This is a genomic window from Oerskovia sp. Root918 (assembly GCF_001428945.1).
Classification (GTDB): domain Bacteria; phylum Actinomycetota; class Actinomycetes; order Actinomycetales; family Cellulomonadaceae; genus Oerskovia; species Oerskovia enterophila.
The window spans coordinates 285,901-342,663 of sequence record NZ_LMJG01000011.1 but is presented as its reverse complement, the minus strand read 5'-3'; the positions used below and the strand labels follow the sequence as shown (position 1 = coordinate 342,663).

Annotated in this window: 50 protein-coding genes (2 of these 50 cut by a window edge); 20 read left to right on the top strand and 30 right to left on the bottom strand. The window is 72.7% G+C overall.

Annotation, left to right across the window (positions count from 1 at the left end; all coding sequences use genetic code 11):
* The 4 genes from mraY to ASE27_RS09125 form a co-directional block, all read right to left on the bottom strand.
* Positions 1-937, bottom strand: partial view of a phospho-N-acetylmuramoyl-pentapeptide-transferase gene (gene mraY / locus ASE27_RS09140; protein WP_056648845.1) — the 5' portion only. Its footprint begins 164 nt before the window's first position; the window shows 937 of its 1,101 coding nt (coding positions 1-937); the start codon lies at positions 935-937; its stop codon lies off the left edge, out of view.
* Positions 934-2,337, bottom strand: a complete 1,404-nt coding sequence (murF, locus tag ASE27_RS09135; RefSeq protein WP_056648843.1) for a UDP-N-acetylmuramoyl-tripeptide--D-alanyl-D-alanine ligase — start codon at positions 2,335-2,337, stop codon at positions 934-936. The genes mraY and murF overlap by 4 nt, the downstream gene beginning before the upstream one ends.
* Positions 2,334-3,977 (bottom strand): UDP-N-acetylmuramoyl-L-alanyl-D-glutamate--2,6-diaminopimelate ligase, encoded by a 1,644-nt coding sequence (locus ASE27_RS09130; RefSeq protein ID WP_056648841.1) that lies wholly within the window; start codon positions 3,975-3,977, stop codon positions 2,334-2,336. Before ASE27_RS09130 ends, murF begins: the two co-directional genes overlap by 4 nt.
* Before the next feature lie 225 nt (positions 3,978-4,202).
* Complete coding sequence (locus ASE27_RS09125) at positions 4,203-6,002, bottom strand: penicillin-binding protein 2 (protein WP_235535394.1); 1,800 nt, start codon at positions 6,000-6,002, stop codon at positions 4,203-4,205.
* Between the two features lie 109 nt (positions 6,003-6,111).
* Here ASE27_RS09125 and ASE27_RS20880 point away from each other — a divergent pair, with 109 nt between their 5' ends.
* Positions 6,112-6,264, top strand: a complete 153-nt coding sequence (locus ASE27_RS20880) for a hypothetical protein (RefSeq protein WP_235535393.1) — start codon at positions 6,112-6,114, stop codon at positions 6,262-6,264.
* Between the two features lie 193 nt (positions 6,265-6,457).
* On the opposite strand, the gene ASE27_RS09120 is transcribed toward ASE27_RS20880, so the two are convergent.
* The 3 genes from ASE27_RS09120 to mraZ all read right to left on the bottom strand — a co-directional run bounded on the left by ASE27_RS09120 (position 6,458) and on the right by mraZ (position 8,612).
* Complete coding sequence (locus ASE27_RS09120; protein ID WP_056648837.1) at positions 6,458-6,901, bottom strand: hypothetical protein; 444 nt, start codon at positions 6,899-6,901, stop codon at positions 6,458-6,460.
* Entirely contained in the window at positions 6,898-7,920 is a 1,023-nt protein-coding gene (gene rsmH, locus ASE27_RS09115; RefSeq protein ID WP_056648834.1) for a 16S rRNA (cytosine(1402)-N(4))-methyltransferase RsmH, read from the bottom strand. Before rsmH ends, ASE27_RS09120 begins: the two co-directional genes overlap by 4 nt.
* Before the next feature lie 257 nt (positions 7,921-8,177).
* A complete protein-coding gene (gene mraZ, locus ASE27_RS09110; RefSeq protein ID WP_056649048.1) occupies positions 8,178-8,612 on the bottom strand; it encodes a division/cell wall cluster transcriptional repressor MraZ in 435 nt (144 codons plus the stop codon).
* A gap of 337 nt (positions 8,613-8,949) precedes the next feature.
* On the opposite strand from mraZ, the gene ASE27_RS09105 reads away from it, so the two are divergent.
* Genes ASE27_RS09105 through ASE27_RS09095 form a run of 3 tightly spaced genes read left to right on the top strand, consistent with a single transcriptional unit; the run spans position 8,950 to position 13,602 of the window.
* Positions 8,950-9,954: a MoxR family ATPase gene (locus ASE27_RS09105; RefSeq protein ID WP_056648832.1), complete on the top strand. Its 1,005-nt coding sequence runs from the start codon at positions 8,950-8,952 to the stop codon at positions 9,952-9,954.
* 1 nt (position 9,955) lies between these two features.
* A complete protein-coding gene (locus tag ASE27_RS09100; RefSeq protein WP_056648830.1) occupies positions 9,956-11,275 on the top strand; it encodes a DUF58 domain-containing protein in 1,320 nt (439 codons plus the stop codon).
* Entirely contained in the window at positions 11,272-13,602 is a 2,331-nt protein-coding gene (locus tag ASE27_RS09095) for a DUF3488 and transglutaminase-like domain-containing protein (protein ID WP_056648828.1), read from the top strand. The genes ASE27_RS09100 and ASE27_RS09095 overlap by 4 nt, the downstream gene beginning before the upstream one ends.
* Here the strand turns inward: ASE27_RS09095 and ASE27_RS19765 are convergent.
* The 3 genes from ASE27_RS19765 to ASE27_RS09085 are packed head-to-tail and all read right to left on the bottom strand — an operon-like array spanning position 13,550 to position 15,727.
* Entirely contained in the window at positions 13,550-13,954 is a 405-nt protein-coding gene (locus ASE27_RS19765) for a DUF3040 domain-containing protein (protein WP_082608726.1), read from the bottom strand. The genes ASE27_RS09095 and ASE27_RS19765 overlap by 53 nt on opposite strands.
* A gap of 38 nt (positions 13,955-13,992) precedes the next feature.
* Positions 13,993-15,252, bottom strand: a complete 1,260-nt coding sequence (locus ASE27_RS09090) for a DNA polymerase IV (protein ID WP_056648826.1) — start codon at positions 15,250-15,252, stop codon at positions 13,993-13,995.
* 34 nt (positions 15,253-15,286) lie between these two features.
* On the bottom strand, positions 15,287-15,727 hold the full coding sequence (locus ASE27_RS09085; RefSeq protein ID WP_056648825.1) for an SAV_6107 family HEPN domain-containing protein: 441 nt from the start codon (positions 15,725-15,727) through the stop codon (positions 15,287-15,289).
* A gap of 117 nt (positions 15,728-15,844) precedes the next feature.
* On the opposite strand from ASE27_RS09085, the gene ASE27_RS09080 reads away from it, so the two are divergent.
* The gene (locus tag ASE27_RS09080; RefSeq protein ID WP_082608725.1) at positions 15,845-16,954 is read left to right on the top strand and encodes a spermidine synthase; all 1,110 of its coding nucleotides are present in this window, start codon (positions 15,845-15,847) and stop codon (positions 16,952-16,954) included.
* A 73-nt stretch (positions 16,955-17,027) separates the two neighbouring features.
* Here the strand turns inward: ASE27_RS09080 and ASE27_RS09075 are convergent, their stop codons facing one another.
* From ASE27_RS09075 to ASE27_RS09055, 5 genes are all read right to left on the bottom strand, one after another.
* Positions 17,028-17,231 (bottom strand): cold-shock protein, encoded by a 204-nt coding sequence (locus tag ASE27_RS09075; protein ID WP_056648823.1) that lies wholly within the window; start codon positions 17,229-17,231, stop codon positions 17,028-17,030.
* Positions 17,232-17,544: 313 nt separating this feature from the next.
* A complete protein-coding gene (locus ASE27_RS09070) occupies positions 17,545-18,492 on the bottom strand; it encodes a proteasome assembly chaperone family protein (RefSeq protein ID WP_056648821.1) in 948 nt (315 codons plus the stop codon).
* A 228-nt stretch (positions 18,493-18,720) separates the two neighbouring features.
* On the bottom strand, positions 18,721-19,161 hold the full coding sequence (locus ASE27_RS09065) for a response regulator (RefSeq protein WP_056649045.1): 441 nt from the start codon (positions 19,159-19,161) through the stop codon (positions 18,721-18,723).
* A gap of 124 nt (positions 19,162-19,285) precedes the next feature.
* Positions 19,286-20,941, bottom strand: coding sequence for an ATP-binding protein (locus ASE27_RS09060; protein ID WP_235534200.1), 1,656 nt, complete (start codon positions 20,939-20,941; stop codon positions 19,286-19,288).
* Positions 20,938-22,248 carry a PP2C family protein-serine/threonine phosphatase gene (locus ASE27_RS09055; RefSeq protein ID WP_082608749.1) on the bottom strand — a complete coding sequence of 437 codons (1,311 nt, stop codon included), beginning with the start codon at positions 22,246-22,248 and terminating at the stop codon, positions 20,938-20,940. The genes ASE27_RS09060 and ASE27_RS09055 overlap by 4 nt, the downstream gene beginning before the upstream one ends.
* Positions 22,249-22,470: 222 nt before the next feature.
* Here ASE27_RS09055 and ASE27_RS09050 point away from each other — a divergent pair, with 222 nt between their 5' ends.
* The gene (locus ASE27_RS09050; protein WP_082608724.1) at positions 22,471-24,867 is read left to right on the top strand and encodes an AAA family ATPase; all 2,397 of its coding nucleotides are present in this window, start codon (positions 22,471-22,473) and stop codon (positions 24,865-24,867) included.
* 151 nt (positions 24,868-25,018) lie between these two features.
* Positions 25,019-26,218 (top strand): phosphoglycerate dehydrogenase, encoded by a 1,200-nt coding sequence (gene serA / locus ASE27_RS09045; protein ID WP_056648818.1) that lies wholly within the window; start codon positions 25,019-25,021, stop codon positions 26,216-26,218.
* A 93-nt stretch (positions 26,219-26,311) separates the two neighbouring features.
* Here serA and ASE27_RS09040 read toward each other — a convergent pair whose 3' ends face one another.
* Positions 26,312-26,503, bottom strand: coding sequence for a DUF5302 domain-containing protein (locus ASE27_RS09040; RefSeq protein ID WP_056648816.1), 192 nt, complete (start codon positions 26,501-26,503; stop codon positions 26,312-26,314).
* Between the two features lie 114 nt (positions 26,504-26,617).
* On the opposite strand from ASE27_RS09040, the gene ASE27_RS09035 reads away from it, so the two are divergent.
* Positions 26,618-27,694: an aldo/keto reductase gene (locus tag ASE27_RS09035; RefSeq protein WP_200955924.1), complete on the top strand. Its 1,077-nt coding sequence runs from the start codon at positions 26,618-26,620 to the stop codon at positions 27,692-27,694.
* A gap of 105 nt (positions 27,695-27,799) precedes the next feature.
* Here ASE27_RS09035 and nrdR read toward each other — a convergent pair whose 3' ends face one another.
* Positions 27,800-28,342, bottom strand: a complete 543-nt coding sequence (gene nrdR / locus ASE27_RS09030) for a transcriptional regulator NrdR (protein ID WP_056648812.1) — start codon at positions 28,340-28,342, stop codon at positions 27,800-27,802.
* 396 nt (positions 28,343-28,738) lie between these two features.
* Positions 28,739-29,110 (bottom strand): LysM peptidoglycan-binding domain-containing protein, encoded by a 372-nt coding sequence (locus ASE27_RS09025; protein ID WP_056648810.1) that lies wholly within the window; start codon positions 29,108-29,110, stop codon positions 28,739-28,741.
* A gap of 298 nt (positions 29,111-29,408) precedes the next feature.
* Here ASE27_RS09025 and lexA point away from each other — a divergent pair, with 298 nt between their 5' ends.
* On the top strand, positions 29,409-30,158 hold the full coding sequence (gene lexA / locus ASE27_RS09020; protein WP_056648808.1) for a transcriptional repressor LexA: 750 nt from the start codon (positions 29,409-29,411) through the stop codon (positions 30,156-30,158).
* A 131-nt stretch (positions 30,159-30,289) separates the two neighbouring features.
* Here lexA and ASE27_RS09015 read toward each other — a convergent pair whose 3' ends face one another.
* From ASE27_RS09015 to hflX, 3 genes are all read right to left on the bottom strand, one after another.
* Positions 30,290-31,243 (bottom strand): L-lactate dehydrogenase, encoded by a 954-nt coding sequence (locus ASE27_RS09015; RefSeq protein ID WP_056648806.1) that lies wholly within the window; start codon positions 31,241-31,243, stop codon positions 30,290-30,292.
* A 79-nt stretch (positions 31,244-31,322) separates the two neighbouring features.
* Positions 31,323-33,380 (bottom strand): ATP-dependent DNA helicase, encoded by a 2,058-nt coding sequence (locus ASE27_RS09010; protein ID WP_056648804.1) that lies wholly within the window; start codon positions 33,378-33,380, stop codon positions 31,323-31,325.
* Between the two features lie 155 nt (positions 33,381-33,535).
* Positions 33,536-35,068, bottom strand: a complete 1,533-nt coding sequence (gene hflX / locus ASE27_RS09005) for a GTPase HflX (protein WP_056648802.1) — start codon at positions 35,066-35,068, stop codon at positions 33,536-33,538.
* Positions 35,069-35,293: 225 nt separating this feature from the next.
* Between hflX and ASE27_RS09000 the strand changes: the two genes are divergently transcribed.
* A complete protein-coding gene (locus ASE27_RS09000) occupies positions 35,294-35,956 on the top strand; it encodes a class I SAM-dependent methyltransferase (protein ID WP_056648800.1) in 663 nt (220 codons plus the stop codon).
* A 100-nt stretch (positions 35,957-36,056) separates the two neighbouring features.
* Here ASE27_RS09000 and ASE27_RS08995 read toward each other — a convergent pair whose 3' ends face one another.
* Positions 36,057-37,049: a diaminopimelate epimerase gene (locus ASE27_RS08995; protein WP_056648798.1), complete on the bottom strand. Its 993-nt coding sequence runs from the start codon at positions 37,047-37,049 to the stop codon at positions 36,057-36,059.
* Complete coding sequence (gene miaA / locus ASE27_RS08990) at positions 37,046-37,999, bottom strand: tRNA (adenosine(37)-N6)-dimethylallyltransferase MiaA (protein ID WP_056648796.1); 954 nt, start codon at positions 37,997-37,999, stop codon at positions 37,046-37,048. The genes ASE27_RS08995 and miaA overlap by 4 nt, the downstream gene beginning before the upstream one ends.
* A gap of 205 nt (positions 38,000-38,204) precedes the next feature.
* Here miaA and ASE27_RS08985 point away from each other — a divergent pair, with 205 nt between their 5' ends.
* The 3 genes from ASE27_RS08985 to ASE27_RS08975 are packed head-to-tail and all read left to right on the top strand — an operon-like array spanning position 38,205 to position 42,645.
* Positions 38,205-38,705 carry a YbjN domain-containing protein gene (locus tag ASE27_RS08985; protein ID WP_056648794.1) on the top strand — a complete coding sequence of 167 codons (501 nt, stop codon included), beginning with the start codon at positions 38,205-38,207 and terminating at the stop codon, positions 38,703-38,705.
* The gene (locus ASE27_RS08980; protein WP_056648792.1) at positions 38,702-40,615 is read left to right on the top strand and encodes an HSP90 family protein; all 1,914 of its coding nucleotides are present in this window, start codon (positions 38,702-38,704) and stop codon (positions 40,613-40,615) included. Before ASE27_RS08985 ends, ASE27_RS08980 begins: the two co-directional genes overlap by 4 nt.
* A complete protein-coding gene (locus ASE27_RS08975) occupies positions 40,612-42,645 on the top strand; it encodes a hypothetical protein (protein WP_056648789.1) in 2,034 nt (677 codons plus the stop codon). The genes ASE27_RS08980 and ASE27_RS08975 overlap by 4 nt, the downstream gene beginning before the upstream one ends.
* A 25-nt stretch (positions 42,646-42,670) precedes the next feature.
* Here the strand turns inward: ASE27_RS08975 and ASE27_RS08970 are convergent, their stop codons facing one another.
* Entirely contained in the window at positions 42,671-43,297 is a 627-nt protein-coding gene (locus ASE27_RS08970; RefSeq protein ID WP_157257478.1) for a hypothetical protein, read from the bottom strand.
* 59 nt (positions 43,298-43,356) lie between these two features.
* Between ASE27_RS08970 and ASE27_RS08965 the strand changes: the two genes are divergently transcribed.
* Positions 43,357-44,037 (top strand): YbjN domain-containing protein, encoded by a 681-nt coding sequence (locus ASE27_RS08965; protein WP_082608723.1) that lies wholly within the window; start codon positions 43,357-43,359, stop codon positions 44,035-44,037.
* Entirely contained in the window at positions 44,034-44,537 is a 504-nt protein-coding gene (locus tag ASE27_RS08960) for a YbjN domain-containing protein (protein WP_082608722.1), read from the top strand. Before ASE27_RS08965 ends, ASE27_RS08960 begins: the two co-directional genes overlap by 4 nt.
* Before the next feature lie 81 nt (positions 44,538-44,618).
* Here the strand turns inward: ASE27_RS08960 and miaB are convergent, their stop codons facing one another.
* A complete protein-coding gene (gene miaB, locus ASE27_RS08955) occupies positions 44,619-46,292 on the bottom strand; it encodes a tRNA (N6-isopentenyl adenosine(37)-C2)-methylthiotransferase MiaB (RefSeq protein ID WP_082608721.1) in 1,674 nt (557 codons plus the stop codon).
* A 137-nt stretch (positions 46,293-46,429) separates the two neighbouring features.
* On the opposite strand from miaB, the gene ASE27_RS08950 reads away from it, so the two are divergent.
* The 4 genes from ASE27_RS08950 to ASE27_RS08935 all read left to right on the top strand — a co-directional run bounded on the left by ASE27_RS08950 (position 46,430) and on the right by ASE27_RS08935 (position 50,053).
* On the top strand, positions 46,430-47,263 hold the full coding sequence (locus tag ASE27_RS08950; protein WP_082608720.1) for an amino acid ABC transporter ATP-binding protein: 834 nt from the start codon (positions 46,430-46,432) through the stop codon (positions 47,261-47,263).
* Between the two features lie 211 nt (positions 47,264-47,474).
* Entirely contained in the window at positions 47,475-48,338 is an 864-nt protein-coding gene (locus tag ASE27_RS08945) for a glutamate ABC transporter substrate-binding protein (protein WP_056648785.1), read from the top strand.
* A 120-nt stretch (positions 48,339-48,458) separates the two neighbouring features.
* Complete coding sequence (locus tag ASE27_RS08940) at positions 48,459-49,148, top strand: amino acid ABC transporter permease (protein WP_030150550.1); 690 nt, start codon at positions 48,459-48,461, stop codon at positions 49,146-49,148.
* Complete coding sequence (locus tag ASE27_RS08935; protein ID WP_056648784.1) at positions 49,145-50,053, top strand: amino acid ABC transporter permease; 909 nt, start codon at positions 49,145-49,147, stop codon at positions 50,051-50,053. The genes ASE27_RS08940 and ASE27_RS08935 overlap by 4 nt, the downstream gene beginning before the upstream one ends.
* A 129-nt stretch (positions 50,054-50,182) precedes the next feature.
* On the opposite strand, the gene ASE27_RS21170 is transcribed toward ASE27_RS08935, so the two are convergent.
* The 5 genes from ASE27_RS21170 to ASE27_RS08910 all read right to left on the bottom strand — a co-directional run bounded on the left by ASE27_RS21170 (position 50,183) and on the right by ASE27_RS08910 (position 55,888).
* On the bottom strand, positions 50,183-51,058 hold the full coding sequence (locus ASE27_RS21170; RefSeq protein ID WP_082608719.1) for a regulatory protein RecX: 876 nt from the start codon (positions 51,056-51,058) through the stop codon (positions 50,183-50,185).
* Between the two features lie 23 nt (positions 51,059-51,081).
* Entirely contained in the window at positions 51,082-52,170 is a 1,089-nt protein-coding gene (gene recA / locus ASE27_RS08925) for a recombinase RecA (protein ID WP_056648782.1), read from the bottom strand.
* Between the two features lie 319 nt (positions 52,171-52,489).
* A complete protein-coding gene (locus ASE27_RS08920; protein WP_056648780.1) occupies positions 52,490-53,356 on the bottom strand; it encodes an MBL fold metallo-hydrolase in 867 nt (288 codons plus the stop codon).
* Complete coding sequence (locus ASE27_RS08915; protein WP_056648778.1) at positions 53,353-55,566, bottom strand: phage holin family protein; 2,214 nt, start codon at positions 55,564-55,566, stop codon at positions 53,353-53,355. Before ASE27_RS08915 ends, ASE27_RS08920 begins: the two co-directional genes overlap by 4 nt.
* Positions 55,567-55,654: 88 nt before the next feature.
* Positions 55,655-55,888 (bottom strand): DUF3046 domain-containing protein, encoded by a 234-nt coding sequence (locus ASE27_RS08910; protein ID WP_056649031.1) that lies wholly within the window; start codon positions 55,886-55,888, stop codon positions 55,655-55,657.
* Between the two features lie 89 nt (positions 55,889-55,977).
* On the opposite strand from ASE27_RS08910, the gene ASE27_RS08905 reads away from it, so the two are divergent.
* Positions 55,978-56,763, top strand: the beginning of a protein-coding gene (locus ASE27_RS08905; RefSeq protein ID WP_056648776.1) for a DEAD/DEAH box helicase. Its footprint extends 4,284 nt past the window's final position; 786 of the gene's 5,070 nt are visible here — the first part of the coding sequence; it begins with the start codon at positions 55,978-55,980; its stop codon lies off the right edge, out of view.

The following is a 56,763-nucleotide window of genomic DNA, read 5'->3' as shown; positions in this document are numbered from 1 at the left end:
AGTAGCCGATCTGGATCACGTCGGAGAGCACGATGAGGACGAACAGCCCGCCGATGATGACCGCGAGGATCTCGGTGCGAGACAGGATCGTCAGACCGGCCAGGGCGCCACCGAGGGCGAGGGACCCCGTGTCGCCCATGAAGATCCTCGCGGGGCTCGCGTTCCACCACAGGAACCCGACGCACGCGCCCATGATCGCGGCCGCGACGATCGCGAGGTCCTGCGGGTCGCGGACCTCGTAGCAGCGCGGACCGGCCGCCTCGATGACCTGGCAGCTCTGGTTGAGCTGCCAGATGCTCACGAGGATGTACGAGCCGAACACGATGATCGAGACACCCGTGGCCAGGCCGTCGAGCCCGTCCGTCAGGTTGACCGCGTTCGACCACGCCGTGATGAGGAAGTTGGCCCAGAGCACGAAGAGGATCAGGCCGATCGTCGCTCCCGCGAAGGCCAGGTCCAAGTTGGTGTCCCGCAGGAACGAGATGTGCGTCGAGGCCGGCGTGCGGAAGTTCTCGTTGGGGAACTGCAGCGCCAGCACCGCGAACGTGATGCCCACGATGCCCTGGCCGATGATCTTGGCGCGCGGCGAGAGCCCCAGGCTCCGCTGCTTGCGGATCTTGGTGAAGTCGTCGAAGAACCCGACGAGCCCCAGACCGGTCATGAGGAAGAGCACCAGGATCGCCGAGATGCTCGGGGTCCGTGGCGTCTCCGACACGATCGAGGACACGACGTAGGACATCGCCCAGCCGATCAGGGTCGCCCCGATGATGACGACCCCGCCCATGGTGGGCGTCCCGCGCTTGGTGAAGTGCGCAGTCGGGCCGTCCTGGCGGACGAACTGGCCGTAGTTGCGACGGATCAGGAACTTGATGAACAGCGGGGTGCCCAGGAGCGCCACGAGCAGCGAGACGCACGCGGAGACGAGGATCGCGATCATGCGCGCACCTCGCCCGCGAGCTCGTCGCCCAGGCGCCACAGGCCCGAGCCGTTCGAGGACTTCACCAGGACCACGTCGCCGGGCAGGAGCTCGTCGCGCAGCAGCGCGGAGGCCGCCTCGACGTCAGGTACGAACCGAGTCTCATCGCCCCAGGACCCCTCTTGGGTGGCGCCGTCGTGGATGCCGCCGGCACCGTCACCGACCACGACGAGCAGCTTGATGTTCAATCGGACCACGAGACGGCCGATCTCGTCGTGAGCGGCGCGCGAGTCGGGTCCGAGTTCCAGCATCTCGCCCAGGACCGCGACCGACCGTCGTTCGCGCCCGGCCATGACCGCGAGCGCCTTGAGGGCAGCGCGCATCGAGTCGGGGTTCGCGTTGTAGGAGTCGTCGATCACGGTGATGCCGTCGGGACGCTGCGTGACGGCCATGCGGTGCGGGCTGATCGTGTTCGCCCCGGCCAGGCCGGCCGCGACCGCCGCCGCGTCGAGCCCCACCTGGATCGCCGCGGCGGCCGCCGCGAGCGCGTTGGAGATGTGGTGCTCGCCCACGAGGCGGAGCTGGACCGGGTGGGTGACCGGCTCGGCGCCGCGCACGCGCAGGTCGAACGACGCGCAGCCCGAACGGTCCATGCCGATGTTCTCGGCACGCACGTCCGCGGTGGGGATCGTCCCGAACGTCACGACCGGGCCGGGCGCGGCCTCGGCCATCGCGACGACCCGCAGGTCGTCGGCGTTGAGGACCGCGGTACCGCCCGGGACGAGCCCTGCGACGATCTCGGCCTTGGCCGTGGCCACGGCCTCGATCCCCCCGAACTCGCCCAGGTGGGCGCTGCCCACCGCGAGGACGACCGAGACGTCCGGCGGCGCGATCTGCGTCAGGTAGGTCAGGTGACCGATGCCGCTGGCCCCCATCTCGAGGACGAGGAAGCGGGTCGAGGCGTCGGCCTCGAGCACGGTGAGCGGCAGGCCGATCTCGTTGTTGAACGAGCCGCGCGGCACCACGGTCTGCCCGTGAGGCGTCAGGAGCTGCCCCAGGAGGTCCTTCGTGGTGGTCTTGCCGACCGAGCCCGTGATGCCGACGACCTTGAGGTCCCCGGCCGCGCGCAGCCGGCGCAGGACCTCGCGTGCGAGCGCCCCGAGCGCGGTCTGCACGTCCTCCACCACGACCGCGGGCGCGTCGACGTCACGGGCCGCCAGGACGAGCGACGCGCCGTTGCCGACGGCGACGGGGACGTAGTCGTGCCCGTCGACGTGCTCACCGGGCAGCGCCACGAAGAGCGCGCCGGGTCCCGCGAGCCGGGAGTCGATGACGACCGAGCCGGTCACCCTCACGTCCGGGTCGGCGGCGAGCCGTCCTCCGGTCGCTGCGGCGACCTCCGCCGCAGTCAGCTCGATCATGCTCCGTGCTCCTTCGTCGTCTCGTCGCGCTCGGCCAGTGCGGCCCGCGCCTCCACCCTGTCGTCCAGGGCATGGTCCACCCCGGCGATCTCCTGCCAGACCTCGTGGCCCCTGCCGGCGATCAGCACCGTGTCCTGCGGACCGGCCTCCCGGATCGTGTCACGGATCGCGGCGGCCCGGGGCGCGACCTCGGTCACGGTCCGCGCGGGCGTCCCGGCCGTGCCCGCGGTGCCCGTCGCGCCGTGGGCCGCGTCCAGGGCGGCGAGCGCCCCGGCGAGCACCTCGGCCCGGATCGCGGCCGGGTCCTCGCCGTGCGGGTCGTCGTCGGTGACCACGACGACGTCGGCGCCCTCGACCGCGACCGCGCCCATGCGCGGGCGCTTGCCCTTGTCCCGGTCGCCCGTGGCACCGAACACCACGTGCAGGCGGCCCGTCGTGGTGGGACGCAGCGCGGCCAGGGCGAGCGAGAGCGCGTCGGTGTTGTGCGCGAAGTCGACCACGACGCGCGGGGCCATGCCCACGACCTCCATGCGGCCCGGGACGGCCGCGCTGACGCCGCCCGCGACCTCGAGCGCGGCGCGCACGTCGCGGAGGTCGGCTCCTGCCTCGAGGACCATGGCGAGCGCGAGCGCCGCGTTGGCGACGTTGAAGCCCCCGGGCAGCGCCGTCGTCGTGCGGAGCTCCCGGCCGTCGCGGTGCCGCAGCGTGAACGCGCTGCCGGCCGCACCCTCGGCGACCACGTCGACGACCGTCCAGTCCGTGTCCACGCCACCGTCCGCGACCGAGAGCGTCGCGACGGGGATCGTCGCGGCCTCGGTCATGCGCCGGCCCCAGGCGTCGTCCACGACGACCACACCACGACGCGCGTGCTCGGGGGTGAACAGCGCCGCCTTGGCGTCGAAGTACTCCTGGAGGTCGCCGTGGAAGTCGAGGTGGTCCTGGCTCAGGTTCGTGAAGCCCGCCACGTCGAACACGAAGCCGTCGACCCGGTGCATCGCCAGTGCGTGCGAGGAGACCTCCATCGCGAGCGTGCTCACGCCGTCCTCGCGCATGGTGGCCAGGAGCGCCTGCAGGTCGGCGGCCTCGGGTGTGGTGAGCCTGCTCGGGAGCACGCGGTCGCCCGAGCGCATCTCGACCGTGCCGATCAGCCCGCCCTTCCAGCCCAGCGCACGCAGGACGTGGTCGATCAGGTACGTCGTCGTGGTCTTGCCGTTGGTGCCCGTCACGGCGAACGTCGTCAGGTGCTCGGCCGGAGCCCCGTAGACCCAGGCGGCGACCCGCCCCAGGAGGTTGCGGGGGTCGTCGGTCACGAGGACCGGGACCCGGTGCTCGCCCGCCTCGTCGAGGAGGAGGGCGCCGTGCGGGTCCGTCAGGACGGCCCGGGCACCGCGGTCGATCGCACCGCTCGCGAAGCTCGCGCCGTGCGTGCTCGCACCGGGCAGCGCGACGAAGAGGTCACCGTCGGCAGCCACGCGGTTGTCCGAGGCGACCGACCAGATCTCGACGCCCGCGAGCGCGCCGGGATCGGCGTCGGGGGCCGTCCGTCCGGTGCCGACCGTGAGCTCGAAGGTGGTCGCGAGGTCCTGAGCGGAGTGGTGTGCGGACGTGGTGGGGCGAAGACGGTCGATCGGGGATGTCACGAGTAGAACTTACCGTGCATCACGGTCCCGACCGGTCGGCTGGTAGGCCCGGACCCGGTACTTCACGGGACCTTCACGCGTGGCCGCGGCAGGGTACGCCGAACTCCCACCGCCCCGGAAGAGGGCCGGGACCCGCCGGGGGTGCAGCCCGCGGGCCCGCACGGACCCGAGGCCTCGTGCGGGGCGCGCAGGCCCGACGGCGAGACGTGCCGGGGGGCCGAACGGTCACCAGGTCGTCGGGTAGGGCGCCTCGACGACCGAGCTCGGGGGCACGTTCCGGTTCTGGAGCGTGAAGCTCATCAGGTCCTTGAACACCGGCGCCGCGACCATGCCGCCGAAGATGTTGGTCCGAGGGTTCTTGAGGAAGACCGCGACCGTGTACTGCGGGTCGTCCGCCGGGGCGACGCCGATGAACGACGCCATGATGTCGGTCAGGCCACCCCCCGCCCCGACCTCCTCGGCCGTGCCCGTCTTGCCCGCGACCCGGTAGCCGTCGATCGCGGCCTCGGTACCCGAGCCCTCCTCGACGACGGCCTCCATCATGTGCAGGACCTGGTCCGCGGTCGTCTCCGAGACGACCTGCGTGGTCTCCCGCTCGGGGGCCGGGACGAACACGCCGTCGGGGCCCGTCGTTCCCTTGAGCAGCGTGGGAGCGACCCGCACACCGCCGTTCGCGATCGTGGAGAACACGCTCGTGGCCTGCACCGCGTTGACGGCGAGCCCCTGGCCGAACAGAACCGCGTACTCCGTGCGGCCGTCCCAGTTCTTCGCCGAGTCGAGGATGCCGGCGGACTCGCCCGGGAGGCCGAGGCCCGTCTTGGACCCGAAGCCGAACTTGCGCAGGTAGTCCTCTCGCTGCTGCTTGGGGATGTCCTGCCCGACCATGACCGTCCCCGTGTTCGAGGACTGCGCGAGGATGCCGGCCAGCGTCATGCGCTCCATGGCGTGCGAGTGCGAGTCCTGGAAAGTCTCCCCGTTGGCGGTCGTGTAGCGGTCGTTGACCTCGTACTGGCTCGCCGGGGTCGCGAGGCCCTCCTCGATCGCGGCGGCCATCGTGATGACCTTGCCCGTCGACCCGGGCGCGAACACGTCCTTGACCGCACGGCTGCCGTCCGCGACGCGCGCGTCGGACCGGTCGTTCGGGTCGATCGCCCCCGAGTCGGCGAGAGCGAGGACCTCCTGGGTCTTCACGTCCTGCACTACCGCGATCGCGTAGTCGGCACCGGTCTCTGCCACGGCCTTGTCGACCGCGTCCTGGGCCTTCCAGCCGATGTCCCGCACCAGGGTCAGCGCGACCGAGGACCCCGGGACGGCCTCGACGGTCTCCTGCGTGCTGCCGGGGATCCGGACCCCGCCCGCTCCGCCCGCGCGCTGGAAGCTCTCGCTGCCCGGCGTGCCGGTGAGGAGGTCGTCGTAGGCGGCCTCGATCCCCCCACGACCGATCACGTTCTCGGTCGTCTCGTCCTCGCCCACGTACCCGACGATGTTGCCCGCGGTGGTTCCCGCGGGATACGTCCGGGTCGTGGTGAGCCGTGTGCTGATGTAGGCCGAGACCCCCAGCTCGGCGATCTGCCGCTGGACCTCGGGCACCACGCCCTTCGCCAGGACCACGTTCCGGTTCACTCGTCCGTTGGTGCCGCTGAGCTCGGCCGCCAGCTCGGGGGCCGAACGGTCCAGGATCGGCGCGAGGAGCTTGGCCAGGCCGACGGCCCCCGTCTCCTCGACCGCCATGCCGTCGATCGTGTGCCGCTTCGACGGGACGAAGTTCGGGATCGTCTCCTGGTCCGCGGAGACCGTGTACCGGTCGATCGACGTGGCGAGGACCACGCCGTCGGAGTCCGTGATGTCCCCACGGTGCGCGAGCGTCACGTGGGACTGGGTACGCGTCGCCTCCGCGCTGGCCGCGAGCGTGGGACCGATGACGACCTGCACGTACACGAGACGCCCGGCGAAGAACAGCAGGACCAGGAGCGCGACGGCCATGACCCAGCGCTGCCGCTTCTCGGGGCGAGCGGGGCTGGGCACCGCCGCAGTCCCCGGTCGCCCCAGGCCCCGCCCGCCGCCGGTCCCGCCACCGGCGCGCGGCGTGAGGGCGGTCGTCCGGGTGGAAGGCTTGGCACTCCCGGATGTCGTCTTGGCGACCTTGCCGGGCACGCGGGTCTTGCCCGTCGTGGGCGCCCTGCTGGTCGCGGGCGCCCTGCTGGTCGTACCCGCCGTGCCCGTCGGGCTGCTCGCGGGCGTCCTGCCACCCCGGCCGCCCAGGCTCGACGTCGCCCCCGAGGCGTGACCCGTCCGGGGAGCGGTCGTTCTGCGAGCTGGCGTCGTACCCGTCGAGGTCCGAGGCGCGCCTGCGCGCGGTGCGGCAGAGGAGCTGCGCCCCGCTCCCGGGCGGGCCGAGCCGGCGGGCTGGGCACCCGCCGTCCGGGACGACGCGGAGGGACGCGGCGAGCTCTCGCCGGTCCTGCGCCCCGTCCCACCGGTCACGGCGTGCTTCCCGCCTCCGGAGCACCGATGACCGCGCCGTCGGAGAGCCGCAGCATCGTGGGTGCGTCCGACTCGACCATCCCGAGCCCGACCGCGCGCTCGGGCAGCGACGTCTCGGCAGCCCGGAGCTGGGCGTCGAGGGCCTGCGTGTCCTGCTCGAGCACACCCGCCTCCGTCCGGAGCTTCGACATCTGGTACGAGCCGTTCGCCATCGTGGTGTTCAACAGCAAAGCACCCAGGAGCGCTGCAGCGAGGATCGACATGCACAGAACGAGGAAGGGAATGCGTGAACGCACCTGGAGCGGCGCACGGACCGCCTCGAGCCGGGGCCGCGAGGAGCGTCCCGCGGCACCGCCCGGGAGCGCCGTGAGCGACGCCCGACGGGCAGGAGCGGGGGCCGGCGTCGACAGAGGACGGGCCGCAGCCTGTCGTGAGCTCATGAGTGCTTCTCCCCTCGGTTGCGGTGACGCAGGTGGTCGGGTGTGGGACGCAGCCGCTCCGCGGCCCGCAGGCGCACCGACGCGGAGCGCGGGTTGTGCTCGAGCTCGTCGGCCGGGGCCTCCTCGGCACCGCGGACGAGCAGCTTCAGGTACGGCTTGTGGGTCTCTGGCTCGACGGGCAGGCCCGCCGGTGCGCTCGACGTCGCGCCCCGCGCCAGCTCGCGCTTGACGATGCGGTCCTCGAGCGACTGGTACGACTCGACGACGATGCGTCCACCGACGGCGAGGGCCTCGACGGCCGCCGGGACCGCGCGCTCGAGCACCTCGAGCTCACCGTTGACCTCGATCCGCAGCGCCTGGAACGTGCGCTTGGCCGGGTTGCCGCCCGTCTTGCGGGTCGCGGCCGGGATGTTGGCGCGCACGAGGTCCACGAGGGCCGCGCTCCGGGTCCACGGCTCGACCTCGCGCCGGCGGATCACCGCGCGGGCGATGCGCTGCGCGAACCGCTCCTCGCCGTACTCCCGCAGGATCCGGACCAGGTCGCGCTCGTCGTAGGTGTTGAGGACGTCCGCCGCCGTGAGCCCCGTGGTCGCGTCCATGCGCATGTCGAGCGGCGCGTCGTGGGCGTAGGAGAAGCCGCGCTCCGACTCGTCGATCTGCAGGGACGAGACCCCCAGGTCCATCAGCACTCCCTGGACCGCGGGCAGGCCGAGGTCTGCGATCACGTCGCCGATCTCGTCGTAGACGGCGTGCACGGCCTGGAACCGGTCACCGAACCGCGCGAGCCGCCCGGAGGCGAGCGCGATGGCCTGCGTGTCACGGTCGATGCCGATCACCCGTGCCGTCGGGATCTGCTCCAGGACGGCCTCCGTGTGCCCGCCCATGCCGAGCGTGCAGTCGACCAGGACCGATCCCGGCGCCACGAGGGCGGGGGCGAGGAGGTCGACGCAACGTTGGAGGAGCACCGGGACGTGCCGGTCCTCTGCTCCCGCTCCTGACGTGCTGCGAGGTGTGGACATGACGCCTCCTTCCTGGTCGGTGCTCGTCGTGCTGCTCGTGGGGTGATGCATGGTCTTCGGTGTCTGCCTGTCGTGCGTCGTGCCGGTGAGACCGTTCCGCGCCGCCGGGCCAGGTCTCCCACCGCGTCCGTTCTGGCACCGGGGAAGTGCGCCAGACCGGGCGGGAGGAGGCCTCGTCCTGCGGGAGCGTCAGGTCCTCGTCGTCCAGCTCTTGATGTCGTCGTGCGGTACACAGCTCGTGCTGGTCGTGCTGTCCGTCAGAAGCGGAGGGCGGGAAGCACCTCCTCCGCCGTGGTGGCGTACCCGGCCTCCTGTTCGGCGAGGTAGGTCGACCACGCCGTGGCGTCCCAGATCTCCACGCGGGTGCCGGCGCCGATCACGGCGACGTCCCGGTCGAGTCCTGCGTACGCCCGCAGAGGGGCCGGGATGGAGATCCGTCCCTGCTTGTCCGGGATCTCGTCGCTCGCCCCCGAGAGGAAGACCCGGAGATAGTCCCGTGCCTGCTTGCTCGTGACGGGAGCCTGACGGATCTGGTCGTACATGCGTCGGAACTCGTCCATGGGCAGGAGGAAGAGGCAGTGCTCCTGCCCCCTGGTCATCACCAGCCCGGGCGCGAGCTGGCTGCGGAACTTCGCGGGCAGGATGAGGCGCCCCTTGTCGTCCAGCCGGGGTGTGTAGGTGCCGAGAAGCAGGCTCGGGGAACCGCTGAACAGCTCGCTCATCCGCCGTGCCCTCCCCTCCTGCTCCCACTTCCTCCACAGTACTCCACATGCCTCCACGAAGCCCGGGATATCACCGCCACTTCACCCCTCTTCGCACAATCTCCGCAGGTCAGACGGTGGAGGACACAGTGGGGCGCCTGGCCCCGGAACCACCGGCACCCGCGCCGTTTCCTCACGTTCGCCCGGCTCGTCCGCACCGCTCGAGGCGTCCTCGAGCATTTCGCGATCCGGACGGGGAGGAGAGTGGGGACAATGGTCAACTAGGCTTGCGAGTCCGCACACCGAGCGTGGCCAACGGAGGTTTCTCGTGCTCACCGACTACACCTCTCCCCCGTCCCGTGACGGCCTCGATCCTCTCGGCGAGCTCGTCGAGGCGACCGGTCGGATCCGCTCCCGGATCGAGTCGGTGATCTCCGGACGACCGGAGCTCGTCCACCTCACGGTCGCGGTGCTCCTCGCGGAGGGCCACCTCCTGCTCGAGGACGTGCCCGGAGTCGGCAAGACGACGCTCGCCAAGGCGCTCGCACGCACCATCGACTGCCACGTCGGACGCATCCAGTTCACGCCCGACCTGCTCCCGAGCGACCTCACGGGCGTCAACATCTACCGGACGCAGACGCACGACTTCGAGTTCCGCCCCGGACCCGTCTTCTCCAACATCGTGATCGGCGACGAGATCAACCGTGCGTCGCCCAAGACGCAGTCGGCCCTCCTGGAGTGCATGGAGGAGGGGCAGACGACGGTCGACGGCACGACCCACCCCCTCCCCCGCCCCTTCCTCGTGGTCGCGACGCAGAACCCGGTCGAGATGGAGGGGACCTATCCCCTGCCCGAGGCGCAGCGCGACCGCTTCATGGCGCGCCTCACGGTCGGCTACCCGGACGTCGAGGCCGAGCTCGAGATGCTCGACCGCCAGGAGTCGGACACCCCGCTCGAGCACATCGACCCCGTCGTGGACGGACCGACGATCCTGCGCTTCGCGCAGGTCGCCCGCTCGGTCTACGCGTCGCCCGCCGTCAAGAGGTACGTGCTCGCCCTGGTCACCCAGACGCGCGAGCACCCCGGGCTCAAGCTCGGCGCCTCGCCCCGCACGTCGCTCCAGCTACTCCGCGCAGCCAAGGCGGTCGCAGCCATGGCAGGCCGTGACCACGTCCTGCCGGACGACGTCCAGCTGCTCGCCCAGCCCGTGCTCGCGCACCGGCTGATCCTGTCCACCGAGTCCCGCCTGGCCGGCCACACCGCCGCCCACGTCGTGACCTCGATCGTCGAGCGGACACCCATCCCCGCCTACACGTCGACGGACAGCCGCTGACATGCCGGGCGCCCGCACGCCACCCCGGCGCCCGCGAGGCCTCGCCCGGGTCCGGCCCACCGTCCGGGGCAACGCCGTCCTCGGCGCGAGCGTCGTGCTGATCGCCGTCGGATCCGCCCTGGGGCTGCGCGACGTCGTGGGGCTCGGGGCCGCCGGGGCCCTCGCGGTCCTCTCGTCCTGGGTGTGGATGGCTGTGCGTCGCATCGACCGCGGCCGCGGCGCCCTCCAGGTCGGCCGCAAGGTCGAGCCCGACCCCGCGGTCCGCGGGAACCAGGTCACCACCCGGCTCGTCGTCGCCCCCGTCCAGCCGACGGCGACCGCGCTCGGGCGGCTCGCCCGCCTACAGATCAGCGAGCAGGCCGCCGGGGAGCTCTGCGAGCAGGACGCGCTGCGCGCACAGGTCGTGACGCATCCGGACCGGATCGCGGTGCGCTACCGCCTGCGCCCCCAGCACCGCGGACGCTGGGCGCTCGGGCCCGTGCTGACGAGCCGTGTCGACGTGTTCGGCCTCGTGCGGGCGGCCCAGCCCCTGGGCGCTCCGAGCACCGTCACCGTGTGGCCCCGCACGACCGAGCTCTCGGTGCGCGGGGCGCGCGCCTTCGGAGAGTTCGCGCGATCGGCCCACGGCGCGCGGACGTCGTCGAGCGACGACAGCGTGCTGCGTGACTACGTCGCAGGTGACGACCCCCGCCGTGTGCACTGGGCGACCGCCGCCCGGCGTGGACAGCTCATGGTGCGCACCGACGAGAGCGCCGGGATGCCGCCCGTGACCGTGCTCCTCGACCGCTCGACCCTTCCCCCGCCGGGGACTGCGCGCTCCACGTCGGCGGCCGAGGACGGGGAGTGGGCCGTCGAGGCCGCCGCGTCCGTCGGGATCTCGTTGCTGGCCGCCGGCCACCCCGTCCGCCTCGTCGCCTCGACGGGCGCTCCCGCGGTCGAGGCGATCCCGTACTCGCCCGGGCGCCGCTCCGAGGGCACGGCCCAGCTCCTCGACCAGACGATCGACCTCCAGGGGCACACGAGCCGGCGCGACGCCGAGGCCGGGCTCACCGCGACCGCCGACGCGCTGCGCAGCACCAGACGACCCGCGGAGCTGACGGTCGCGATCCTTGCGCCCCTCGGGCCGCTCGCCCGGCAGGCGGTCGCCGCGATGGCGGGCGACGGCAACCACTGGGCGTTCGTCGTCGGGCCCGCTGCCTCGCCCGAGCTCGACGAGTCCCTGGGCGCGCTGCGCGCGACGGGCTGGCACGCCGTGCACGTCGACCCGCAGCGCACATCGATCGACCAGGCCTGGGACAGGCTCATGGAGGAGCACCGGTGACCACCCCGACCGTCAGCACCCGGCGCGCCGACCTGTCGCGGACCGCGGCCACCACCGTCCTGGTCCTCGTCGCGACCGTCGCGTCCTTCCACGCCCTGACCGTGCTGATCGGGCCCGGGTCATGGACCCGCACCGGCACCTCGTTCCTGCTGATCCTCGGACTGGTCACCTGGGTCACCCGCGCTCTCCTCGAGACGCGACCCTCCACGTCGGTGTCACGCACGCGCTCGCTCGTCCCCACTCTCGCGGGCCTGCTCGTCGGCGCCTGGGGGTTGCTGGCTCTCTTCGGAGGGGTCACCTCCCGAGGGATCGACCTGGCGATCAGCAGCGCGAGCCTCGACAGGGTGCTCGCTCGCTTCGCGGCCGGTCGACAGCTCATCGCCACCGAGACCTCACCGATCGAACCGTCGTTCCCCCTCGTCCTCATCGCGGTGGGCGGTGCCGCGCTCGTCTTTCTCCTGACCGACCTGATCGCCGGTGGTCTCCGGCTGCCCGCCGCCGCCGGCCTGCCTCTGCTGGCCCTGTGGATCCCTCCGCTGGTCATCGAGGGCTCGGTCCCGCCCGCCGTCTTCGTCGTCACGGTCGCGGCGCTGCTCCTGCTCGTCGCCGTCGACAACCCGCACCGGGCCGTTCGCCGGACCACGACCTCGGCCACGACCGTCCGGTCCGCAGACCGGGCCACCCGTGCTCTGCGCGCGAGCACCACGCTCGCCGCAACCCTCGCGATCGCCCTCGTCGCCCTCGTCGCGGGATCCGCCGCCGGTGCGCTCCCTCAGATCGTCCGGTCGCCGTGGACCGCCTTCTTCACGAGCGCGGGCCCCACCGTCCGTCTGGCCAGCGACCTCGACATGGAGAGCAACCTCAAGGCCCGCTCGGAAGAGGTCGCCCTCACCTACGAGTTCCCCGAGGACCGGGCCAACGACACCAGCAGCACGGACGTCGGTCCCCTGCGGATGTTCACCCTGACCGGGTTCGACGGGCGCAACTGGCGACGCGGCGACGCCCGGCAGGGCCCCCAGGTCGAGGAGTCGAACATCCTGTGGCCCGACGGCGGGGGGATCAGCGGCGGCGGCGAGCCTCGCCAGGTCGACGTCACGCTCCGGACCCTGCGAGACGAACGGCTCGTCCTGCCGACCGAGCCTCGAACGATCACCGCCCCGGGCGAGTGGTTCTACGACGACGCCCGCGACGAGGTGACGGGCAACGAGGCGACCGAGCCGGGGATGGAGTACTCCTTCGTCGTCCACCCGCGCGACCTGACCGCCCAGGCGCTGCGCACCAGCGAAGGTGGTGACCTCGACGACCCGAACCTGCTCGAGGTCCCGGCCTCGTCCCACCAGGAGGACATCCGCTCCCTCGCCACCGAGATCACCGCGGACACGAGCAACCGTTACGACGCGGCCGTCGCGCTGCAGTCCTACTTCCGTGACGGGAGCCGGTTCACCTACTCGACAGAAGTCCCTGACGGTCAGACCGACGACACGGTGTGGAACTTCCTGCAGGACCGTCAGGGCTACTGCGTGCAGTTCGCGACCTCGATGACGATGATGGCCCGATCCATCGGGATCCCCGCGCGCATGGCCGTCGGCTTCCTGCCCGGCGAACGGACGAGCGACAACCTCTTCGAGGTCACGGGCAAGGACTCGCACGCATGGCCCGAGCTCTACTTCCCCGGTCAGGGCTGGGTCCGCTTCGAGCCCACCCCAGCCGTCCAGGCGGGCCCGGTCCCCTCCTGGGCCGACCCTCTCCTCGCCTCGAACAACGCGCCGGCGCCGGCTGACCCCGGCGATGTCCCGACGAACGCCGCGACCCCGAACGCGCCCATCACCACGGCGCCCACGACCGGACCGGCTCCCGACGTCAACGGTGGGACCGGTGCTGCCCAGGAGGGTGGGCAGCGGACCTGGATCATCGGTGGGAGCGCGCTGGTCGTGCTCCTGGTGCTGTCGGCGCTCGCGTGGCTGATCGCGCGCCGTCGTACTGCACCCGACCCCACGCCGGACGTCGAGAGCACCTGGGCGGAACTGACCGAACAGCTCGCAGACCTGGACATCCGCTGGCCTGCCTCGGCGACGCTGCGCAACGTACCAGCGCTCGTGGTCGCTCAGGTGGTCGCCCGCACGGGAAGGCAGCTCCCCGTCGCGACGACGGACGCCCTGGTGACGCTCACGTCAGCCGTCGAGGCCCAGCGATACGCCCGGACCTGGCAGCCTCCCGCTCCGGAGACACTCACCTCGCTGCTCGAGCAGGTGGTCTCCGGTGTCCGCGAGGGACTCAGCGACCGCCCTGCTCACGTCGACGGTCCCAGCGCTCTTCCAGTCGGGTGAGAAAGCCCTGACTGGGAGGTGAGGTCTTGGTCGTTCCGCGGGGCGGGGTGACCTTCCCGTCTCCGTCGACGAGGCCCACCGGGCCGCTCGCGCGCTTGCGCGGTGCCGAGAAGGCGAAGGCCACGCCCGCGAACATCACGACGAACCCGGCGACACCGAGCCAGGGGTTGGCTGTCGCCGCACCCACGACCAGGAGAAGGAGTCCACCGACCACGCCGATCCCGGCCGCGACGTAGCGCAGACCGGACTTGCGGGGCGTGGACTGAAGCGTTGTCGCCAACCGCGGATCATCCGAGGTCAGCGCTCTTTCCATCTGTTCCAGTACGCGCTGCTCGTACTCAGACAGAGGCATGGGCACCCCCGGGTGTCGGCAGTTGAAGTGTGTCCCTCTCAGGATAGATCGACATCTGCCCTGGTGGTAGTCGAGCGTCGACGGGTGGACGCCGGACCGATGGAATTCACCCCGAAACGGTCACGGATCCGGTCGAGCGTCTCCTCGGCAGCACGCCGCGACCCCGCTTCCTCCTGGACCGCCTCGTCGAGCGTGGGCTGGAGCACCGACGTGCTCCGGGGCTCGAGGTTCTCCGCCCGCACCCCGACGAGCCGCACCGGGAGCCCCCGCCGGTCGACCGACTCCACGAGCTCGCGGGCCACCTGGTGAATCTCCTGCGCGACGTCCGTCGGGGCGCGCAGCGTCCTCGAGCGCGTGAGGGTCCGGAAGTCGGACGTGCGGACCTTGACGCTGACGGTCCGCGCCACGAAGCCCTGGTGCCGTAGCCGCGCGGCGCAGCGGTCGGCGAGCCCCAGCAACGCCGAGCCGATCACCGCGGAGTCGTACAGGTCGTGCTCGAAGGTCGTCTCCGCGCCGATGCTCCGTTCTGCACGCCCGGGCTCGACGGGACGCGGGTCCCTACCCCACGCGAGGTCGTGGAGGTGCGCGCCCGCAGCCTTGCCTACCGCCGCCTGCACGGCCGAGACCTCGGTGTCCGCGAGCTGCGCGACGGTCGTGATGCCCCAGTCGGCGAGCAGCTTCTCGGTCCGTTCCCCCACGCCCCACAGTGCGCCGACCGGAAGGGTCCGCAGGAACGGCACGGTCGCGGCGGCGGGGACGAGCATCATGCCGTCGGGCTTGGCGTGCGTCGAGGCGAGCTTCGCGACGAACTTGGTCGTGGCGATCCCCACCGAGCACGTGATGCCCACCTCTGCGTGCACGCGCTCCCGCAGATCCCTCGCGATCGCGGTGGGCGCCCCGAGCCGACGCCGGGCCCCGCTGACATCGAGGAATGCCTCGTCGATGCTGATCTGCTCGACGAGCGCCGTGACCTCGTGGACGATCTCCATCACCGCACGCGAGGCCTCCTGGTACGCCAGATGGTCAGGGGGGAGCACGACGGCCTGTGGGCACAGCCTGCGGGCGAGAGCCATGGGCATGGCCGAGTGGACGCCGAAGGCACGCGCCTCGTATGTCGCTGCGAGGACCACGCTGCGCTCCGACCCGCCGACGACGACGGGGCGCCCGACCAGCTCGGGACGGCGGCGAAGCTCGACCGAGGCGAAGAAGGCGTCCATGTCGACGTGCAGGACGGAGCACCCGGTCTCATCCGTCCCCCAGTCCCGGTGCGCCTGGGCAGAACGCGGGCCGCGGCTCACAGGACGCCCGCCCGGTCGAGAGCACGCCGGCTCGTCACGAGGCCACGACCCGGAGCGTGGGATGTCGGACGAACCCGGCGTCCGGGTCGATGATCATCGCGACCTCGTCGCGGAAGTCCTCGGCGCAGACCATGATCTCCTCGGCACGCCGAGGGTCGACCGCGTCGAACCTCCCGGCGTCCACCGCGGCCCGGATCCGGGCCCCGCCCGCGAAGTAGACCGACCATGGCGCGAGTCCGGGCTCGACGACAGCCAGGAGGTCCCAGACCGAGCGGGCTCGAGAGCGCGAGGACGGCTTGCCGCGCAGCGCGACGACCGCCGCGGCAGCGCGCAGCGCACCGAGGTGGGCGTGGACGAACCGCTCTGCGGGGTCCGCTGCGAGGTTCGCTGCGATGATCTCCGCATCAGCGCGCGCGAGGAGCCGAGCGACGTCAGGAGCGACCGCACCCGGCGAGACCCTGTGCTGCGTAGTCATCTCAACACCTCCGAAGTCAACTATCGAACACCTGTTCGACGAAAGTCAATCCGTCCGGGTGGGCGTCGCCTGTCGTCCGGCGCCGACCCGACTGCGCGATGCCCCTACGGTGGACCCATGCCTCGCAAGTCCTCCCGGCGGACGTCCCGTCGCTCCTCAGCATCCACCTCGGCACCCACAGAGCCGTCCACGGCCCCTCGGCGGACTCGAGGAGGCACCCGACCGCGCGGCGCCGAGAGCGTCCACGAGCTCCCTGCAGGCGAGATCCCGACCTCGACCGGGACCGCCGAGCTGGTGCCCGACCCGGACGGCAGCACGGGAGTGACGCTCATGGTCAACGGCGTACCCAGCTCCCACCTGGACCTCGCCGACCCCGGCCTCCTGACGTTCGAGTACATGCAGCAGATGGCCGCGGTCCTGGGTGCCCTGCCGGCCGGGCCGCTGCGCGTCGTGCACCTGGGCGCCGCAGGGTGCACGCTCGCGCGCTACGTCGAGCACGAACGACCGGACTCGCGCCAGATCGCGGTGGACCTCGACGCCGACCTCGTCGCCCGCGTCCGCGAGTGGTTCGCCCTTCCCCGCGCACCCCGGCTCCGCCTGCGCGCCGGAGACGCCCGGGCAGAGCTCGCGACGCTGCCGGACGCGAGCGTCGACGTCGTCGTGCGCGACGTCTTCGCGGGCGACACCACCCCGGCGCACGTCACGACCGTCGGCTTCGTCCGCGAGGCGCTGCGCGTCCTGCGCCCTGGCGGGGTCTACCTCGCCAACTGCGCGGACCGTCCGCCGCTCGCGCTGGTGCGCAGGGAGCTCGCGACGGCGGTCGCGGCGCTCGGCCGGTCCTCGGCGGGCGCCCGTGCGACGGATCAGGTCGGCCTGATCGCCGAACCCGGTCAGCTCAAGGGGCGCCGCTACGGGAACCTCGTCCTCGTCGTCGTGCGACCCGTCGACGACACGGCCTCCGCCGGCGAGGGCCGGGTGGCCCGCGACGACCCCGCCGACGCGCTCGACGAGGCCGCACCGTTCGGGCTCGACGACCCGGGCCTGGCGCGCGCGCTGCGCAGCCTGCCGGTCCCCGCCACGCTGCTCACCGGGGACGAGGTGCGACGCTTCACGGGCACCGCGGTGCCGCTCGAGGACGCCGTCCCGCCGCCCGCGCCCGACGGCGCCACCCACCCGGGTGCGCCCGCCGCGGTCCCGCGCGACGCCGTCGGGCCTGGGACCACATGACACCGGAGGCCGCACCCCTGCAGGGTGCGGCCTCCGGCTCCGGTTCGCGAGAACCGGTAGAAGATCAGGGAGATCAGAGCGGGCGGACGTTCTCCGCCTGCGGGCCCTTGGGCCCCTGGGTGATCTCGAACTCGACTCGCTGAGCCTCCTCGAGCGACCGGTAGCCCTGGGCCTCGATCGCCGAGTAGTGGACGAAGACGTCGGCTCCGCCGTCGTCCTGGGCGATGAACCCATAGCCCTTCTCAGCGTTGAACCACTTCACAGAACCCTGCGCCATGCTGTTCCTCGTACCTTCTGTCCAACCGGGGACATCCGCGAACGGACCCTTCGCCCGTTCATCGAGCCGTCGCAGCCGGACCCGCGACCGCTCCGCGTGGTTCCGGTCGTGGCGACCGCCGGCTGGACAGGCACGACCCCGGGCGGACCGGGATCCTGCTGCGTCGACACCGGTTCACGCGAAGGCATGTCTCGAGCACGTCACTGCAACGAGACCTAGTTTTGCACGGTCAAGGTGAGGTTCGCCACGTCAAACGCCGGGAAATACCGTGATTCGTCCCCACAACCTCCGCAGAACCTCCGCGAGGGCCCGGTCACTCGCCACCCTGCTGGGCGAGGAATCGCTCGAACTCGGCCCCGAGCTCGTCCGCCGTCGGGATGGGAGCGGAGTCCGCGAGCAGGCTCGTGCGGCCCACCGACCGGGCGAACGCGTCGTACTGCTCCTCGAGCGCGCGCACCACGGCCGTGACCTCCTCGGACTCGGCCATCTGCCGCTCGACCTCCTGGACGGCCTCCTGGGAGGCGTCCGCGAGCGCCGCGACGCGCAGGTCGAGACCCGTCGACCGCTGGACGTTCTCGAGGGCGACGACCGCCGCCGGCGGGAACGGCGACTGCGCGAGGTAGTGCGGGACGTGCACCGTGAAGCCCAGGGCGTCGTGCCCCGACTCCCCGAGACGCAGCTCGAGCAGCGCGGCCAACGAGCCCGGGACCTTGACCGTGCCGAACCACGACGTGTGGTCCTCGATCAGCTCGCGCCGGGTCGCGTGCGCGGTCACCGAGAGCGGACGCGTGTGCGGGATGCCCATGGGGATTCCGTGGAAGCCCACGACGAGCGAGACGTCGAACCTGTCCACGAGCTCGCGCAGCGCGGCCACCACGCGCTCCCACTGCAGGTCCGGCTCGATACCGTGCAGGAGCAGGAAGCCCGTCCCCTCGGCGTCGCGCACGTGGTCGATCGCGAGGAACGGCTCGTCGTACGAGGCCCACCGGTCCGCGTCGAAGACCATCGTCACGCGCTTCGAGCGGTAGTCGAGGAGCTGGTCCACGTCGAACGTGACCAGGCGCGTGACCTCGAACTCCTCGAGCAGGTGATCGACCGCGAGGTCGCCGGCCGTGCCGGCGTCCACGAACCCGCGCACCGAGTGCAGCAGGACCGGGCCGACCGCGCGGAGCGAGGCCCCCTCCTGTGCATGCGTCGCCGCGGGCAGGACGCGCGCCACCGCGGCCTCGTCCACCTCGTAGATCCCTCGTGGGTCCAACACCAGCTGCTCCTCCGTCGTCGTGCGATCCGTACCGCCCGCCCCGGGCGAGGAGCCGTATGGACCGTCCCGGTCCACGCAGCCCGCTCGCCGGCGGTTCGATCAGGACAACACCACGCACCGTCGGAACCTTCCCGGGCCGGGACCTCGGTCCCGACGGCGGGCGAGCCGTGCCGGCACGGGGCACAGGCACACCGAGGCCGTACCGGCCGGGGCCGTGCCCCGGGTCGGTCAGCGCCCGGGGAGACGCACCACGGTGACGAAGAAGTCGTCGATCTGACGGACCACGTCGATGAAGCGGTCGAAGTCGACCGGCTTGGTCACGTAGGCGTTCGCGTGCAGCGAGTAGGAACGCACGACGTCCTCCTCGGCCTCGGACGTCGTGAGCACGACGACGGGGATCTGGCGGAGGGCCGGGTCCGACTTGAGCTCGCCCAGGACCTCACGACCGTCCATGCGCGGAAGGTTCAGGTCCAGGAGGATCAGGTCCGGGGTCGGCGCGTCCGCGTACTCCCCCTCCTTGCGCAGGAAGGCCATCGCGCTGACGCCGTCGCTGACGACCGAGAGCCGGTTCGTGAGCTTGTGGTCCTCGAACGCCTCGCGCGTCATCAGGACGTCGCCCGGGTCGTCCTCGACCAGCAGGACGTCGATCACCTTGTGCCCGTTGCTCATGCCGTGTGCCCCGCAGTCCGTCGTCCCCAGGTCGCCCCGGTCCTCCGGGGCCACGCCGCGAGCCTAGTCGACGAGCTGCCGCACACGTCGCAGCACGTGGCGGCACGTCGCAGGGCTCCGTCGGCTACGGCGCGTCGTGCGAAGGTCTGGGGGCCGCGGCGGAGGGGTCGTAGGCGTGCGCGATCGTGAACCGGACCGTCGTCCCGCCGCCCTCGGTGGGCTCGAGCCAGATGCGTCCGCCGTGGTACTCCACGATGCGCTTGCACAGCGCGAGGCCGATCCCCGTCCCCTCGTAGACGTCCTTGGGGTGCAGCCGCTGGAAGATGACGAAGACCCGTTCGGCGTACTGCGCGTCGATCCCGATCCCGTTGTCGACCACGCTGAGCTCCCACGCGCGCTCGCTCGCCCGGACCCCGACGTGGACGACGGGGGAACGTTCCGGGTCACGGAACTTGATCGCGTTGCCCACGAGGTTGACGAAGAGCTGTTCGAGCAGGGCCTTCTCGCCCCGGACCGTGGGGAGCGGGTCGTGCGTCACGACCGCGTCCGTCGTGGCGATCTTGTCCTCGAGGTCGGACAGGGCCACCGCGAGCGACTTCTCGAGGTCGACCTGGACCCGTTCGGTCCCGGTCCGTCCGACGCGCGAGAACCCGAGCAGGTCCTGGATCAGCCGCTGCATCCGCTTGGCCCCGTCGACCGCGAACTCGATGTACTGGTCCGCACGGTCGTCGAGCTGTCCGCCGTACCGCTTCTGCAGCAGCTGGGTGAACGACGCGACCTTGCGCAGCGGCTCCTGGAGGTCGTGCGAGGCGACGTAGGCGAACTGCTCCAGGTCGCGGTTCGAGCGTTCGAGCTCCTGGGCCTGGGCCGCGAGCAGCTCGTGGGAGTGCTCGACCTCCTCGTGCGACGCGCGGATCTCGGCGACCTGGCTCACGAGCTCCTGGCGCATGTGCTCGATGTCGATCGCGAGCGCCCCGATCTCGCCCGGTGCGCGGACCGCGACCGGCTGCCGCAGCCGACCGCCGCTGACGACCCGCACCTGGTGCGCGAGCGAGGTCACCGGCTCGGTGATCCATCGCTTGAGCACGCCCCACAGGACCGCGCCCACCAGCAGCGCGGCCAGGACGAGGACCAGGACCGACCCGAAGAGCACCTGCGTCCAGCTCTCGAGCTCCTCGACCTTCTCCGCCCGGACGGACCGCAGGACCGTGATGTAGTCCCCCGTCGCGACCCGGGCGTCGTCGAACAGACGAGCGCCCTCGAGCTTGTCGTCCGTCGTCACGGCCTCCGGGCCGCCGTCCTGCACCTTCTGGACGGACGGCACGGCGTACCCGAGAGCCCACTCGTGGATCGCCGTCGACGCCCTGTCGAGGGCGGCCGCCACCGGAGGTGAGACCGCGAGCACCTCCGACGTCGCCTCGTCGTGGAGGGACACCGACCCGTCCGAGCCGACCGATCGCTCGAACGGCTCGAGGTTGACCTCGACCCCCGTCGCGAGGAAGGCCCGCACGGACGACTCGGCGTCCACGAGCGAGATGTACGCCGTGTCCGCCTGGGTGATGGCCGTGAAGTAGGGGTTGGTCACCTCGTCCTGGATGCGCACGACGTTGAGGAGAGCGACGACCGAGGTCACAAGGACCGCGAGCAGGATCGCCGCGGCGACCACCAGGAGGACACCGAGGCGGCGCCGCAAGGACGCGCCCTGCGGCGCCGTCCCCGCGAGGATCTCGGGCTCCTCCTCGGTGTCCGTGCTCCTTGCCGTCGACTGCCCTGCCGTCACTGCGACCACTCGTCGGAGTCCGCGAGGGTCGCGGTCCGCTCGCCGCGGGCCGCCTGGTCGGGCCCGCCCCAGCCGACCACGAGGACCGCCGCGTCGTCGGCCAGAGGACCGCCGTGCAGGTCGCGGACACGGCGGAAGACCCGCTCGACGAGCCCCTCGCCCCCGTGCGTGATCTCCGTGTCGACCGCAGCGAGGAGCCCCGCGACCCCCAGCCGCTCCCTGCGTCCCGGAGCACCGGTGACGAACCCCGTCCCGGGGACCGCCGGATCCTCCGCCAGCGTCGCCTCGATGAGTCCGTCGGTGTAGAGCATGAGTGCCCAGGGCGCCTCGAGCTCCACGTGCTCGGCGCGCCAGCCCCCGCCCACGGGGATGCCGAGCGCCCGCCCGCGCGACGTCGTCGGGAGCTCCGAGCAGGAGTCCTGCAGGAGCAGCGGTGGCATGTGCCCCGCGAGATAGAGATCGACCCCGGACCGGTCGGCGGAGATGACGACCTGGCACAGCGTGACGAACACCTCGGGGCGGGCGCGCTCGGGCACCAGTACCCGCTCGACGAGCGGCAGGATCTGGTCGGGGGCGACGTCCGACAGGACGAGCGTGCGCCACGCCGTGCGCAGCGTCGCACCGAGGGCCGCCTCGTCGGGTCCGTGCCCCGCGACGTCTCCGATCAAGCACAGGACGCTCCCGTCGCTGCGCTCGACCGCGTCGTAGAAGTCCCCGCCGAGCAGCCCGTTGCCTCCGGGGATGTAGCCGACCATCACGGCGATCCGCTCGTCCGACACGAGCGCCTTGGGCAGGAGGGCACGCTCGAGGCGCGCGGTCTCCGCAGCCCGGACCTCGCTGCGGTACAGCGCACGCTGCTGCTCCTTGGAGCGGCGACGCTGCACCGCATACCGGACCGAGCGGCCGAGGAGGTCGCCGTCGACCTCTCCTTTGACCAGGTAGTCGTCGGCGCCGGCCGCCACGGCCTGGACCCCGAGGTCGATCCCGGTGTGCCCGGTCAGGACCACGAGGGCCGGCGGGCTGGGTCGCGACTGCAGCCGTTCGACCGCGGACAGACCCACGGCGTCGGGCAGACCGAGGTCCAGGAGGATGCAGTGCACGTCGTGCTGCCCGAGCTTCTCCAGGGCCTCGTCGAGTGCGGTCGCCCGGTGCAGCTCGACGTTGACGCTCGCGTCCTCGAGCAGCTCCTCAACGAGGATCGCGTCCCCGTCGTCGTCCTCGACGAGCAGGACGCGCAGCAGGTCCTCGGGCGAGAGGACGGCGGGGGCCCCGTCCTGAGCACGGGGCGGCACAGGGTCAGTCACCACGACGTGCACTCCCCACTCTCGCCATGGTTCCCGATCGTAGAGGACAGCGCTGCCTCGCGGTGGGATGCGGGCGCGCCTCCTGCGCCGCTCCGGGGCGGGCACGCCCGGACGAGCGGACCGGTGGCCCCGGACCTGCCCCCGTCCTCCCCCTGTCCGACCTGCCGCCTGTCCCCGGTCCGCGCCTCGGTCGGATGGCCCCCGGGACCGCCCGGATCGGCAATAATGGACGGCTGCATCGCGGGGGTGCGCGAGCGGGCCACGTGGGACCAGAGGACAGGACGGATCAGGGTGCGCGAGACGAGCGACCGGACGAGCGGGACACGGGCTCCGGACGGACAGGTCACGGCCACGCCGGACCACCAGCCCTCCGGACGACAGGAGGAGATCGGCAAGGAACAGCTCGTCGTCGACACGCTCTACGCTCGCCTCGACGAGCTGCGCGCCGCGACCCGGGCCCGACTGGCGGGCGTCCGCCGCGGCGGCCCCTCCGGCTCCCCCCAGAACCGTAGCGAGCGCGACGCGTTCGCAACCCTCTACGAGGACCGGCTCGCGCAGCTCGAGTCCGTCGAGGAGCGCCTGACCTTCGGGCGCCTCGACCTCGACGACGACACCACGCGCTACGTCGGCAGGATCGGCCTGTCCGACGAGGACCACGCCTCGATCCTCACCGACTGGCGGGCTCCCGCCGCCCAGGCGTTCTACCGGGCGACCGCGGCACACCCCGACGGGGTGCGGCGCCGTCGGCACCTCGTGACCAGGGGACGCAGCGTGACCGGGCTCGAGGACGAGGTCCTCGACCTGTCCTCGGACGCCGCCTCGCAGTCCTCGCTCTCGGGCGAGGGAGCCCTGCTCGCCGCCATGGCGGCCGGCCGGACGAGCCGCATGGGCGACATCGTCGCGACGATCCAGGCCGAGCAGGACGCGATCATCCGCTCGGAGCTCGCGGGCGCCCTGGTGGTCCAGGGCGGGCCGGGCACCGGCAAGACGGCCGTCGCGCTGCACCGCGCGGCCTACCTCCTGTACGCCCACCGCCGCCTGCTCGAGCGCTCGGGCGTCCTGCTGGTCGGCCCCAGCCTGTCCTTCCTGCACTACATCGACCAGGTCCTGCCCTCGCTCGGCGAGACCGGCGTCGTGAGCACCACGATCGCCGAGCTGCTCCCGGGACTCGTCGCCGACGGCGAGGAGTCCCCCGAGGTGGCCCGCATCAAGGGCCGCGCGTCCTGGGCCAGGATCGTCCAGCGGGCCGTCCGCGCGCGCCAGCGCGTGCCTGCCGCGGACCAGCACCTGCGCATCGACGGGCACGACCTGGTGGTCCGCCGCTCCGACGTGCGCGACGCGATCGCCAAGGCCCACCGCACCCACAAGCCGCACAACCTCGCCCGCGTCCCGTTCGTGCGCGAGATGCTGGGCCGGCTCGCCGACCAGTACCTCGCCGAGCTCGGCGGGCCGGTCGCTCCTGAGGAGCGGGCCGAGGTGATCGACGACCTGCGTCGGCAGCGCGAGATCCGGATCGCGCTCAACCTCGCCTGGATGCCGCTCACGCCCGAGCGCCTGATCGAGGACCTGTTCATCAAGCCGCACCGCCTCGCCGAGGCGGCACCCGACATGTCACGCGCGGACCGAGCGGCCCTCGCACGCCCCCAGGGCTCACCCTGGACGCCCGCGGACGTGCCGCTCCTCGACGAGGCCGCCGAGCTCCTGGGCGAGGACGACCAGGCTGCCCGCGCCCAGGCCAAGGCCGAGGCAGCGGACCGCGCGGCGAACCTCGAGTACGCGCGCCAGGTGCTCGAGTCCTCGGGAGCAGGGGGCGGGATCGTGGGGGCGGAGATCCTCGCGGACCGCTTCGGCGGCGGCGGCTCGCGCCTGACCACGGCCGAGCGCGCTGCCCAGGACCGCACGTGGACGTACGCGCACGTCGTGGTCGACGAGGCCCAGGAGCTCTCCGCGATGGCGTGGCGCGCCCTGGTGCGCCGCTGCCCCACACGGTCCATGACGATCGTCGGCGACGTCGCCCAGACGTCCTCGCTCGCGGGTGCGCGGTCGTGGTCGAGCATGCTCGACCCTTTGCTGCGAGACGCGTGGCGGCAGGCGACCCTGACCGTCAACTACCGCACGCCCACCCAGATCGCCGACACCGCGCAGCGGTTCGCGGCCGCGTCGGGCCTCCCGACGTCGTCGCTCACCTCGGCGCGCGACGTCCCGGGAGCCCTCGTGCTGGCCCCCGTCTCCGTTGCCGGGGCCGTGGGACCGGAGGTCGTCGCACGGGTCCGCGCGGCGCTGGCGGAGTTCGTCGGGCCCGACGGCGCAGGCCGGGTCGCCGTGGTCGTCCCGGCCGGGCGCGTGGGCGAGGTGCGCGAGCAGCTGGTCGAGGCGCACGGCTCGACGCCGCTGCTCGCCGGTCCGGCCGCGGCCCTCCCCGGCGCGCTCGCCGCGGCGCTGACGGTCCTGAGCCCCACGCAGAGCAAGGGCCTCGAGTTCGACGCCGTCGTCCTGGTCGAACCGGCCGAGATCCTCGCCGGTACCTCGGGCGCCTCGGACCTGTACGTGGCCATGACGCGACCCACCCAGCGACTCGTCGTCGTGCACGCCCAGCCCCTGCCCGGAGGGTTCGCCGACTGAGGGGGCGCGCGGCGCCGGCCGGGCGGGGTGCCCGGCCGGCGTCGCCGGACCTGTCGTGGGGTGCGCCCGGACGGCGTCCGGCCAGCCGTGCCGGGCGTCCGAAGGACAAGACTCGTTTGGTGCTCATGGCAACTCGGAGCACCATAGGGAGGTGCTACGCGCCCTCTTCCTCGAAAACCTGCACCCACTCGCCACCTCGATCTTCGAGTCCGCCGGCATCGACGTGACCGTGCGATCCGGGGCCATGGACGAGGCCGAGCTGATCGAGGCGCTCCAGGGCGTCAACATCCTCGGCATCCGGTCCAAGACCAACGTGACCGCCCGCGTCATCGAGTCCGCACCGGACCTCGTCGCGATCGGCGCGTTCTGCATCGGCACCAACCAGATCGACCTCAAGGCCGCCGCCTCGCACGGTGTCGCGACGTTCAACGCCCCGTTCTCGAACACCCGGTCGGTCGTGGAGATCGCCCTGGCCGAGATCATCGCGCTGACCCGACGCCTGACCGAGCGCGACCGCGCGCTCCACGACGGCATCTGGGACAAGTCGGCCGAGGGCGCGCACGAGGTCCGTGGCCGCACCCTGGGCATCATCGGCTACGGCAACATCGGGACCCAGCTCTCGGTCGTGGCCGAGGCGCTCGGCATGTCGGTCATCTTCTACGACACGGCCGAGAAGCTCGCGCTGGGCAACGCCCGTCGCATGGACACCCTCGACGAGCTCCTGGAGACCGCCGACGTCGTGACCCTGCACGTGGACGGGCGCGGCGGCAACGCCGGCCTGTTCGGCGAGAAGCAGCTCTCGCGCATGCGCCCGGGCTCGATCCTGCTCAACCTCTCGCGCGGCTTCGTCGTCGACACGGGGGCTCTGCGGGAGGCCATCCTGTCCGGGCACCTGTCCGGCGCGGCGATCGACGTCTTCCCCGAGGAGCCCAAGAAGCGCGGCGACCACTTCGAGTCGGACCTCCGTGGTCTGCCGAACGTGATCCTGACCCCGCACATCGGCGGGTCCACGGAGGAGGCGCAGGAGTCGATCGGCCAGTTCGTCGCCGGCAAGCTCCGTGACTACCTCGCCACGGGCTCGACCACGCTCAGCGTCAACATGCCCGGTCTGGCCCTCGAGCAGAGCACGGGCGTGAGCCGGATCGCGCACCTGCACCGCAACACCCCGGGCGTGCTGGCAGCCGTCAACGCCGTGCTCGCGGAGCACGGCACCAACATCGAGGGTCAGATGCTCGCGACCCGCGGTGAGCTCGGCTACGTGGTGACCGACGTCGGCTCGGAGCTCGAGCCGGCCGCGATCGAGGCGCTGCGCGCGATGGACGCGACCGTCAAGCTGCGGGTGCTGTCCTGACCCGCTAGCTCGAGCCGCTACGACGAAGGGACCGCACCCGTGGGTGCGGTCCCTTCGTCGTCACGGGCGGGCCGGGCAGTGCCCGGCAGCCGCTCAGCCGGACTTGCGGCGGAACGTGCGCTGCACAGGTCCGACGGTCTCCGAACCGTGCACGGTGCCCGTGTTCGAGCCCCCGTCCGCGGTGCGGTGGCTCGCGGCGTTCTTGCGGTCCAGCGCCTCGCGGAACTTCGCCTTCGCGTCCTCGCTGGGCGTGGTCGCTGGTGTCTCGTCCTTCGACGTCGTCATCGGCGGGCCTCCTTGCTCTCGGTGGAACGGGTACGCCTGGGGGCGCTCCCCTGCCCCCAGCCTGGCGTACGCCGATCGGTAACGCCAGCGAATACGACCGGGTACGGTCGAGACATGTCGCACAAAACACCGACGGGCACCGCCGACATGACGTACCGGCGCGCCGGGAGCTCCGGCCTGACCCTGCCTACCCTCTCCCTGGGTCTGTGGCAGAACTTCGGGGACTCCACGCCGTTCGCCGCTCAGCGCGAGCTCGTGCTGCACGCCTACGAGCGGGGTGTCGTCCACTTCGACCTCGCGAACAACTACGGCCCTCCTCCCGGGTCGGCCGAGGCCGGGTTCGGCCGCCTGCTCGCGACGGACCTGCGGGGACACCGTGACGAGCTCCTCCTCTCGACCAAGGCCGGCTACCGCATGGGCCCTGGCCCGTACGGCGAAGGCGGCTCGCGCAAGTACCTGCTGTCCTCGCTCGACGCCTCGCTGCGTCGACTGGGACTCGACCACGTGGACGTCTTCTACTCCCACCGGTTCGACCCCGCGACACCGCTGCGCGAGACGGTCGGCGCCCTCGCCACCGCCGTGGCCTCGGGACGCGCCCGGTACGCCGCGATCTCGTCCTACTCGGCCCGTCGCACCGCGCAGGCCCTCGAGATCGCCGCGGACCTGGGCCTGCCCCTGGTCCTGCACCAGCCGTCCTACTCGATCCTCAACCGCTGGATCGAGGAGCCAGGGCCCGACGGACGGACGCTGCTCGACGTCGCCGGCGACGCGGGAACCGGCCTCATCGTCTTCTCGCCCCTGGCCCAGGGCATGCTGACCGACCGCTACCTCGACGGCGTGCCGGAGGGGTCTCGCGCCGCGCGCGGAGTGTCGCTGCGCACCGAGCTCCTCTCGCCGGAGAACCTCGCCCGGGTCCGCACGCTGCGGGAGATCGCGTCGGGCCGCGGCGAGTCGCTGCCACGGATGGCGCTCGCCTGGACGCTCCGGGACCCGCGGGTGACCTCGGTCCTCGTGGGGGCGCGCACGACGGCCCAGCTCGACGAGAACCTGCGAGCGCTCGACGCCGTCCCGTTCTCCCCCGCGGAGCTCGCGGCGATCGACGCGGTGTCGCTCGAAACGGCCCCGGACGGCACGTCGCGCCCGCTCGACACCGGCATCAACATCTGGGCCGACCGGTCGAGCAGGCTCTGAGCACACTCCGTCCCGTCCCGGTCCGCGCCGACGGAGCACGGGACGCATCGTCCGCGCCGACCAAGCGCGGCACGCGTGGCGCGCGAGCACGGCGCCACGCCCGGCTCAGGCCAGGTGCGAGGCCTCCCCCGCGGGCGCAGGGTCCTGCTCGACGTCGATCCCCTCGGAGCCGTCGCGTCCGCGCACCGCATCCTCCCGAGCCTCGCGCTCGGCGCGCAGCGAGTTGATCGCGGTCTCGAAGTCCTCGAGCGAGTCGAAGGCCTGGTAGACGCTCGCGAAGCGCAGGTAGGCGACCTCGTCGAGCTCGCGCAGCGGGCCGAGGATGGCCAGGCCGATCTCGTAGGCGTCGAGCTCGGCGCTGCCGCCGGCCCGCAGCGACTCCTCGACGCGCTGGGCCAGCACCGCGAGGTCGTCCTCGTTGACCGGTCGCCCCTGGCAGGCCTTGCGCACGCCCGTCACGATCTTCTCCCGGCTGAACGGCTCGGTCACCCCCGAACGCTTGACCACGGACAGGCTCGCGGTCTCGATCGTGGTGAAGCGCCGGTTGCACGCGGGGCACTGGCGGCGACGGCGGATCGATGCCCCGTCGTCGGAGGTCCGTGAGTCGACGACCCGAGAGTCCGCGTGCCGGCAGAACGGACAGTGCATGGGAAAGGTCTCCTGTGCTGGTCGGCCTGGCTCCGGAGCGGCCGCTCCGGAGGTGCGCCCCGAACGTACGTCGCCCGCTCGGCGACATGCAAGGCGCCCCGCCCCGGGCATCGGTCACAAACGGAGAACGGAGGTGGCCGGCAACCGGCCACCTCCGTCGGGACGCCCCCGTCCCCATCTCACGTCCGCGACTCGCCTCGCAGACGTCGACGCAACTGCGGAGACGCGGCAGTGCGCGCCTCCTCCCCACCGACCGACCCCCCAGCCGGGTTGGTGAGGCAGTACTAACTTAGGGGAACCTAAGGGCAGTGCGCAACCCCTGTCTCACACGCAAACCTGCCGAGACGCGGCACCAGAGCCCCGGCGAGCGCTGGCCTGAACCGCCGGAGCAGCCCGTCACCCCTCGCCCACCGGGAGCAGCAGCTGCTGCCCGACCTCGAGACTGGCCGACGAGAGCCCGTTGAGGGCCATCAGCTCGTCGACGACGTCACGCACGTCCCGGTCGCCCCCGGCCAGCGCTGCGGCGTGCTGCCAGAGCGTCTCGCCGGCCTGGACCGCGTGCACCGTGACCTCGCGCGGCTCCCCCGGGCCCGAGGCGAAGGCCTTGCCGCCCCACAGCACGACGAGCGCCATGAGCCCGAGGACGAGCGCCGTCAGGACGACCCGACCGCGGAGCGTGAGACGGAGGGGACCCTCCGACGCCGGCATCGGCACGGACGCCTGACGCCTCGCCGTACGCCACTCGTCCATCGACACCACTGCGCTCATGTCCACTCCTTCGCCAGGGGTGCCCGAACCGCCTTCCCCGGTCGGTTCGAACACCTGTACGTCGAACATCTGTACGATTTCTATCACCGACTGCACGCGTTGTCGAGACATGCTCGAACATGTGTTTGATTCGTGTCGCGTGGTGACCTACCCTGGACCTGTACCGGTCGTCCGATATGTCGGGCCCCTTCGGGGCGCGCGCAGGCGGCCGGGAGCTCTACCAGGAGGAGGCGGCGCCGCTCTCGGCGCACCCTCCGCAGGACAAGGACCGGAACGGCCGAGCAGGGCGGAGACGACGATGGCGGGACGGGTGGCCGACACCACGGGCAGGCTCGCGAAGGTGCACGAGCTCCCCGACCCTGCGACGGGCGGGGACGGGCTCACTGCGCGTCAGCGCCTGGTCCTCGAGACGATCCGGTCGTCGGTCGAGCAGCGCGGCTACCCGCCGAGCATGCGCGAGATCGGCGAGGCCGTCGGCCTGACCAGCCCGTCGAGCGTCAAGCACCAGCTGACGACGCTCGAGCGCAAGGGCTACCTGCGCCGCGACCCGAATCGTCCTCGGGCCATCGAGGTCGTCCAGACCGACGACTCGCGCGGGATCAGGGCTCTGCCAGGCAGCGGCTTCCCGCGCGTGGAGGGCGTGGATCCCGCCGAGGAGTCCCCCGAGCGCCCCACCCCGTCGTACGTCCCCGTCGTGGGGCGCATCGCGGCCGGTGGCCCCATCCTCGCGGAGCAGGTCGTCGAGGACGTGTTCCCGCTGCCCCGCCAGCTCGTGGGCGACGGTGAGCTCTTCCTGCTGCGCGTGTCGGGAGACTCCATGATCGACGCAGCGATCTGCGACGGCGACTGGGTCGTCGTCCGTCGCCAGCCCGTCGCGGAGAACGGTGAGATCGTGGCCGCGATGATCGACGGCGAGGCGACCGTCAAGACCTTCAAGCGCATCGACGGGCACGTGTGGCTCATGCCGCACAACGAGGCGTACCGCCCGCTGTCCGGCGACGACGCGCAGGTCCTCGGCCGCGTCGTCTCGGTCCTGCGCAGCCTCTGACCTGCTCGCCTCTCGACGCCCCTGTTCCTGCACGACGAAGGGGACGGCCGCACCGGCCGTCCCCTTCGTCGTGCCCCGGGCACCGCCTGTCGGCGGTCCTCGGCCCCCTCGCGGGAGTCAGCTCTGGCGCGTCACAGCCCGAAGCTCTTCGCGACCGCGCGCACCGAGTCCGCGGACGAGCGCAGCCCGGCGAGCTCGATGTCGGACAGCGGGACCTCGATCCGCTCCCCGCACCCTCGCCGCTCCAGCAGCGACGGCACGGACAGGCACACGTCGCTGATCCCGTGGAAGTCGTCGAGGAGCGAGGAGACGGGCAGGACGCGGTGCTCGTCGTCGAGGATCGCCTCGATGATGCGGGTGGCGGCGAGCGCGACCGCATAGTTGGTCGCGCCCTTGCCCTCGATGATGCGGTAGGCCGACTGCACGACCTCGTGCGCGATGTCCTCACGCACCTCGGCGGTGAGCGGCCCACGGCCCGTGAGCCCCTGCCAGTCGAGCAGCGGCACGCCGCTGATGGTCGCCGAGCTCCAGAGCGGGATCTCGCTGTCGCCGTGCTCGCCCGCGATGTAGGCGTGGACGTTCTGCACCGCGACACCGCAGTGCTGCGCGACCAGGAAGCGCAGGCGGGAGGAGTCCAGGACAGTCCCGCTGCCGAAGAGCTGGTTGGACGGCAGCCCCGAGTACTTGAGCGCCGCGTACGTCACGACGTCGACCGGGTTGGTCACCATGATGTAGATCGCGTTGGGCGCGACCTCGACGAGCCCCGGCAGGATGTTGCGGACCAGGGAGATGGTCGCCCCCGCGAGGTCCAGGCGCGTCTGCCCGGGCTTCTGCTTGGCGCCCGCGGTGAAGACGACGACGTCGGCGTCGGCGCACACCGCGACGTCGTCGGAGCCCTCGACCTTGGCCATGGGCATGAACTGGATGCCGTGCTGGAGGTCGAGGACCTCGGCCTCCACCTTGGTCTTGTTGATGTCGAGGAGGCTCACGGTGTGAGCGGCCCCTCGCATGAGCGCCGCGTAGGCGAGGGTCGATCCGACGGAACCTGCGCCGACGATCGCGAGCTTGGTGGTACGGGCGGGCACTGTGCCTCCTGGACGTTGTGCGACGGACCTCGAGCCTCCGCCGGACGGAGACCGCGTCCACCGCGTGGACTGCCGGGTCTCAGCCTAGGGCGGAGAGGCGCTCGAGCGCAGAGAGGACGACACGTCGGTCGGTCGTGGTCCAGAAGTCCGGCATCGACTTGGTCAGGTAGGAACCGTAGCGAGCCGTCGCGAGGCGCGGGTCGAGGACGGCGACGACACCGCGGTCCGCGGTCGACCGGATGAGCCGCCCTGCACCCTGGGCGAGCAGCAGCGCCGCATGGTTGGCCGAGACCTGCATGAAGCCGTTGCCCCCCGCGGCCTCCACTGCGCGGGCGCGGGCCGACTTCACCGGGTCGTCGGGCCGGGGGAACGGGATCCGGTCGATGAGCACGAGCTGACAGCTGGGGCCCGGCACGTCCACGCCCTGCCACAACGAGAGCGTGCCGAACAGGCACGTCTGCGGGTCTGCGGCGAACTCCTTGACGAGCGTGGGCAGCTGGTCGTCGCCCTGGCACAGGACCGGGACGTCGAGCCGTTCGCGCATTGCCTCGGCGACCGCGAGCGCCGCGCGCCGCGACGAGAACAGGCCCAGCGTCCGCCCGCCCGCCGCGGTGATGAGGTCGGCGATCTCGTCGAGCTGCCCGTCGGTGGCCGCCTCGCGGCCGGGCTGGGGCAGGTGCTTGGCGATGTAGAGGATGCCCTGCTGGGGGTAGTCGAACGGGCTGCCGACGTCCAGGCCGCTCCAGGTGGCACCGTCGTCGTCGAGCCCGAGCGAGCGGGCAACGGGGTCGAACGTCCCCCCGAGCGCGAGCGTCGCCGACGTGAAGACGCCCGTGCGCTCGGTCAGGAGGTTGGTTCGGATGAGCCCGGCCACCGCGAGCGGCGCGGCGTGCAGCTTGCTCACGCCGTCCCCGCTCCAGCGGCCGTCCTCGCCGGCGCGCGAGCACCACAGGACGTCGTGCCCCGTGGGGTCCTGCGCCATGCGCTCGGCGATCTCGAAGACCTGGAGCATGGTGGCCTGGGCCATCTTCATCCCGGTGTCCGGCTGCGCCTGGGGCCCGCCCGAGGTGTCCGGCTTGAGCGCGCTGAGCACCGTGCGCGCCGCGTCGCGGACCGCCGCGACGGCCGAGCGCGCGTCGTCGGGCAGGCCGTCCGGGAAGCGCTCCGCGGGCAGCGCGGCGACCACGGTCCCGAACGCGCCGATCGCGAGGTCCAGGTCGGTCGTCTGCACTCCCCCGTGGCGACGTGCGAGCCGCGCGGCGTGCTCGATGATGGGCACCGAGAGGTCCGCGGTCGCAGCGGCCGTGACGCGGTCGCTCAGCTCGTGGGCCTCGTCGACGACGACCACCCCGTGCTCGGGCAGGACGCCGGGCGAGCCCGACGCGGCGATACCGAGCATCGCGTGGTTGGTCACCACGACGTCTGCCTCGCGCGCGCTCGTGCGGGCCTGGTCGGGGAAGCAGTCGTCGATGAGCGGGCACTTGGCCCCCAGGCACTCGAGGGCCGTGACCGAGACCTGCCGCCAGGCCTTGTCCGAGACACCGGGCACCAGGTCGTCGCGGTCCCCCGTCGTGGTCTCCTGGGCCCATTCGCGCAACCGCACGACCTGCTCGCCCAGCGCAGCGGCCCCCGAGGCCGCACCCGGGGCCGGGTGCTCCGCGACGCCCGCGCGCTCACCCCCCGTGGGCAGGTCGAACAGCGTGGGCTCGTCGGCCGGGTAGCCCCCCTCGATCTTGTGCTGGCACAGGTAGTTGTGCCAGCCCTTGAGGAGAGCGATGCGGGGCTCGCGCGGGAGCCTGTCCGCGACGGCCTGGGCGACGAGCGGGAGGTCGCGCGTGATGATCTGGCGCTGGAGCGCGAGGGTCGCGGTCGAGACGATGACCCGCTCGTCCTCGCACACCGCATGGCGCACCGCGGGCACGAGGTAGCCGAGCGACTTCCCGGTGCCGGTGCCCGCCTGGACCAGCAGGTGGTCCGGGCCGCCCGAGCCGTCGATCGCGGTCGCGACGCTCACGGCCATCTGGTGCTGGCCCGCGCGGCGTCCGCCGCCGAGGGCACCGACCGCGAGGTCGAGCAGCTCCTCGACGTCAGGGGTCGCAGAGCCCGTGGTCAGGGTGGTGGTGGTCTCCTCGGGCACCCCGGAAGTCTACGGTGACCCTCCGACACGACGGGCCCGCGGCCGGCGAGGGCCGGGCCGCACGAGGCTCCCGCGAGGCGCCCGGAAGAGCGCCAGACCGCGGCCCCCTGGCACGCGCTGGGGCCCGGCTCCTCTGAGCCCGGGCCCCTGCGCGCTCAGGCGCGGACGGCGACGGCGTGGAGCTCGAGCGCGAGCCCCTCGTCGACCCGGGCGAGCAGGCGCGTGCCCGTCTCGACGTGCTCCTCGAGGTCGATCTCGCCCGTGAGGTGCACGCGGTTGACCAGGTCGCCGCGGTGGTAGGGCACCACGAGGTCGACCGAGACGTCGGGCCGCGGCAGCTCGTCGGAGATGAGCTGGAGCAGGTCGTCGATCCCCTGCCCGGTGTGCGCCGAGACCACGATCGTGCGCCGTTCGCGGCCACGGATGCGCGCCACGACGTCGGGGTCGGCGATGTCGACCTTGTTGAGCACGACGACCTCGAGCACCTGGTCGATGCCCGGGATGTCCGCGAGGACGTGCCGGACCGCGGCGATCTGTCCCTCGGGGTCGGGGTGCGACGCGTCGACCACGTGCAGCAGCAGGTCGGCCTGGCCGACCTCCTCGAGCGTCGAGCGGAACGCCTCGACGAGCTGGTGCGGCAGCGCGCGGACGAACCCGACCGTGTCCGCGAGCGTGTAGACGCGCCCGTCCTCGGTCTGCGCGCGCCGCACCGTGGGGTCGAGCGTCGCGAACAGCGCGTTCTCGACGAGCACGCCGGCGCCGGTCAGCGCGTTGAGCAGGCTCGACTTGCCGGCGTTGGTGTACCCGGCGATCGCGACCGACGGGATGGCGTGGCGCTTGCGCGAGGACCGCTTGGTCTCGCGCGCGGGGGCCATCGCCGCGATCTCGCGCCGCAGCTTGGTCATGCGGTCGCGGATACGACGGCGGTCGAGCTCGATCTTGGTCTCACCGGGTCCGCGCGAGCCCATGCCGGCTCCCGCGCCACCGACCTGGCCACCGGCCTGGCGGGACATCGACTCGCCCCAGCCGCGCAGGCGCGGGAGCAGGTACTCGAGCTGGGCGAGCTCGACCTGCGCCTTGCCCTCCCGGGACTTGGCGTGCTGGGCGAAGATGTCGAGGATCAGCGCGGTCCGGTCGACGACCTTGACCTTGACGATGTCCTCGAGCGCACGCCGCTGCGAGGGGGCGAGCTCGCCGTCGATCACGACCGTGTCCGCTCCCGTGGCTGCGACGACCGCGGCCAGCTCGGCGGCCTTGCCCGAGCCCAGGTACGTCCCGGGGTCCGGCTTCTGGCGACGCTGGAGCACGCCGTCGAGCACCTGGGAGCCCGCCGTCTCGGCGAGCGCCGCGAGCTCGCGCAGCGAGACCTCGGCCTCGGCCGCCGCGGCGTCGCCGCTGCCCGTGTAGAGGCCCACAAGCACGACCTTCTCGAGGCGCAGCTGGCGGTACTCGACCTCGGTGACGTCCTCGAGCTCGGTCGAGAGGTTCGCGACCCGTCGCAGCGCGGTGCGCTCGGCGAGCTCGAGCTGCTCGCCGTCGTAGACGGAGTGCTGGGTGCCCCCCTCGGCGCGCGCGGTCCCCGCCCGAGCGAGCACCCGTGCCACGACGTCTCCGGCGATGTCGCGCTCGGGGCGCTCCACGGTCTCCGGTGAGGTCTCGGGGGTGGGGTTCGCAGGGGTCTGGGTCATGGGCCGCCTTTCAGCTGAGGGTCCGGGCCCCGGGTCCGTGTGACCTGGGCCGGTCGACGTCGTCCGGAAGACGTTCCGGTCGGCATGTCGTACAACAAGCGTGGCACGCCGGATCGTCCCGACGCGAACCTATTCGCCGCGAGCGCAGCCTCTCACGCCCTGCGCGGCGCGTGAACCGTCCACCCGGGACGGTCCCGGGCGGGTCTCCCGATAGGATCGACCCTCGTGACGACCACCCCTGACGCGACGCCCGAGCCCTCCCCGGACCACTACTTCACGGCGCGGCCCGCGTCCGCCGAGGAACGTCGGGAGCTCACGGTCCGGCTCGCGGGACGCGAGGTCACGGTCGAGGTCGCGTCGGGCATCTTCTCCCCGGGCCGCCTGGACCTGGGGACTCAGGTCCTCCTGCGGTCCGTCCCGGACCTCCCGCCCGCTGCGTCCGGGCCCGACGGCGCCGCGCACCTCCTCGACCTGGGCTGCGGCTGGGGCCCGGTCGCCCTGAGCATGGCGATCGAGTCGCCCGGCGCGACCGTGTGGGCGGTCGACGTCAACGAGCGGGCTCTCGACCTGGTGCGGCGCAACGCCGCCCGCCTGGGCCTGGAGAACGTGCGCGCGGTCCGCCCCGAGGACGTCCCCGAGGACGTCCGGTTCGCCGCGATCTGGTCCAACCCGCCCATCCGGGTCGGCAAGGAGGTGCTGCACGACATGCTGCTGCACTGGCTGCCGCGCCTCGAGCCCGGCACCGAGGCCTATCTCGTGGTGCAGCGCAACCTGGGCGCCGACTCCCTCATGGCGTGGCTGGACGAGCACCTCGACGACGACCTGTCGGTGAGCAAGCTCGCGAGCGCCAAGGGGTTCCGCGTCCTCGAGGTCACGCGCGCGGGCTGAGCTCGCAGTTCCGGCGCCGCCGTCCGCCCTGCCGACGGGTCCCGCGCCCGACGCGCGCCGAGCACGAGGGTGCGCTCCGCCGTCGGGCCCCTGGGTGCGGTCAGCGCCCGAACGCCGCCAGGTCGATCTCTCCCCCGAACACGATCTCCGCGGGACCGGCCAGCTCGACGCGACCGCCCTCGAGGGCCGTCACGCGCACCGTGCCGCCCGGCACGTCGACCAGCCACACGTCGGGAGACTGCGGGCCCCCCCATGCCCGGACCGCGAGCGCCGCGGCGCACGCGCCCGTGCCGCAGGACTCGGTCTCTCCCACGCCGCGCTCGTGCACGCGCATGCGCAGGCGCCCGACGACGGTCCCGTCGACCGAGACCTCCTCGCCGAGGGGCACGACGAGCTCGACGTTCGTACCGTGCGGGGGCAGCGGCGAGACCACGGGGACCTCGGACAGGTCGGCGGCCTCGAGCTCGGCCTCGTGCGGCAGCGCGAGCACCGTGTGCGGGTTGCCCAGGTCGACGCTCAGCGCGGGCCGGGCGACCTCCCAGCCCTTGACCGCGACCTCGGCGTCGAAGCCCTCGTCGAGGGCCGTGCGCCCGCCCGGCAGGAACCAGGGGCCCATGTCGACCGCGTACCACCCGCCGGCCTCCTTGCGCACGTACTTGACCCCGGCGCGCGTGCCCACGGCGAGCACCCGCGGAGCCGTGGAGGTTGCCGGGCCGTCGGAGGACCCCGCGTCGTCGGTCGCGGTGTGGGTGGGCGTGAGGTCCACGAGCCCCAGGCGCTCGGCGAAGGCCGCGAAGACGCGCACCCCGTTGCCGCACATCTCGGCGATCGAGCCGTCCGCGTTGCGGTAGTCCATGAACCAGATCGCCTCGGGGTCCTCGGCGAGGACCGCCGCGGACTCCGGCACGTAGGCCGTGGGGACCAGCCGGATCACCCCGTCACCGCCGATGCCCGCGCGGCGGTCCGTGAGCGCCCGGACCTGCTCGGCGTCGAGGTCTCGGCTCCCCTCGAGGTCCGCGAGCAGGACGAAGTCGTTGCGGGTCCCGTGGCCCTTGGCGAAGCGGGTCGTCGGACGGGGCGGCGGCAGGCTCATGAGCCCAGACTACGGCGCGTCGGACGCTCGTCCGTGCGCGTGTCCAGGGTGCCGTCGTCGCCCGCGCGGACGATCTCCAGGGCGTCGGCCAGGAGCGTGGGCGACTGCGCGTCGAGCCAGTGCACGCGCGGGTCACGACCGAACCAGCCCATCTGCTTGCGGGCCAGCCGGCGCGTGTTCGCGGTGATCTGCTCGCGGGCCCCGTCGGCCGTGATCTCCCCGCGCAGGTGGGCCAGGACCTCGGCGTAGCCGACCGCGCGCTCGGCGGTGCGGCCCAGGTGCGGCGCGAGCGCACGGACCTCGTCGAGCAGTCCCTGCTCCCACATGCGCTCGACCCGACCGGCCACGCGGGCGTCGAGCGTCTCGCGGTCGCAGTCGAGACCGATCTGGACCGCGGGGCGCACGTACTCCTGGCGCGGGAGGTTCGCGGTGAACGGTTCGCCCGTGATCTCGATGACCTCGAGTGCCCGCACGATGCGACGGGTGTTGGCGGGGCCGATCGACGTCGCGGCGCCGGGGTCGAGCCGCGCGAGCTCGGCGTGCAGCGCCCGTGCTCCCTCGCGCTCGGCGCGCGCCTCGAGGCGCGCGCGGACGTCCGGGTCGGTGCCCGGGAAGTTCATCTCGTCGAGCAGTGCCCGCACGTACAGGCCCGAGCCGCCGACGACGACCGCGCGAGCGCCCCGGGCGTCGATCGCGTCGAGGTCCGCGCGGGCCGAGGCCTGGTAGTCGGCGACCGAGGCGTCCTCGCGGGGGTCCAGCACGTCGAGCTGGTGGTGGACGATCCCGCGACGCTCGGCGACCGGGACCTTCGCGGTCCCCACGTCCATGCCGCGGTAGAGCTGGTAGGCGTCGGCGTTGACGACCTCGGCAGGGGTGAGGGCCTGGGCGAGGTCGAGGGCGAGGTCCGACTTCCCGGTCGCGGTGGGGCCGACGACGGCGACGATGAGCATCCGAGAACCGTACCCGGCGGGCGAGCCCCGGTGCCCCGCCCCGGCTCGGGGCAGGGCTCCGCGCAGGCGGGCTGCCCCTTGTGTCGCCCCTGTCCCTGTGTGGGTGGACCTGCGTAGGCTCCTCGGGTGGCCACCGGCAGACCGGTACGTCACGCTCCGCCCCGCGCTGCCCTGCGCGCCCCACGAGACGACGAGGAATCGAGACATGAGCTTCTTCTCCAAGCCGGACGAGACCCTTCCGCCCGCGAACGCACCGCTCTCGCGGGACCGCATCGAGGCGATCCTCACGAGCAAGGGCTGGAACTACGGCATCGACGACGACGGCGACCTGGGCGGCAGCTGGGACGGCAACGTCTTCTACTTCTTCGTGATGGGGACCAAGGACGAGATCCTGCAGGTCCGCGGCCGGTGGAGCCGCACCCTCTCGGCCGCCGACCAGGCGCAGGTGGCGCTGCTCGCCAACGAGGTCAACCAGAGCAAGATCTGGCCCAAGGTCTACTCGCGCGTCGAGGGGGACCAGCTCGGCGTCTACGCCGAGGTCTCGACGGACCTCGAGTTCGGTGTCGCGGACGACCAGCTCGGGCAGCTCGTCGAGTGCGGTCTGTTCTCCGGCCTCCAGTTCTTCGAGCAGCTCGACGAGCGCTTCCCTGCCCCGGACGCCGGGCCCGCGGACGCGAACGTCTACGTCGAGGACCGCCCGCTTTGACGAGCACGTTCCAGGTCGACCTGCACGGGGTCGTCGACCTCCTGGCACGTCACCTGTACTCGAGCCCCCGCGTCTACCTCCGCGAGCTCCTGCAGAACGGCGTGGACGCCATCACCGCGCGGCGCGGGCTCGCGGGCGAGGACGCGCCCGCGACGATCCGGCTCCGGCCGCTGCCCGACGGCGGGCTCGAGGTCGCCGACTCCGGGGTGGGGCTGACGCTCGCCGAGGCCGGTGAGCTGCTGGCCACGATCGGTCGCAGCTCCAAGCGCGACGTCGAGCTCGGCACGGGCCGCGAGGAGTTCCTGGGCCAGTTCGGGATCGGACTCCTGTCCGCGTTCATGGTCGCCGACGAGATCGAGCTCACGTCGCGCTCGGCGCGCTCCCTGCCCGACGGCGAGGCTCCGGCCCCGGTGCGCTGGCGCGGGTTCGCGGACGGCAGCTACGAGCTGACCGAGGTCGCGGCGGACGACCCCACGGTCCCTGCCGAGCCCGGGAGCATCGTCCGCCTGCGCCCGCGCCGCGACATGGAGCACTGGCTCGCCCCGGCGACCGTCACGGCCCTCGCCCAGGACTTCGGGTCGCTGCTGCCCGTGGACCTCCAGGTCGAGGTGCGCCTCGACCTGGACGACGGCACGCCGGGCCTGCGGGGCCCGTCAGCCGTCGACGGGGACACGCGCACGGTCTGGCGGCGCCTGACCGGCCACGAGCTGCCCTGGCAGGAGCGGCACGCCACCCCTGCCGAGCGCGACGCGGCCCTCACGCGCTACGCCGAGCAGACGCTCGGGTTCACCCCCCTCGCCCGGATCGACCTCGACATCCCCGTCGCGGGCCTGAGCGGGGTCGCGTACGTCCTGCCCGCCGCGGTGTCACCGACGACCCCCTCGAGCCATCGCGTGTATCTCAAGCGCATGCTCCTGGGCACCAAGGTCGACGACCTGCTGCCGCCCTGGGCGTTCTTCGTGCGCTGCGTGCTCGACGCCTCGGCGCTGCGCCCCACCGCGTCGCGCGAGGGGCTCTACGAGGACGAGGTCCTGCTCGCGACGCGAGAGGCCCTCGGAGCCCAGGTCCGGGCGTGGGCGCTGGCCACGCTCGCCGAGGACTCCCCCGCGGGCCGCGCGTTCCTGCGGGTGCACCACCTCGCGGTCCGCGCCCTCGCGCTCCAGGACGACGACATGCTGGACCTCGCGGCCCGGGTGCTCCCGTTCGAGACGACCGAGGGCACGGGCACGCTCACGGACCTGCAGGCGGCGCTCCCCGAGGGCGCGCGCCTGCTGTGGACCCCCAGCGTCGAGGAGTTCCGGCGGGTCGCGCCGGTCGCCGCGGCCCAGGGGCTCGGGCTCGTCAACGGCGGGTACGTCTACGACGCAGACCTGCTCGAGCGCATCTCGACCCGCTTCCCCCGGTGGCGGCTGTCACCCGTGACCTCGAGCGACGTGTCCCAGGCGCTGCTGGAGGTCGACCCGCTGCGCGAGCTCGAGATCGCCGGCACGGTGCAGGCGATCGACGCCGCGCTCGCGCCCCAGGACTGCGAGGTGATCGTCCGGGCCTACGAGCCCTCGGTGCTGCCCGCGATGCTCCTGCACGACCGCGACGGCGACCACGAGCGCGAGGCCCGGGCGACGGTCGAGGCCGCCGACGACCTCTGGGGCCAGGTGCTCGCCGAGCTCTCGGGCCCTGCGCGCTCGCGCCAGCTCGTGCTCAACGACACCAACGACACGGTCCGTTCCCTCCTCGCGACCACGGACCCGCAGGTCCGTGAGGCGGGTGCCCAGTCGCTCTACGTCACGGCCCTGCTCCTGTCCGGACGACCCCTGCGGTCCTCCGAGGCGACCCTCATGAACGGTTCGCTCGCGGTCCTGCTCGACCGCGCGCTGCGCCCCGGCACCACCCCCCTGGAGGAGAACCGATGACCCGCTCGGTCCACGAGGCCAACGCAGCCCTGTCCCGCATCCGCGACCTGCCCTACGGGATCGCCCGGAGCACCGCGGCGGCCGGCGAGCTCGACGAGATCACGGCGAACGGCCCGGTCGAGGCTCGCGCCTACGCGCTGTTCGTCCTCGTCGAGTCCTACGTGTGGGGCAACGAGGTCACCAAGGCCTACCTGCCGTTCACCCAGCTCCTGCGGTGGTGGGACGAGCACCCCGAGCACTTCGACGAGCAGGATGCGCACTCGCTCTTCTGGTCGTTCAAGTGGATGGTCGGCAACCTCATGGACTTCCCGGCCGTCCCGGCCGCGCAGATCGACCGCACGCTCGACGACATGGAGCGCCGGTACGCGGTCGCGGGCAACGGCATGAACGCCGTGACCATGTCCCGCTTCCAGTGGGAGCGTTCGCGCGGGACGCAGGCCGTCGCGGCCGCGTACGAGGCGTGGGTCGCCACGCCGCGCGACGACTTCTCCCAGTGCGAGGCCTGCGAGCCCGGAGACCGTGCCGCCTATCTGTTCGACGTCGGTCGCACCGACGAGGGGGTCCGCCTCCTCGAGACCGTGCTGGCCGGGTCGCCCGAGTGCGCCACCGAGCCGGGCGACATGCTCTCCCACCTCCAGCTCGCCTACCTCGAGCAGGGACGAGCGGACAAGGCCGCGACCACCCACCGCCGAGGTCTGCGGCACCTCGACAACGGCGTGGCGATGACCGGCCCCCAGGGACGGCACATCGAGTTCCTGGCGCGGACGGGCAACGCCGAGCGGGCGATCGGTCGCCTCGTGGAGCAGCAGGACAACCTGCTGTCCGCCGACTCCCCGCGGGACCGGTGGTCGTTCCTGCTCAGCGTCGGGACCGCGACCGCGCTGCTGGTGCGCGAGCACGGGGACCGGAGCCTCGCGCTGCGCGAGGTCCCGGCATCGACGGTCGCGGGGCTCGACGCCTGGATCCGTTCGCAGGCGCTCGAGCTCGCGGCGGCCTTCGACGCGCGCAACGGCACGGACACCGCGACGCGGCGGACCGAGGCGGTGTGGGCGAGCACCCCGACCGTCCTGCCCGTGAGCCTGAGCGTGCTGACTGCTCCTTCGGGCGCGGCATCACCGGCCCCCGGGACGGGCCGTGCGGTGCCCGACGACGCCGCGCCCGTGGGCGTCGGGGAGCCCGGGCCGGGCGGCGCACCGACCGCGAGCACTGCCTCGGCCGCTACGGCGCGCACGGGCGGAGGCGCCACGGGCCCCGAGCTCGTCGCCCGCGCGAGCGAGGCAGCAGCGACGGACCCGGCGTCCGCGGCGCTGCTGTACCAGCAGGCAGCGGCGACGTTCGAGGCCCAGGGGCTGCTGGCCGACGCCGGCTTCGCCCTGGCGGAGGCCGCGCAGATCGCCGCTCTCGAGCAGGACCTCGACGGGGCGCTGACCGCGTTCCCGCGCGCCGTGGCCCTGCTGCGCGCGGGCGGGGTCGGGCCGGAGTTCAGGGGCCAGGTCGCGCGGGCCTTCGCCCGGTCGTCGGCCCGCGCGGGAGACCCGCTCGCGGGTCTGGTCGCGGTCGAGAAGGAGCTCGGGGACCTGGGCGGCCCCTTCGGCGCCGCGGCCGGAGGTGCGGGTGCGGCCGGCCACGAGCCCGGTGGCCTCGACGGAACGGGCGACGAGCCGTCGTCTCGCGCGGACGCCAGGTCCCGCGAGCGCCGTGAGCTCTCGGACACACGGGCCCGGCTGCTCGCCTCGACGGGCGAGCACGAGCAGGCGTCGGCAGCAGCCGAGGCCGTCGCCGAGGAGTACGCCCGGGCCGGTGACCTCCCGGGGGCCGCGCACGCGTTCTGGCTCGCCGGGACCACGCGCGCGGAGGCGGGCGACCCGGAGGGCGCCGTCGACGTGCTCGAGTCGGCGGTCGACGGGTTCCGGCTCGCGCGCGACCAGCGGTCGCGGGCGAGCGTGGGCAACGAGCTCGTCGCGATCCTGCACCGACTGGGCCGCGAGGACGCCGCCGCGCAGGTCGCGGCGACGCTGAGCGAGCGCTAGCAAGCGCTCCCGGCCGGTCGGCGACTCACCGACCGGCCGGGGCGCCGACGAACCTCACGACCTCGTACGTGCGGTGCTCGTACTCCCCCACCGACCGCTCGACGACCTCCTCGAACGCGTCGCCCAGGGCGCCGAGCACCTCGCGCTCGACCTCTCGGGCCACGCCGTGCGAGTCCGCCGCCGGGCCGCCCGCGCGAGCGGCGGCGTCGGGCGAGGTGCTCGTCACCACCACGAGGCCCGCACCGGGCTCCTGCGCAAGCGCACGCACCAGGCGGCCGGCCTCGCCCGCAGGTCGGCCGGCCTCGAGCTCGACGACCTCGACCGGTCCGTCCCACCCGGCGGCCGCGAGCGCCAGCAGCCCGACCGACCCGGCGAGCCCGGCGGCGGGCAGCCCCTGCGTACCCGGGGCGGGCGCCCACCCCCACCAGCGCGGCTCGACGCCGACCGCCTCGAGCGCCGGACGCAGGACGCCGTGACGGCCCGCCGTCCCGCGGGCCGCGACGACCACCACGACCACCCGGTCCACGTGCGCTGCGAGGTCCTGGAGCGCACCGAGCACGTGGGCACGCGTGTCCGCGAGCACCACGGCGCTCCCGGCGACACCGGGGACGAGGAGGGGGGTTCCAGGCAGGGCGACGGCACGGACGATCACGCGCGCCACGCTACCCCGCGGGCAGGACGATCCGCGCCGGGCGCAGGTAGGGTGGGCCCATGAGGTTCTTCGGCGGCAGACGGGGACACCATTCCGGGCGAGGGGACCGTCCCGAGCCGGGCGACCGGTCGGGACAGGGCGGCGCGGACGGACAGGGCGGCGACAGCGGCCCGGACGAGGGCGCCCCCGCAGGACCTGACGGCACGGCCGCACCGTCGCTCGACGACGCGGCGCTCCACGCCTCGGTCGAGAGCCTCCTGCTCCGTGAGCTCGGCGGGACCATGATCGCCGACATCGACCACGACCAGATCCCCACCCCCCTGCGACGCGGGCGCGTGCTCGAGTGGATCGCCGACTCCGGGTACAGCTACTTCATCGACGCCGAGGACGACGTCGGCGGGCTGTGGCACGGGCGGCTCTTCTACTTCCTGCTCTTCGGCACGCACCAGGAGATCCTGCAGGTGCGCGGCCAGTGGAACAGGGACATCACGATCGAGCGCCTCGAGGAGATCCTCGAGTTCTGCAACGAGTGGAACGCCGACCGCATCTGGCCCAAGGCCTACACGCGCGTGCGCGACAACGGCATGGTCCACGTCTTCACCGAGGTCACGGTGGACCTGGAGCACGGCGTCAACGACGACCAGCTCGACCAGCTGCTCCAGTGCGGCCTGTCGACCGGGTCCATGTTCTTCGACGCGCTCGACGAGTTCTACCCGGACCCTGCGAGGTCGGCACCATGAGCCCCACCCCCCGCACCAGCTGGCTCGCTCGCCTGTTCGGCAACCACCGGCCCAAGCCCGTGGACGACGTGCCGATCGACGTCGAGCTCCCCACCCCCCTGTCGACACGACGCATCGGCGACTACCTCTCGCGGCGCGGCTACCACTTCCGCATCGACGACGACGGCGACGTCACCGGGACCTGGGACGGCAACCGGTTCTGGTTCCTGCTGCTCGGCGAGCACCAGGAGATCCTCCAGGTCCGCGGTCGCTGGTCCACGACCCTGCCTGTCACCTCACGCCTCGCCGTGCTCCAGGCAGTCAACGACTGGAACCGCGAACGCATCTGGCCCAAGGTCTACGTCCGCGAGGAGAGCCAGGGGCTGGCGCTGTACGCCGAGGTCTCGGTCGACCTCGAACGAGGAGCGACCGACGACCAGCTCGGTCAGGTCGTCTCGTGCGGGCTCGGGACCGCGGTCCAGCTGTTCAACACGATCGGCGGTCAGCTCCCGCCGGTCTGAGGCGGTCTCCGGCGGGGCGCGGGGTCCTGAGGCGTGGACCTTCGCGTGCGGGCCCGTCCGACGACGAGCCCGCACACCTGCTCAGGGACGTCGCAGGCTCGGCAGTCCCAGGCTGACCGGGCCACCGGCGGCAGGCGCCCCGTGCGAGTGCCCGTGGTCGTCGCCGCCCCCCAGGCGCGTCTTCTCGCGCGCGACCCAGGCGTCGCCCGAGCGCGTGCGGCGCACCGAGTACGTGCCGGTCCCACCGATGCCCGTGGCCCCGGCGACGGCCGAGTCGGCGACCAGGTGGTACGGAGCCGACCGGGTGACCTCGACGGTCACCATGTCCCCGGGTCGGGGCAGGCGCGGGTCCAGGTCGTCGGCCAGGCGCGGGTCGTCGGCCAGGACGTCGCCGTCCGCACGACCGGCCATGAGGGTCACGACGTCGTCGGGCACGGCCAGGTGCACCAGACGGTTGTCCGCCGCACGGCCGGTCAGGCGGTGCGTCGCGCCGTCCTTGCGGCCCGACCCCTCGGTCACGAGCACCTCGACCGTGCGCCCGACCTGGCGTGCGGACTCCTCGGCGCTGACCCGGTCCTGGAGCGCCTGGAGCCGTTCGTAGCGCTCCTGGACGACCTCCTTGGGCAGCTGGTCCGGCAACGTCGCGGCCGGGGTCCCCGGTCGCTGGGAGTACTGGAACGTGAAGGCCGACGAGAACCGGGAGGCCTCGACGACGCGCAGCGTCTCGGCGAAGTCCTCCTCGGTCTCGCCCGGGAAGCCCACGATGAGGTCGGTCGTGATCGACGCGTCGGGCATGGCCTCGCGCACGCGGTCGAGGATCCCCAGGAACTTCTCCGACCGGTAGGAGCGGCGCATGGCCCGCAGGATGCGGTCCGACCCGGCCTGGAGGGGCATGTGCAGCTGCGGCATGACGTTGGGAGTCTCGGCCATCGCCGCGATCACGTCGTCCGTGAAGGCCGCGGGGTGGGGGGACGTGAAGCGCACGCGCTCGAGGCCCTCGATCTCCCCGCACGCACGCAGCAGCTTGGCGAACGCCCCACGGTCGCCGAACTCGACGCCGTAGCTGTTGACGTTCTGGCCCAGCAGGGTCACCTCGATCGCGCCCTGGTCGACGAGCGCCTGGACCTCGGCCAGGACCTGCCCCGGGCGCCGGTCGCGCTCCTTGCCGCGCAGGTGCGGCACGATGCAGAACGTGCACGTGTTGTTGCACCCGACGCTGATCGACACCCAGCCGGCGTAGACCGACTCTCGCTTGGTGGGCAGCGTCGAGGGGAAGACCTGGAGGGACTCGGCGATCTCGACCTGTGCGGCCTCGTTGTGCCGGGCACGCTCGAGCAGGACGGGCAGGGCGTCGAGGTTGTGCGTGCCGAACACGACGTCGACCCAGGGGGCCTTCTCGACGATGCCGGACCGGTCCTTCTGCGCGAGGCAGCCCCCGACCGCGATCTGCATGCCGGGCCGCTTGGCCTTGATCGACGCGAGCTGCCCGAGGTTCCCGTACAGGCGCGTGGCCGCGTTCTCACGGACCGCGCACGTGTTGATGACGACGACGTCCGCGCGGTGTGCGGCCTCGTCGGCGGCCTCCGCGCGGGTGTAGCCGGCCTGCTCGAGCATGCCGGCCATGTGCTCGGAGTCGTGCACGTTCATCTGGCAACCCAGGGTGCGGACCATGTAGGTCCGCGGCGCGGCCGCCACGGGCGCGTCGGAGGGACCCGCTACGGGGCTGTCATCGGGGCGCAGGGCGGTGGAGAACATCACCGTCAAGGGTACGGCGCCGCGAGCGCCCGGCCGAAACGCTGGTTCTCCGGCCGCCGGGCATCTGTTGCCCTTCTGTTGCCGAACTGTTGCCGGAAACAGTGGCGTGCGCAACAAATCCCCCCTAGGTTCATGAAATGGACGCGCAACCGAACACCCCGAGCGACGCTGCCGATGCGTCGCCCACCACACCCCTGTCCGCGCCCGCCGGGGCGTCCCGTGACGACGAGCTCGGCGCCCCGCTCGTCGAGCTCCGCGGGGTGAACAAGCACTTCGGCGACCTCCACGTCCTCAAGGACGTGGACCTCACGGTGCGACGCGGAGAGGTGCTCGTCGTGATCGGCCCCTCGGGCTCGGGGAAGTCGACGCTGTGCCGGGCCATCAACCGGCTCGAGACGATCGACACGGGCGCCATCGTGATCGACGGCGAGCCTCTCCCCGAGGAGGGCAAGGCGCTCGCCCGGCTCCGGTCGGACGTCGGGATGGTCTTCCAGTCGTTCAACCTCTTCGCCCACAAGACGATCCTCGACAACGTGACGCTCGGCCCGCTCAAGGTCCGTCGCATGAAGTCCGCGGACGCCAAGAAGGAGGCGCTGGCCCTGCTGGACCGCGTCGGGATCGGGAACCAGGCCGACAAGATGCCGGCCCAGCTCTCGGGCGGGCAGCAGCAGCGCGTGGCGATCGCCCGGGCGCTGGCCATGCACCCCAAGGTCATGCTCTTCGACGAGCCCACCTCGGCGCTGGACCCCGAGATGATCAACGAGGTCCTCGACGTCATGGTCGCGCTGGCCAAGGAGGGCATGACCATGATCGTCGTGACCCACGAGATGGGCTTCGCGCGCAAGGCGGCGCACCGTGTCGTCTTCATGGCGGACGGGCAGATCGTCGAGGAGGCACCGCCCGAGGAGTTCTTCACGAACCCCCAGAGCCATCGCGCCCAGGACTTCCTGTCCAAGATCCTGACCCACTGACCGCACCGCAGCGACAGCACCAGCACCGACCCACCACCCCCGACCAGCACCTCCCCACGCAGCACAGCACGCCCCACGGATCCCGGCCTCGACGAAGAGCCCGGCGACCACCTGCAAGAACCGACAGCTCGACCGGCCACGAACCAGCCGGACGGAGCGGGTGACCACCAGGTCCCCCGTGACGGCTCGGCACGACGAAGGGGAAGACACCATGCGAGCACGTACCCGAACCGGAGGGCTCCTCGCCCTCACCGCGGCCACCGCCCTGATCCTCGGCGCCTGCAGCGGCGGCACCGACGACTCGGGCGGCGAGACCGACGCCGCGACGTCCGACGGCGGCGGCGAGAAGATCACCATCGGCATCAAGTTCGACCAGCCGGGTCTCGGCTTCAAGGAGGGCGACACGTACACGGGGTTCGACACGGACGTCGCCCGCTACGTCGCCGAGAAGCTGGGCTACTCGGAGGACCAGATCGAGTGGAAGGAAGCTCCGTCGGCCCAGCGCGAGACGCTGCTGAGCACCGACCAGGTCGACATGATCTTCGCGACCTACTCGATCACCGACAAGCGCAAGGAGACCGTCGCGTTCGCCGGTCCGTACTTCGTCGCCGGGCAGGACCTGCTCGTCGCCGAGGACAACACCGACATCAAGGGCCCCGAGGACCTCGAGGGCAAGAACCTCTGCTCGGTCACCGGGTCCACCTCGGCGCAGCGCATCAAGGACGAGTACGCGGCCGGGGTCCAGCTCCTCGAGCAGCCCGGCTACGCCGAGTGCGTCACGGCACTGCTCTCGGGTCAGGTCGACGCGGTCACCACCGACGACATCATCCTGGCCGGCCTCGCGGCGCAGCCCGCGAACAAGGGCAAGGTCAAGGTCGTCGGGGCGCCGTTCTCGACCGAGCGCTACGGCGTCGGGATCCCGCAGAGCAGCGACAAGTGCGAGGACATCAACGCCGCGATCACCGAGATGATCGAGGACGGGTCGTGGGAGGAGGCCATCACGACCAACACCGAGGGCACCGGGTACACCCCGAACGCCTCGGAGAACCCGCCGACGCCGGACGCCTGCGCCTGACAGGTCCGCTGCTGCGCCGGGTGAGCGCGTGCCCCCTGGGGCCGCGTTCGCCCGGCGCAGCACCCGTCCGGTCCGGTCTCGTGCGGCGTCCGCGCCGCACCTCGTGAAGGGTGACCCGTCGTGGGTGACTACCTCTCTCAGTTCTTGCGGCTCTTCGAGTCGTACGACGTCCTGGGCGCGTTCTGGGTCAATATCCAGCTCACGTTCTGGGCGGCGATCCTGGCGCTCGTCATCGGCACCGTGCTCGCGCTCATGCGGATCTCCCCGATCCCGAGCCTGCAGTGGGCCGGTGCCACGTACGTCACGCTGTTCCGCAACACGCCGTTGACGATCATCATGGTGTTCCTGACGCTCGGGGTCTGGGGCCAGCTCAAGATCCAGCTCGCCGACGACTTCCCGTCCAACTTCTTCCGCTTCGCGGTGCTGGGCCTCGCGGTCTACCACGCGGCGTTCGTGTGCGAGGCGATCCGCTCCGGGGTCAACACCGTGCCGATCGGACAGGCCGAGGCGGCCCGCGCGATCGGCCTCTCGTTCCTGCCGGCGGCACGGATCGTGATCCTCCCCCAGGCCTTCCGTGGCTCGGTGGCCCCGCTCGGCAACGTGCTCATCGCCCTCATCAAGAATTCGACCGTCGCCGCCGCGGCCGGCGTCGCGACGGAGACCTCCAGCCTCATGAAGACCATGATCGAGTTCGACTCCGACGTCATCATCGCGATCTTCCTGACGTTCGCGATCGGCTACGTGATCCTCGTGATCCCGGTCGGGCTCGCGACGACCGCGCTCTCGCGCCGTCTGGCGGTGAAGCGATGACCGCCCAGCAGCAGACGGTCCTGTTCGACGCCCCCGGGCCTCGAGGCCGGCGCACCATCCTGATCGGCAACGTCGTGGGGGCGATCGTGGTCGCGGGCATCGCGGCCTACGCCCTGGTGCTGCTGGGCCGCGAGGGCCAGCTCACCGCGGAGAAGTGGCAGCCGATCTTCACGGCCGACGCCTGGGAGAACTTCTACCTCCCGGGCCTGCTCGACACCCTGCGCGCGGCAGGCGTCGCGATCGTCGGGGCGATCGTGTTCGGTCTGCTCTTCGGCATCGGGCGCCTGTCGGCGGTCAAGGCCGTGCGCTGGCTCTCGGGCCTGGTCGTCGAGTTCTTCCGGGCCGTCCCGGTCCTGCTCATGATGATCTTCTTCTGGCTCTTCCTGGCCCAGCTCAAGGTGCCCGACGCACCGTTCATGGCGGTCGTGATCGCCCTGATCCTCTACAACGGGTCCGTGGTCGCCGAGCTGGTCCGCTCGGGGGTCTACGGGCTGCCCAAGGGGCAGGGTGAGGCGGCTCTGGCGGTCGGGCTCACGCGGGGCCAGTCGCTCCGGTCGGTCGAGGTGCCGCAGGCGCTCATCGCGATGCTCCCGGCGCTGGTCTCCCAGCTCGTCGTGGTCCTCAAGGACACCGCGCTCGGCTACATCATCACGTACACCGAGCTCCTCCAGGAGTCGCGTCGCCTCGGATCCGCCTACGGCAACATCCTGCAGTCGCTGCTGATCGCGGCGATCCTGTTCATCACGATCAACTACGTGCTCTCGAAGGTCGCCGAGATCCTGGCGCGCCGCCTGCGGGGTCGGACCGCCGGCCCGGTCCGGGCGGCGACGCCCGGGCTCGCGGTCGGGGCGCGCGGGGCGGCTCCGGTCGGCACGGCACCGGCCGCACCTCCTGCACCGAAGTGACCGGCACGTAGGTGTTCGGCTCGCTGCGGCCGTCCCGGGTCTCACGACCCGGGACGGCCGCTGCGTGTCCGTCGACCTCGACGTCCCGCGCGAGCGGAGTGCCCCGCGGCCCGACGGCGGGGCTCGTCGTCAGAGGTCGTCGAACCCGCCGTAGGGCTCGTCGTCCGCCTCCTCGCCCTCACGGGCGAGCTCTTCGCGGACCAGGGTGAGCGCGAGCCCCGGGCTGTAGCCCTTGCGGGCGAGCATTCCGACGACGCGTCGGGTGCGGACCTCACGGTCGAGGCCGGTGGTCCTGGCCAGGCGCCGCTGGACGAGCTCACGAGCCGCGTCGTGCTCGTCGTCGTCGTCGACCTGGTCGAGGGCGCCCGTCGCGGTCTCGTCGTCGATGCCCTTGCGCCGCAGCTCCTGTGCGATGGCCCGACGGGACAGGCCTCGCTCGCCGTGGCGGGTGCGGACGATCATCCCGGCGTACTCGGCGTCGTCGACCAGCCCGACCTCCTCGAAACGGTCGAGGATCGGTTCGAGGACCTCGGACGGGTATCCCTTGCGGGTCATGGCGTCCATGAGCTGACGGCGGCTCTTGGGGGCTGCCGTGAGCGTCCGGAGGATCGCTTCGCGGGCGTGCTCGGTGAGCTCGGCCCCGGCCAGGGCTCCCGACTCCACGCGGTCGGCGATCGTGGGACGCGGCTTGCGTTCCTTGCGTTCCCCCGAGTAGTCGCGGCGCCGGGTCGTGCTCGATCCTCGGCTCGCAGACCGCTCACCGAACCCGCTGCTGCCGAAGCTGCTGCTCTTGCCGGTGGCCCTACCACCGCCGAGGCCAGACGAGCCGAACCCGGACACCCCCTGCGTCGGCTTCCGTCGGCTCGGAGCGCTGCCGCTGCGGGCCACGGGCCCCCTCCGGTCCGGGGTGCCGCCCGCTGCCCCGGAGACGTCGCCCGCCGTGCCGGAGGCGCCGATGGGCGCGTCCCCCTCCTCACCGGGAAGGGGACGCGCCCACTCGGGCATCTGGTCCAGCGGGTCGTCGACGATCAGAGGACGGCCTTCTTGCCCTTACCGGCCGGGGCCGCCGCAGGGGTGACCGGAGCGACCGCGGGTACCTCGTCCGCGGGGGCGTCGACCTTGGCCCCGACGCCGAGCTTCTCCTTGATGCGCTTCTCGAGCTCGTTGGCGAGGTCCGGGTTGTCGCGCAGGAAGCTGCGTGCGTTCTCCTTGCCCTGGCCGAGCTGGTCCCCGCCGTAGGTGAACCAGGACCCGGACTTGCGCACGAAGCCGTGCTCGACGCCCATGTCGATCAGGCCGCCCTCGCGCGAGATGCCGACGCCGTACAGGATGTCGAACTCGGCCTGCTTGAAGGGCGGGGCCATCTTGTTCTTGACGACCTTGACACGCGTGCGGTTGCCGACCGCGTCCGTGCCCTCCTTGAGGGTCTCGATGCGGCGGATGTCCAGGCGGATCGAGGCGTAGAACTTCAGGGCCTTGCCACCGGTCGTGGTCTCGGGGGTCCCGAAGAAGACGCCGATCTTCTCGCGGAGCTGGTTGATGAAGATCGCGGTGGTGCCGGACTGGCTCAGGGCACCCGTGAGCTTGCGCAGCGCCTGGGACATGAGGCGCGCCTGGAGGCCGACGTGGCTGTCACCCATCTCGCCCTCGATCTCGGCCTTGGGCACGAGCGCCGCGACCGAGTCGATGACGATGATGTCGATGGCGCCCGAGCGGATCAGCATGTCCGTGATCTCGAGGGCCTGCTCGCCCGTGTCCGGCTGCGAGACGAGCAGCGCGTCGGTGTCGACGCCCAGCTTCTTCGCGTACTCGGGGTCCAGCGCGTGCTCGGCGTCGATGAACGCCGCGATGCCGCCCGCGCGCTGGGCGCTGGCCACGGCGTGGAGCGCGACGGTCGTCTTGCCGCTGGACTCGGGGCCGTAGATCTCCACGACACGGCCGCGCGGGAGGCCGCCGATGCCGAGCGCGATGTCCAGGGCGATCGACCCGGTGGGGATGACCTCGACCGGCGCGCGACCCTCGTCGCCGAGGCGCATCACCGATCCCTTGCCGAAGTTGCGGTCGATCTGTGCGAGGGCGGCTTCGAGCGCCTTCTCGCGGTCTGCGGGTGCGGGCATGTCGGTCACCTTTGCGTGCGGGGCACGGAACCGTGCCGAAGTATGTTCGAGGCCGAAGACCTCAGGAAGCCTGTGTCGTGTCCCGACGGTACGTGCCGCCACTGACACTCGTCGTCCCCCGTGCCCTGCCTGTGGATGACGGGCTGTCGGCGAGTGCTGTGCACAACTCTACCCGAACACCTGTTCGAGAGGCCGTCCTGTGCGGCGTGTCGTCGAGCACGCCCCGCGCGCCCGCCACACGCCCGTCGCGGCCCGCGACGCACCGGTCCCACGACTGGCACGAGCCTTCACCGCCCCGTCGCGGGCCCCGCCCACGCCCTCAGCCCTCCCACGACTCCCCCGGCCGCAGCACGACCGCCCGGGTCTCAGGAGCCCACCGGTGCACCGCGGCCGCGAACGCGTCCCCCGCGTGGTCCATCCAGCCGCGCGGCAGGTTCTGCCCGCCCGGCGCGTGCAGCGTCCCCCAGTGAACCGGGATCGCGAGCCGCACCCCGACCGCCGCGCACACGCGCGCCGCCTCGGCCGGTCCCAGGTGTCCGCCCGACAACCGCGGCCCCCAGCCCGCCACGGGCACCAGGGCGACGTCGACCGGCCCGCCCGCGAGCGCCGGCAGGTGCACCATGCCGGGGTAGGCCTCGGTGTCGCCGAGCGCCCAGAGGGTCCAGCCGCCCGACTGCACGAGGTGCCCCACCGCGGCGTTGGGTCGGTGCGGCATGGGCCGGTGCCCGTGCACCGCCGGGGTGAGGTGGACGCGGACGTGCGCTCCGACGTCGTGCCAGGAGCCGTGCTCCCCGGCCGCGCCCGGGACCCGGGGACGCCCCGGCACAGCACCCGCGAGCGGGTGCTCGTCGTGCTCGGAGCCGGTGCCGAGCCCCACCCCGGTGAGCCCCTTGGAACGCAGCCAGCGCGCGTTGGCGGGGGCGGTCAGGACCGGCACGTCCCCCAGCAGCCGCAGAGACCCCAGCTCGGCGTGGTCGTGGTGCAGGTGCGAGAGCAGGACCGCGTCGGCGTCCCGCCAGACCTCGGCGGGCCGCACTCCGCGTCGCCGCAGCAGCCCGGCGTGCCGCTTCAGCAGGGGGTCGGTGACGATCCGCACGCGGCCGTCGGGCGTCGCGACGTCGAGCACCGCGCTCGAGTGGCCGAGCCACGTGACCCTCAGCCCGGGGGCCACCTGCTCCTCGGTCATGTCCGGACCCCCAGCTCCTCGAGCCAGCGCACGAGCTCGCGGTGCACCGCCTCGGCTCCCACCAGCATGCGCGTCCCGCCCACGTCCTCGCGCGCTCCGTCAAACACCCGCAGGCTCGCGGGGTGCAGCAGGATCGCCTCGTTCTGGGCACCGCCCAGCCCGCCGTGCGAGCCCACGAGCCCCTCGAACGCGTGGACCAGACCCGCGTCGTCGACGCTCGAGACCAGGAGGAGGTCGCTCGCGTGCTCGAGCGAGGCCGCCCGCAGGAGGTCGGGCGCCGCGCGCGGCCCGTACGCCGCGAGCGGGTCCTCGCCATGGACCTGACCCGAGACCAGGTGGCGGCTGCCCGCCGGGCCGTACGCGACGACGTCGGGCACCTCGCCCTCCGGGGGCCTGTTCTCCTGCACGACCACGACCCCCACGGCCTGGTTCGCGACCAGGCCTGGCACGAGCGCGGGCCAGCGCGCCCGGATCTCGTCGCCCACGAGCCGCTCCGGGGAGCGCGGGAACCACACGAGGCCGAGGTTCCCCGACCCGACGACGGCGACCTCGGGCAGCTCGCCCGCGTCCGCCGGCGCGGCGTCCCGGTCCGGACCGACCAGCACGCGCCCGCCCCGCTCGGCCCGCTCGTCGTGCTCGCCCGCCCCGCCCCGCCCTCCCCGGTCGCGGCCGAGCGCGTTGAGCGCGGTGTTGACCGCGCCCCACGCCTCGGAGTCGGCCCCCGCGGCGGACCGCACCCCGGACGCCCGACGGCGCCGCTCGCCCGGTGCGGGCCGGACCGCCATGAGCCGGCGCACTTCGTCCAGGAACGAGCGGCCCACGACCTGCTCGAACGTCGCGCCGAGCGACTGCCCGTGGTCGGACAGCACCACGACCTCGTAGCGGCGGGGCGCGACCTCGGCGACCTGCTCGAGCAGCCCGACCACCCGGTCCAGCCCCTCGAGCGCCCGCATCGCCTCTGGCCGCAGCGGGCCCGCGTGGTGCGCGATCTCGTCGTAGTCGACGAGGTCCACGAACACCACGGGTGCTCCGCGCACGAGCTGCTCGGCGACGAGCGAGGTGTTGAGGTCGCGCAGCACCACGTTGGAGACCGCACGCAGCACGGGGTAGGCCCCCAGGCGCGAGACGCGGGGCTCCACGTCCCGCACCGCCTGCTGCCACCCCTGGTAGAGCTCCTTGAAGAACTCGCCCACGGTGCCCACGAGCGCCCGGACCAGCACGAACGGGCTCGAGAAGAAGTGGACGAACACCTGCCCGGGCCCCAGGCCCGCGCGGGCGCGGCTCATGACGAGCAGGTTCGTCCCGGCGTCTCCCGAGAACATCGTCGAGACCGCGACCCCACCGCCCGCGAGCAGGCCGCGGCCGTCGCTCATGAGGGCCTCGACCCGCGCCGCGTCGGCGGGGTGGTTGGTCACCACGAGCCGACCCTGCTCGCGGTCCCACCACCGGAACGCGGGCACGTGCTCGCTCGTGCCGTGCAGGAGCCCGGCCTGGCTCGCGGGCGTGGTCGACGGGACGCGCGCCCACCACGTCTCGAGGTCGTGCGTCCCGGCGCTGATCCACCGTGCGAGGTTCGGCGCCAGTCCGGCCTGGACGGCGTGGTCGAACGTCGAGCGCGCGACGCCGTCGAGCTGGACGACCAGGAGGCCCGCGGGACGGGAGCCGGGGACGGGGGCCGGCGGGCTGTCCGACAGGTCAGCAGCGCCCGGCGGCCCGGTCGGGCCGCCGGCCTTGCTCCCTCCCCCGCCCGACGACGCCCGCGCGGCCCGGCGGGCGGCCGTGCGCTGCGCCCGGCGGGCACGCCGCAGCAGGTTGTCGATCACGTAGTCGTTGTCGCTCGCGCCGATCGCCCAGCGGCCGATCGCCATGAAGAACGCCGCCAGGACGAGCACCGCCACGACGCTGCCCCAGTCGTCGGTCTCGAACCCCGGCAGGTACGTGAGCGCGAGCCACGCCACGAGCACCTGGCCCGCGAGCCCCGAGACCAGCGCCCCGACGACGCCCGCGCGCCCGGCGACGACACGCCACAGGGGCCGAAGGACCGCGTCGCCGACCCCGACGACGAGCGCCGCGAGGAAGACCGACCACCACGACGTGATCCGCACGCCCGGGACGATCCAGATCGCGAGCCCCAGCCCGGCGGTCGTCGACGCGAGGGACCAGAGGGCTCCCGTCAGGTCGTGCAGCGAGAACGGGAGCCGATGCCTCATGCGGCCATGATGCCGCGCACGACGGGCGGGCGCGCGGGCGGCGCCTGGCGGTTCGCGGCTGCACACCCGCCCACCCGGCGACGAGCGCCTACCGCGCGGGCGGCGCCTGGCGGTTCGCGTCCTTGCCCCACCGCTGCGCGTCCGGCACCTCCAACGCGTCGCACAACGCGTGCCACACGTAGCGCGGCTCGACGCCGTCCTCGAGGGCCTGGACCGCGGTGCGGTCGTCCAGGGCGTTGAGCACCTGGTCCCTGGTCAGGGCGCGACCGTAGGCCGATCCGAAGACCTCGTCCACCAGCTGCCAGAACTCTCGATACCGCACGGGGACAGCCTGCCACGTCTCAGGGGGCACGTCCGACGCGGCTCCACCGGCAGGGAGCGGTTGTCGGTGGCAGCGCCCACAATGGCGAGGTGACGTCCCCCGACCCGCTCGCCGGCTTCAGCGCTCCGACCCGCGCATGGTTCGAGGGTGCGTTCGAGCGCCCCACGGCAGCGCAGGCGGGCGCCTGGGAGGCGATCGGCAGCGACCGGCACGCGCTGGTCGTGGCCCCGACCGGCTCGGGCAAGACCCTCGCGGCCTTCCTGTGGTCGCTCGACCGGCTGCTCACGCGTCCCGACGAGCAGCCACCGGGTGGCCTCGCGTCAGGGCCGGACGACGACCGTGCGCAGCGCTGCAAGGTCCTCTACGTCTCACCCCTCAAGGCGCTGGCCGCGGACGTCGAGCGCAACCTGCGCTCGCCGCTCGCGGGCATCCGGCAGGCCGCCGTGCGGCTCGGGACCACGGTCCCGGACGTCGTGGTCGGCACCCGCACGGGCGACACGCCCGCGAGCGAGCGGCGGCGCTTCGGCGTCGCTCCCCCGGACATCCTCATCACGACCCCCGAGTCGCTGTTCCTCGTCCTGACCTCGCAGGCGCGTGCGGGGCTGGCCGGCGTGCAGACCGTCATCATCGACGAGATCCACGCCGTGGCCGGGACCAAGCGTGGGGCGCACCTCGCGGTCTCGCTCGAGCGGCTCGACGCCCTGCTCCCGGTGCCCGCGCAGCGCGTGGGCCTCTCGGCCACTGTCCGACCGGTCGAGGCGGTCGCGACCTTCCTCGCGGGGCACCGCCGGCCGGACGACCAGGGACGCGAGGTCGTCGTCGTGCAGCCTCCCTCGGAGAAGAAGATCGAGGTCGACATCGTCGTCCCGGTCCCC

Bases quoted from the DNA above. Each gene is read 5' to 3' on its own strand.
- murF (WP_056648843.1), bottom strand. From the start codon at position 2,337: ATGATCGAGCTGACTGCGGCGGAGGTCGCCGCAGCGACCGGAGGACGG.
- ASE27_RS09120 (WP_056648837.1), bottom strand. From the start codon at position 6,901: ATGAGCTCACGACAGGCTGCGGCCCGTCCTCTGTCGACGCCGGCCCCC.
- rsmH (WP_056648834.1), bottom strand. From the start codon at position 7,920: ATGTCCACACCTCGCAGCACGTCAGGAGCGGGAGCAGAGGACCGGCAC.
- ASE27_RS09100 (WP_056648830.1), top strand. From the start codon at position 9,956: ATGCCGGGCGCCCGCACGCCACCCCGGCGCCCGCGAGGCCTCGCCCGG.
- ASE27_RS19765 (WP_082608726.1), bottom strand. From the start codon at position 13,954: ATGCCTCTGTCTGAGTACGAGCAGCGCGTACTGGAACAGATGGAAAGA.
- ASE27_RS09085 (WP_056648825.1), bottom strand. From the start codon at position 15,727: ATGACTACGCAGCACAGGGTCTCGCCGGGTGCGGTCGCTCCTGACGTC.
- ASE27_RS09080 (WP_082608725.1), top strand. From the start codon at position 15,845: ATGCCTCGCAAGTCCTCCCGGCGGACGTCCCGTCGCTCCTCAGCATCC.
- ASE27_RS09075 (WP_056648823.1), bottom strand. From the start codon at position 17,231: ATGGCGCAGGGTTCTGTGAAGTGGTTCAACGCTGAGAAGGGCTATGGG.
- ASE27_RS09065 (WP_056649045.1), bottom strand. From the start codon at position 19,161: ATGAGCAACGGGCACAAGGTGATCGACGTCCTGCTGGTCGAGGACGAC.
- ASE27_RS09050 (WP_082608724.1), top strand. From the start codon at position 22,471: ATGGACGGCTGCATCGCGGGGGTGCGCGAGCGGGCCACGTGGGACCAG.
- ASE27_RS09040 (WP_056648816.1), bottom strand. From the start codon at position 26,503: ATGACGACGTCGAAGGACGAGACACCAGCGACCACGCCCAGCGAGGAC.
- ASE27_RS09035 (WP_200955924.1), top strand. From the start codon at position 26,618: ATGTCGCACAAAACACCGACGGGCACCGCCGACATGACGTACCGGCGC.
- nrdR (WP_056648812.1), bottom strand. From the start codon at position 28,342: ATGCACTGTCCGTTCTGCCGGCACGCGGACTCTCGGGTCGTCGACTCA.
- ASE27_RS09025 (WP_056648810.1), bottom strand. From the start codon at position 29,110: ATGAGCGCAGTGGTGTCGATGGACGAGTGGCGTACGGCGAGGCGTCAG.
- lexA (WP_056648808.1), top strand. From the start codon at position 29,409: ATGGCGGGACGGGTGGCCGACACCACGGGCAGGCTCGCGAAGGTGCAC.
- hflX (WP_056648802.1), bottom strand. From the start codon at position 35,068: ATGACCCAGACCCCTGCGAACCCCACCCCCGAGACCTCACCGGAGACC.
- ASE27_RS08995 (WP_056648798.1), bottom strand. From the start codon at position 37,049: ATGAGCCTGCCGCCGCCCCGTCCGACGACCCGCTTCGCCAAGGGCCAC.
- miaA (WP_056648796.1), bottom strand. From the start codon at position 37,999: ATGCTCATCGTCGCCGTCGTCGGCCCCACCGCGACCGGGAAGTCGGAC.
- ASE27_RS08985 (WP_056648794.1), top strand. From the start codon at position 38,205: ATGAGCTTCTTCTCCAAGCCGGACGAGACCCTTCCGCCCGCGAACGCA.
- ASE27_RS08975 (WP_056648789.1), top strand. From the start codon at position 40,612: ATGACCCGCTCGGTCCACGAGGCCAACGCAGCCCTGTCCCGCATCCGC.
- ASE27_RS08965 (WP_082608723.1), top strand. From the start codon at position 43,357: ATGAGGTTCTTCGGCGGCAGACGGGGACACCATTCCGGGCGAGGGGAC.
- ASE27_RS08960 (WP_082608722.1), top strand. From the start codon at position 44,034: ATGAGCCCCACCCCCCGCACCAGCTGGCTCGCTCGCCTGTTCGGCAAC.
- miaB (WP_082608721.1), bottom strand. From the start codon at position 46,292: ATGTTCTCCACCGCCCTGCGCCCCGATGACAGCCCCGTAGCGGGTCCC.
- ASE27_RS08950 (WP_082608720.1), top strand. From the start codon at position 46,430: ATGGACGCGCAACCGAACACCCCGAGCGACGCTGCCGATGCGTCGCCC.
- ASE27_RS08945 (WP_056648785.1), top strand. From the start codon at position 47,475: ATGCGAGCACGTACCCGAACCGGAGGGCTCCTCGCCCTCACCGCGGCC.
- ASE27_RS08935 (WP_056648784.1), top strand. From the start codon at position 49,145: ATGACCGCCCAGCAGCAGACGGTCCTGTTCGACGCCCCCGGGCCTCGA.
- ASE27_RS21170 (WP_082608719.1), bottom strand. From the start codon at position 51,058: ATGCCCGAGTGGGCGCGTCCCCTTCCCGGTGAGGAGGGGGACGCGCCC.
- recA (WP_056648782.1), bottom strand. From the start codon at position 52,170: ATGCCCGCACCCGCAGACCGCGAGAAGGCGCTCGAAGCCGCCCTCGCA.
- ASE27_RS08920 (WP_056648780.1), bottom strand. From the start codon at position 53,356: ATGACCGAGGAGCAGGTGGCCCCCGGGCTGAGGGTCACGTGGCTCGGC.
- ASE27_RS08915 (WP_056648778.1), bottom strand. From the start codon at position 55,566: ATGAGGCATCGGCTCCCGTTCTCGCTGCACGACCTGACGGGAGCCCTC.